Source organism: Methyloversatilis discipulorum, from assembly GCF_018780585.1.
GTDB classification, from domain to species: domain Bacteria; phylum Pseudomonadota; class Gammaproteobacteria; order Burkholderiales; family Rhodocyclaceae; genus Methyloversatilis; species Methyloversatilis discipulorum_B.
This window is the reverse complement of sequence record NZ_JADMJL010000061.1, coordinates 1-56,588: the sequence shown is the minus strand read 5'-3', so window position 1 is coordinate 56,588 and position 56,588 is coordinate 1. Positions and strand designations below refer to the sequence as shown.

Below are 56,588 nucleotides of genomic sequence, written 5' to 3'. Positions count from 1 at the left end.
CGGACGGCAGCCGGCTGCTCGTCGGCTTCGACGAATACGAGGTCGAACAGGTGCGCAGCGACATCCGCCGCGCCGCGCTGGTGAGCTTCGGCCTGATGTTGCTCGCCTCGCTGGGTGGCGGCTACCTGATCACCCGTGCCGCACTGCGGCCGGTCGAAACGATACGGCGCGCCGCGCAGCAGATCATGGACGGCGATCTGCAGCACCGGGTGCCGCTGCGCAGCGGCGACGGCGCGGATGAATTCGACCGCCTGGCGCAGACGCTGAACGGCATGCTCGACCGCATCGCGCGGCTGATCGCCACCGTGCGCGGCGCCACCGACAACATCGCGCACGATCTGCGCTCGCCGCTCACCCGTCACCGTGCGCGCATCGAGGCGGCATTGAGCCATCCGCCCACGGCGGACGAACTGCCGGACTGGCTGGAGCGCAATCTGGCCGACGTCGACCAGGTGCTGTCCACTTTCCAGTCGCTGCTGCGCATCGCGCGCGTCGATTCCGGCCTGCTGCGCGGCGAATTCAGCGAACTGGATGTCGGCCGCCTGGTGCGCGACGCCATCGAACTGATGGAGCCGCTGGCCGAGGAGCGCGGCCTGCGCCTCGTCGTCAGCGCGCCGGAAGGCGCTGCCTGCACGGGCCACCGCGACCTGCTGTTCCAGACCGTGCTCAACCTGATCGACAACGCCATCAAGTACAGCCCGCACGGCGGCACGGTCGAACTGTCGCTGACGCGTGACGGCGACGACTGGCGGCTGTGCGTGCGCGACGAAGGGCCGGGCATTCCGGCCGCCGAGCGCGAGCGCGTGTTCGAGCGCCTGTACCGGCTGGAAAGTGCCCGCGACACGCCCGGCCTCGGCCTTGGCCTGAGCCTGGTGCAGTCGGTGGTCGCCCTGCACCGCGGCACCATTGCACTTGACGACGCCGCGCCCGGCCTCGCCGTCACGCTGCGCTTGCCGGCCAGACCAGCCGGCCCGCACTGAACGGCCACAGCAGACGTCGCGCGGCCGGAACTCAGGACGTCCCGTGCTCGTCCGCCGGATCGCTGGCGCGCATTGGCCGGTAGCGGTCCAGCCACACCGGGAAGTCTTCTGCCGGCATCGGCCGGGCAATGAGATAGCCCTGCGCGACATCGCAGCCGAGCGCGCACAGCGCGTCCCAGTGCTGCTGCGTCTCGACGCCCTCGGCCACCACCTTGCGTCCGAGGTCATGCACGAGGTCTATCGTCGAACGGACGATGGCTGCGGAGTCGCTGCTGACCGCCATCGCGCGCACGAATGACTGGTCGATCTTGATGCAGCCGACCGGCAGCTTCTGCAGATAGCTGAGCGAGGAGTAACCGGTTCCGAAGTCGTCGATGTAGAGCCGTATGCCCTCTGCGCGCAAACCGTGCAGCACGCGCAGCGCGAAGTCCGCGTCCTCCATCACGGCGCTCTCGGTGATCTCGATCTCCAGCAGTCCGCTCGCGGTGCCCCAGTGCGCGAGCATCTGGCGGATCTTGTCCACCAGATCCTCGTCGCGCAGATTGCGCGCCGACAGATTCACCGCGATGGGCAGCGCGCGCCCCGCGTCGTCCCACTGCCGGTTCAGGCGCAGCACGCGCGCGATCATCCACTCGGCGAGCGGCCGGATCAGGCCGGTGTGCTCGGCCAGTTCGATGAACTCGGACGGCGGAATCAGGCCACGCGTCGCGTGCTGCCAGCGCACCAGCGCTTCGGCACCGCAGACGATGCCGCTGCGCATGTCGACCTTGGGCTGCAAGTACAGCCGCAGGTCATCCGCCTCGATCGCGCGTCGCAGATCACCGGCCATGTTCAGGCGGTGCGAAGGCGCGGGGTACAGTGCCGGATCGAACACGACGCAGTCGACGCCCTGCCTCTTCGCCTGACGCACGGCGATGTCCATGTGCCGGTAAAGGTCGTGCGGCGTCGATCCGTGATCCGGATACAGCGCGATGCCGGTCCGCGTCGATACATCGATCGGCAACTCGACCAGCTGGAAGGGCTGCGACAGCACCTCGCGCAAGCGACGCGCCATCGACAGCGCCGCGGCACGGTCGCTGTCCGGCAACAGCAGCGCGAATTCGTCGCCGCGCAGTCGTGCGACGAAGACACCGTCCGGCGTCGCACGACTGAGCCGGCCGCCGAATTCGCACAGGATCTGGTCGCCCTGGGTGAATCCGAGCGCGTCGTTGATTTCGCTGAGCCGCTCGATATTCATCTGCAGCAGCGCGAACGGGCGTTCGTGCTGACGGCAGCTGCGCAGCTCGGCCGCCAGCGTGTCGCTGAACAGGGTCTGGTTGGGCAGACCGGTGAGCAGGTCGTACTGGGTCAGCCGGTACATGGCTTCCCGCGTGCGCGCCTGTTCGGCGTGCGTTCGCAGCGTGGATACACCGTAGGCCAGATCGTCGGCCGACTCGCCGATGAGCGCCATTTCCTCGTCGCCGAAACCTTCGCTGGCCGCCCGATGAACGGTCAGCAGACCGATGCCGCTGCCCCCCACCCGCAGCGGGCAGGCGACCACCCCGCCGGGCACGGGAGCCGGCAGCGGTGGCAGCGCGTCGTCACCAGCCGGCTCGGTGCCGCTGACGAAACGCATCTGCCCGTCGGCGACGATGGCGTCCATCGCCGCGCGCCGCGCTGGCGCGTTGGCGGCCGCCCATGCGCGCAGTCCGTCGATGCCGTCCGGATGGCCGCACTGGGCGGTCGGAACATAGTTACCGGCAGCGTCGCGCAACCAGACTACCGCCATCGGGTAGGCGCCGATTTCAACCAGCGCGCGACACATGCTGTCCAGCAGTTCGCGCTCGCCGGTGGCGCGCAGCATCGCGCGATTGCCCGCGCTGAGCGTGCGCAGGGCACGGCTCACCTGTTCCAGCTCGCGCACGCGCTGCTCGAGTTCGCCGTTGAGCAGACGTATCCTTTCCTCGGCGCGCTTGCGCTCGGTGATGTCAGCGCCCAGCACGTAGTAGCCGGTCACCTCGCCGCGTTCGTCCTGCCGCGGCATGTAGTTGATCACCTGCCAGACGCCCGGAAAGGGTTCCCAGTCGTAGTTCTGCGGCTCGCCCTTCAGGACTTTCTCGATCAGCGGCGCGGCGATCGCGTAGCGCGTCTCGCCGAGCACCTCGCGCACCGAGCGACCGGCGATGTCGGGGTGATGAGGCGCAAAGCGCTCTCTGTAGTGGCGGTTCACATACACATAGCGCTGCTGCGCATCGACATAGGCGATCAGCGCCGGCACACGGCTGATGACCGTGCGCAGATGCCCTTCGCTCGCACTCAGCTGTCGCCGTATCAGCCCGTAGGTGGCGCCGAGCAGCGCAAGCATCAGTATCAGCACGGCCCCGCCGGCACCGACCAGCAGGTCGCTCGAGTGCTTCTGCGCGACGTTCCGGTCGACCAGGAGCCGACGCTCCTCGTTGTCCATCTCGCCCAGGATGCGATCGACGCGCTCGCGCGTCTCGCGCAGCGGCGCCGCGGCCACGAAGGCGTTGGCGGCGTCCTGGCCTTCGTTCCTGCGCAGCGCTTCGATCCGGCGCGAGAGGCCCAGCCGCTGGTCGATCACCGCGCGCAGCTGTGTCCAGCGCGCGCTCTGCGCCGGATGGTCGGAGGTGAGCGTGCGCACGCGGTCCAGCTCGATCTCGCGGCGAGCAATCGCCCGGTCGCGCTCGTTCAGCCGCGCCGGATCGCCGGTCAGCCGGAAGTTCTGTGTGCTGAGTTCTATCTGCAGCGTCTCGACGCGCACGCGCGCCAGGCCGTTCAGCACGTCGTGCGTGTGCGCCACGCGCAGCGCGGCCGCATTGGCGTCGTCGGCAACCTTCCAGGTCATTGCCGCCATGCCGGACACAATCAGCACGGCCAGCAGGAATGCGCCAAGAATCCGCCTTTCGAACCGTGACGATACGGACCGGGCGGAATGCCTGTCGCTCACCTCAGTGACCGCTTTCCCCGTCGGCCGGCTTCACGTCGAACGCGATGCAGATGCGTTCCTCGTTCGATTCGAACGGAATCGTCCGGTGGAACAGCGAGGACGGGAACAGCACGATGTCGCCGACCGCCGGCAGCAAGGTCTTGCGCGGAAAATCGTCGTGCTCGCGCGGATAGTCGTCACCGTCGGTGCTGAATTCGATGCCGCCGGCAGTGCTGCCTGCCGGCCGGTCCGACGGCATCGCCAGGTAGAGCACGCCGGACAGCCAGCCCTCTTCGTGGATGTGCGAGGTCAGGTGGCCGCCCTTGCTCATCTTCACGTACCAGGAACTGGCGAATTCGGTGCGCACCGGGAAGTCCTGCGCATAGACGCAGTCGTGCGCCGCCAGCGTGGCGCGGTAGCGCGCCACCTCGTCGCGGATCAGCCCGACCAGCCGCGCGATCGACGCTTCGGCGCGGCGGAACAGGTGGCCGGAGGACTGGATGCCGTAATACAGCCGCCCCTGCTTGCGGCTCTGGATGTCGGCGTTCGCGATATCGCGCAGCAGATCGGCGCGCAGGCTGTCACCGGCGTCGGTCAGCGCGTCGAGGTGACCGTGATGGACCAGCGCCAGCGGGTCCGGGCAGAAGCGGTAGGTGTCTGCAGTGCGCCGGTTGCGCGCGTGGTGGGCGGACAGCGTGGCAATCATCGGCGAGCGGTGGCGGGTGTCGAGCAGACCGTGCAGCCGCGCCTCGAATTCGTCGCTGCGGCGCAGCTTGTACAGGCAGTACAGCACGCGGTCCTGCCAGTCGAGCACGCGGGCGCACTCGAAATACGGCAGCGCCTTGTCGTACTCGTGCAGGTCGTGGTGCAGCAGGCCGAGGTTGTAATTGGCCATGCCGTGCTCCGCATCGAGCGCGAGCGCGGCGCGGAAGGCGGCCAGCGTGCCCTCGCCGTCGCCCTGGTCGCGCAGGATTTCGCCGAGATTGCTGTGCGCGTCGGCATAGGCCGGCGCCAGCGCAATGGCGCGGCGGTAGCTTTCGGCCGCATCCATCATCAGGCCATAGGCGCGCTGCGCGGTACCGAGGTTGAACCAGGCGGTCGCCGTCGGCTGGATGTCCAGCGCCTTCTGGTAACAGGCCACCGCCTGCTCGGCGTCACCCGCCTTCTGCAGCGCCGCGCCCAGATTCGACCACGCCTCGACGAAACCCGGCTCGGCCTCGACCGCGCGCCGGTAGGTCGCGATCGCGTCGCTCCGCGCGCCCTGCCGGTCGAGCACCGTGCCGAGGTTGAACAGCGCCAGCGCGAAGCGCGGCTGCAGCGCGATGGCGCGGCGGTAGCTGGCGGCCGCGTCATCGCGACGGCCGAGCGCGTCCTGCACGACGCCCATGTTGTAGAGCAGTTCGGGGAAATCGCGCTTGATCGCCACGGCGCGTGTGTAGGTGGCGAGCGCCTCGTCCAGCCGGCCGCGCTGCTGCTGCACCAGACCGAGGTTGCTGAGCAGTTCGGCCGAGCCGGGATTCGCCTTCACCGCGGCAGCGAAAGCGGCCTCCGCCTCGTCCAGCCGGCCGAGGCTGGCCAGTGCCGACCCGAGCACGCTGTGTAGCACCACGGCGCTGGGGTAGCGGGCAAGCAACTGGCGCGCCGCGTTCGCCGCCTCGGCCAGACGACCGGCGTTGTACAGATTGAATACCGGCTGCAGTTCGCCGGGGCCGGGCTGACGGACGGGGGCTTGCGTGGGCTTCATGATGTCGGTGCGGGTAACGGGTCGGAGCGGACGCCGGGCGCATATATATAGCGAGCAAAGCGGCAGCGCCAGTTGACCGCGCTCAGTCCTCCGTACGAAGTGCAATGCAGCAATCGGCCGCCACGGTTTGCGAAGACCGCGTGACGGGCTGTCCATCCAGCAGCACGACACCGGCATCGATCAGGCGCTGCGCTGCAGCACGCGACGGCGCCAGCCCGCGCTCGACCAGCAGCGCGTCGATGCGCACCCGGCCGTGGCGCTCCGGCGCCGGTCTTTCCTTGGCGGCGGGCTCCGGCGCCGGTCGGGCGCTGCGACGATGGAATGACTTCATCGCTGCCCCGGCATCACCAGCACCGACGGATAGGGTGCGTCCGGCAGCACCTTGGCCGGCACGCCCCACGGGGTCGCATCGGGCGGCGGATCGGCGGTTTCCAGTTTCACGATCCGCCGCTGCGTCGCCTCGTCCGGCGCGTCCTCGACCCAGGTGACGCGCAGCCACAGGCCGTCGCGCAGCGCCAGCGGCGGTGTCTGCGCGTTGGTGAAGGCGGCCTGGTGCGCCCCGGGCGACCAGATGAAGGTGACGCCACCGACCACGATACGCTCCCAGTTCTGGAAACGGCGCGTGCTGCCCTGCCCAGGATGGGTGATGTCCTCGCGCCACTGCGCGTGCGCGAACACCGGGCCTTCTACCGTCAGCACGCGACCGGCCATCATGTGTTCGACCAGCCGGTTGCGGTCCCAGGTATTGACGCCGTAACCGAGCGCGGCGATCAGCAGCGCAAAAAGGGCAAGCACGCGCGCGGTACCCGACCTCTCGCCGCGCCGGCGCGCGCGCAGCCAGAAGCCTCCTGCCACCGCGAGCAACGCCAGACCGAACAGGACGTAGCCGTGGAACTCTGGGGCGCCCTGCCCGGATACGTCGTAGACCGGCTGCCAGTTCATGGCATGTCCTCGCCGTCGGCGGCGAATTCGTCGAGTCGCCAGCGGCCGCTGGCGTCGGCGCGCAGATGGAAGGTGTAGGGCGCGCAGTACAGCAGGCGATCAGCGCCCTCGGCCTGCGGCCGGGCCTGCGCCAGGCAAGCGCTCAGGCGCGCATCGAACAGTGTGGGCACGACCTGCACGAAGGCGGCGCGGTCGAGGCGGCGGCCTTCGTACAGGAAGGGCAGGCGGGTCAGGTCGGCAATGGCCGCCGCGTCGCGTGCGCGCAGGGCGGCGCGGAAACGTTCGATGAAGGCGTCGACATCACGTCCGGCGTCCGCCGCGCCCGCTGCCGAGGGCGTGCCGGCAACCAGTGCGGCCAGGGCCAGCGCAGCAGCCCTCATTCCGGGTCCTGCGCGCATGCAGGCAGATCCGGCTGTTCGGTGCAGACGCGCGGCCAGGTCGGCAGATCGAGCGCGACCAGCGGGTTGTCCTGCAGCCCGGCGCAGGCACGGTCGGTCGAGGGCAGCACGCACCTGCGCACTTCGCGCCCACCGCGGCCGTCCTGCGCCTCGGCGACCGCCAGCCGGCCGCCGCGGAAGTAGAGCCGCATCAGCAGCGGCGTGTCGTCCGGTCCCTGCACCACCCACAGCGTGCGGCAGCCGGTGTAGTCGCGACCGACGCCGCTGTTGCGCGGAAAGGCGAGCAGGAAGCCGCCCGGGGTGACGTAGGCGCCGGCCTCCGGCGGCGGCGCCTGCAGTGCGCAGTGGCGAGCGTCGGCCGGTATGCCGCCGGGCGCAGCGGCCACGGCAGCGGACAGCGCAGTCAGGGCGGTGACCAGCAGTATCGGCAGGCGGATGTTCATGACGGCTCCGGCGATGACGACGCGATGAGCGCAGTTTAGGCCGCCCAATCGGTTCCCGGCCAGTCATCCATATGGACGCGCGACAGTCCGGAATCCGGACGGCGGCAGCGGTCACCACGTTCGATTCCTGTCCGCGGCGGACTCCGCATCGGCGCGCACCCCGGCGCTGCCCCGTGCAGCGTCCACCGGCCTCCGGCAAGGCTCTCCGCCACGATATGCATTCGGGTAGGGACGGATTCCCGGCTCTGGTACGCGCCTTGCGTCTGCCGCTCCATCCGCGGACACCGATCCGCACAGACGGAGACGACACATGAAGCGATCCACCCTTGCCCTGTTCATCCTCGCCGCGTTCGCCCACAGCGGCCCGGTGCATGCCGGCGTCACCACTGCCGACATCGAGAACGACGCCCGCACGACCGGCGATGTGCTGTCCTGGGGCATGGGGACGGAAGGCCAGCGCTACAGCCCGCTGACGAAGATCAACACCAAGAACGTCAAGCGCCTGGTGCCGGCCTGGTCCTATTCCTACGGCGGCGAGAAGCAGCGCGGCCAGGAAGCGCAGCCGCTGGTGGTGGGCGGCAAGATGTTCATCACCGCGTCCTACTCGCGCATCTTCGCGCTCGATACGAAAACCGGCCGCAAGCTGTGGTCCTACGAGCACCGTCTGCCCGAAGGCATCATGCCCTGCTGCGACGTGATCAACCGCGGCGCCGCGGTGTATGACAACCTGGTCATCTACGCCACGCTGGACGCGCAGCTGGTGGCGCTCGACCAGAACACCGGCAAGGTGGTCTGGAAAGAAAAGATCGACGACTACCAGGCCGGCTACTCGTCTTCGGCCGCGCCCATCATCGCCAAGGGCCTGGTACTGACCGGTGTGTCCGGCGGCGAATTCGGCATCATCGGCCGGGTCGAGGCGCGCGACGCGAAGACGGGCAAGATGGTGTGGGTGCGCCCGACCATCGAAGGCCACATGGGCTACAAGTTCGACGAGTCCGGCAACAAGGTCGACAACGGCATCAGCGGCACCACCAACGCCAGCTGGCAGGGTGACCTGTGGAAGACCGGCGGCGCGGCCACCTGGCTCGGCGGCACCTTCGACGCGAAGACCGGGCTGGCCTACTTCGGCACCGGCAACCCGGCACCGTGGAACAGCCACCTGCGCCCGGGCGACAACCTTTACTCCTGCTCGACGGTGGCCATCGACGTCGCCACCGGCCAGATCAAGTGGCACTTCCAGGGCACGCCGAACGACGGCTGGGACTACGACGGCACCAACGAATTCGTCACCTTCGACGCCGGCGGCAAGCGCCTCGGCGCCAAGGCCGACCGCAACGGCTTCTTCTACGTTCTGGACGCGAACACCGGCAAGTTCGAGCGCGGCTTCCCCTTCGTCAAGAAGCTGGACTGGGCCAAGGGCCTGGACGAGAACGGCCGCCCGATCTATGACCCGGCCAAGCGCCCGGGTGACCCGACCGCCAGCGAGGACGGCAAGAAGGGCTCGGTGGTACACGTGTCCCCGTCCTTCCTCGGCGGCAAGAACCAGATGCCCATGGCCTACAGCCCGGACACCGGTCTGTTCTACGTGCCGGCCAACGAGTGGAGCATGGAAATCTGGAACGAGCCCATCACCTACAAGAAGGGTGCGGCGTACCTCGGTGCCGGCTTCACCATCAAGACGGCCGACGCCAAGGACATCGGTGGCGACTACATCGGCGCGCTGCGCGCGGTCGATCCGAAGAGCGGCAAGGTGGTGTGGGAAATCACCAACAACGCGCCGCTGTGGGGCGGCGCGATGACGACCAAGGGCGGCCTGGTGTTCTGGGGCACGCCGGAGGGCTTCTTCAAGGCAGCCGACGCAAAGACCGGCAAGGAACTGTGGTCCTTCCAGGTCGGCACCGGCATCGTCGCCCCCCCGATCACCTGGGAACAGGACGGCGAACAGTACGTCGCCGTGACGGCCGGCTGGGGCGGCGCAGTGCCGCTGTGGGGCGGCGACGTCGCCAAGAAGGTGAGCTATCTGAACCAGGGCGGTTCGATGTGGGTATTCAAGCTGATGAAGGACTGAGCACCCCACCCGCCGACCCGGCGCTGCGCGACAGCAGCCCGGGGCAACGTCTCCTCATGGTGTTCGCCTGTACCGGGTGAGCGCAACCGGCGCCTCGTGCGCCGGTCTTTTTTTGTACTTCTGCACATGGACATGAGCACCCGCACCGCCGCCGCCCTGCTCGGCCTCGCCCTGCTGATCGCCAGCCTGCCCGAAACCACGACCGACGCCCCCACCCGCACCGTCGCCGCATCGGCGCGCTGAGCTCCCGGCGGGCCCTTGAGAGAGCGAGCTTGCTCGCGATGGCAGGCTGACCCGAAGCCGCTGCTCACCCACGGTCCGACGATTCCGGCGCGAACGCGTGCGATGTCACAGCGGGCACCGGCTTATCGTGTCACGATGCGGCCCGCTTCACATTCCATCCGCATCCACACGGGACTCCTCATGAAGAAAGCCGCCGCGCTCGCCGTCATCGCCCTTCCGCTCATCGCCTACACCGGCGGCGCCTGGTATCTGGGCCAGCGCATCGAGAACTCGCACAATGCCCAGGCCAAGCAGACCGAAGGCATCCCGAACGTGAAGCTGGTAAAGCGCGACTACCAGCGTGGCGTGTTCTCCTCGACCGAAACCGTCACCATCGAACTGATGGGCGACACTGCGCGCGCGCTGCAGGCCGCCGGTGAAGAAGCCATCGAACCGATACGTCTGACCGTGCGCACCGACATCCGCCACGGTCCGTGGATAGGCGGCGCCGAGTTCGACGCCGGCGCCGCACAGTCGGAACTGGTGCTCGAAGGCGAGGCGCTCGAAATGGTGCGCAAGGTGTTCGGCGACCGCAAGCCGCTCGACATCCGCACCGTCTACCACTTCGCCGGTGGCGGCCGCAGCGAACTGTCCAGCCCGGCCTTCGTGTTCGAGGTGCCGGCGGAGGACGACGACGACGCGATGCGCGTGAGCTGGGACGGCATCACGGCCCGCATCGACTTCGCCGAAGGCATGACGCAGTACACGATGAGTGGCGCTGCACCGAAGCTGGAAGTGACCGACGCCGCCGGTTCGCGCATGGCGATGACCGGCCTCGCCTTCAGCGGCGACCAGACGCGGCTGTTCGACGACGACCCGCTGCTCTACGCCGGCTCGCAACGCTTCACCGTGGACGCCATCAGCTTCCACGATCGCTCCGGCAGCGCGGCACTGCCCAAGGTGGAACTGGCCAAGCTGGTGTACGAGGTCGACATCCCGAAGGACGGCGACTTTGTCGATCTGGTGGCCCGCATCGGCGCCGAGAAATTCGAAGTGGCCGGCACGGGCTACGGCCCGGCGCACTACGACTTCTCGCTGCGTCACCTGCACGCGCGCACGACCTCGCGGCTGTATCGCAGCTTCATGACGATGTCGGCCGATCCCGCGCTGATGACGAATCCGGAGGCGATGCAGGCGCAGATGGGGCAGCTGATGGGGCCGGCAATCGAACTGCTGGGCCATGCTCCAGTCGTGGCCATCGACCGCCTGGCCTTCAACACGCCGCAAGGCCCGACCTCGCTCAGCGCGAAGGTATCGCTACCGGGCATCACGCCGGATGAGCTGGCCAATCCGCTGGGTCTGATCGGCAAGGTCGATGCCAGCGGCGCCGTATCGCTGCCGGAGGCACTGGTACGCAGCATGATGGTCGAACGCAACAAGGCCGGCCTGCTGGCCGTGGTCGGCGACGAGGCCGATCCGGACGAGCTTGCGACCATGGCCGACGCCCAGTTCGAACAGACGCTGCAGCCGTTGACCAGCCAGGGCTACGTTACGCGCGCCGACGGCCAGCTGTCGGCCAAGATCGCCTTCAGCAAGGGCCAGCTCACGGTGAACGGCCTGCCCTTCAACCCGGCCGCGATGGCGCAGCCGGCACCGTCGGCACTGGCCGAGTAAGTCAGCCGGGCCGCGTCGGCGACGACGCGGCCGGCCTCCGGCGGCGCTCGTGCAGGCCGGCGCCCAGCCACAGCAGCGACAGCCCGGCCAGCATCAGCAGCGACATGCGCGGCTCGGGCACTGGCGCCACCGCGACCGAATTCAGCGCGAAGTTGCTGCCCTGGCTCACACCGGGTGGCAGCACCGTTATGAACCCGCGTCGCAGCGAGAACGCCAGGGGGTCGAAGTCGGCCGGAATGCTGTCATCGACCAGCACGCCGGGCTGCGTCGTACCGGCCACCGAGAAGCTCAGTTGCAGGAAACGCACCACATCTGGGGTCGCAGCTTCCGCCACCGCCACGCGGAAGTAGAGGCTGTCGCGATACAGCCCCGCGGAGAAGTCGTCGTTGATCACGTCGATCTCGCTGTTCGGCGACTGCGCCGTGTACTGGGTGAAGCTCAGCGCGCCTATCGTCGCGCTGAAGCCGGAAATCGCTCCCGGGTAGTAGCCGATCCAGTTCAGCGGCTGGCCGTCGGCGACCGTCGGGTCATACAGCAGCGAGCCTGTGATCGCGTCACCGACATCGATGCCGGGTATCGCATAGCCCGCGCTGAGGCTGTCCACGACGCCGGAGAAACTGAGCCGCGTCACCGCCTCGGCCGGCACCGTTGCCAGCATCGCCGCCACCGTCGCGACAGCCGCACACGCGCGCTGCATTGCCCGCAATCCACCGAGTTTCATCTGCTCTCTCCTCTTTGTTGTCTGAACTTTCAGTCAAGCAGGCGCCGACGACGTTGCGTTGATCCGGATCAGTCTTGCGCGCGGTCAGCCGGCCAGGTCGTCCGGCGTCAGTTCGGCGGCGATGCCGGCAGCCAGTTCGAACAGCCGCTCCGCCTCGTCGGCGTCGAACTCGCCGTGCTGTCGCTTGCGCACGCCGTGCTCGTGCAGCAGCAGGTGGCGGGTCGGCACGACGTCGCGCTGCGCCAGGCTGCTGCGCACGCATTCCAGCGGGCAACCGTCGAGCGCGAGAATGGGGCGACCGGAGCGGGCAATGCGCACCAGGTGATCGACGTTGCCGCCGACGCCGGCGATGCAGGACATCTCGGCCCGCTCACTGCGGTCCAGCTTCACGGCGATGTGATTGGCCATCTGCGCAGCGCTGGAACAGCCGGAGCAGGCGTAGACGAGGGGCAACTGGCGGTGACGGGCGCTCAAGACGATTCTCCTTGCCGGTGCGTCAGCGCCGCTGGCAACCGGCGCTGAAGGCTGTTCGCATCCACCGACCGCGCCCCGGGCCGCCTCGCGCCAGCGAGACACGACAGACGGGGGCGAAACAGGTGTCGGCTACGGACGGGCTTCCGACAGTCTGGAGGGCCGGCTTTCGCGCCGCCTTGCGCTGCGACAAGGATTGCGCGAACCACCGCCGGTCCATGCTGTCACGATGGATGTCTGCCCTGTACGGCAACGAAGGAGAGCGACATGGCTGAAACCGACGCTGCAGCCCTGGCACTGGCGAAACCCGCGCCACGCGTGCCGCGCTCGACCGCCCAGCGCATCAGTGCGATCCGGCGCTGGACACCTGTCCTGTGGTCGATCCGCATCGAGCGGCCGGCCGACTACCTCTTCCAGCCGGGCCACTACGCCCGCCTCGGGCTGCCGGTCGACACGCCGGAGGCCGCGGTCTGGCGTCCTTACTCCATCGTATCGGCGACCACCGACAGCGAACTGGAATTCCTGCTGGTGCTGATTCCGGGCGGTGCCTTCACCTCGCAGCTGGCCGCACTGCGCGAGGGCGACACCGTGCTGCTGGAGCAGGCGGTATTCGGCTTCTTCCTCGACAGCCAGCTGGCGCCCGGCGACACGCTGTGGATGCTGGCGACCGGCACCGGACTCGGCCCCTACGTTTCGCTGCTGCGCACGCCCGGCGCGCTCGACCGCTACGCGCGCGTGGTGCTGGTACACAGCGCGCGCCACGCGGACGAACTGGCCTACCGTGACGAGATCGAAGCCCCGGCCGCGGTGTCGCACGGCCGGCTGAGCTATGTGCCCATCGTCACGCGCGAAGCAGGTGTCAGCGCCTTGACCGGCCGCATCCCGCAGCTGATCTCGGACGGCGCACTGCAGGCGCACGTCGGGCGCACGCTGGAGCCGGCCGACAGCCGCATCATGGTGTGCGGCAACCCGGAATTCACCACCGAAATGCGCGCACTGCTGGCCGAGCGCGGCTTCACGCCCTGCCGGCGCAACAGTCCGGGCAGCATGCTGTTCGAGAAGTACTGGTAGGGCACGGTCAGCGCGGTACCCGCCACAGATACCAGCTGGCGGCGGTGCGGTGCGGCGACCAGGGCAACGCCAGTTCGGCCATCTGTCGCGGCGTCGGCGGGCGGTCGAGACGCCGCAACCGACGGTAGCCCTCGCGCACGCCGAGGTCGTCGGCCGGCAGCAGATCGGTGCGGCCCAGCGTGTAGATGAGCATCATCTCCACCGTCCACCGGCCGATGCCGTGCAGCGCGGTCAGCCGGGCGACGAGCGCTTCGTCGTCCATGCCGCGCGCCTGCGCCAGCGTCGGCACGACGCCGCTGCGGGCCGCTTCGGCGATGCCGCGTATCGTGTCCGCCTTGCGGCCGGAGAAACCGCAGCCGCGCAGCGCGTCCGGCGAGGTGGCGCAGACCTGCTCCGGTGACGGAAAATCACCTTCGCCGTAAAGCGCCAGAAAGCGCGCGATCATCGTGTCGCCGGCGCGCACGCTGAGTTGCTGGTAGGCCACCGCGCGCAGCAGCGCCTGCCACGGCTCGCGCGCCGGTTTGGGCGCGTGCAGGCAGGGGCCGACCGTGGCGACCAGCGCCGCCCAGTCGTCGTCCAGCGCGGCCAGAAAGTGCGCTGCTTCGTGGTGGTGATGCATCGTGTCGAGGGTGTCCATGTCAACGTAGTATCGCGACCGTGGCCGGGCGATGTCGACCGTGACTTGCCTGCGGAAGGACCCGTTCGGGCGGCCTCAGCCACCGCCAGCGGCTTGCCGAAGCCGCGTCGCGGTCAGAAGACCGCTCCCACAGGGGTGGTGCGCCCGATCGACGACCTGAGCCTCGATCGGGGTTCTGTGGGAGGGGTCTTCTGACCCCGACAGCGGCCGGGATCGAAGCTTGCTGACTGCGGCGACCCACCCGGATTCGAAAGCAATCGGCGGAGTGCGTCGTCGGTGCACAGCGATTAATGTCCCGGTATCGACCACCCGAAAGAAGCGGAAGCACGATGACGAACACCGCCAGCCGCCGTGAGGCACGCGCCGCAGCCACGCTGGCCGACCCGCGCTGGGCGACGGTACGGGCGCGCGATGCGGGTGCCGACGGACAGTTCGTCTACGCGGTCAGCAGCACCGGCGTGTACTGCCGCCCGTCCTGCGGCGCGCGCACGCCGCGGCCGGAGAACGTGACCTTTCACGCCCGCCGCGCCGACGCCGAGGCGGCCGGCTTCCGGCCCTGCAAGCGCTGCCGGCCGGACCTGCCGCCCCTGGCCGAGCGGCAGGCCGCCATGGTGGCCGCACTGTGCCGGCAGATCGACGACGCCGACACGCTTCCTTCGCTCGACGCACTGGCCGCGTCAGCCGGGTTCAGTCGCTTCCACCTGCTGCGCGTGTTCAAGGCACACACCGGGCTGACACCGCGCGCCTGGGCGGTGGCACGACGCGCGGCACGACTGCGCGAGCGGCTGGCCGACGGCGCCAGCGTGACCGAGGCCATCGTGGACGCCGGCTACGGTTCGACCAGCCGGGTGTACGAAAAAGCGGCCCAGCCGCTCGGCATGACGCCGCGTCGCTATCGCGCCGGCGGCGCCGACACCGACATCCGCTTCGCCATCGCGCAATGCGCGCTCGGCGCACTGCTGGTCGCAGCCAGCACGCAGGGCGTATGCGAGATCGCGCTGGGCGACGACGCCGACGCGCTGGCACGCGCACTGCAGGACCGCTTCCCACAGGCACGCCTCAGCGGCGACGATGCCGACTTCGCGCGTCTGGTGGCGCAGGTGGTCGGCTTCGTCGAGGCGCCGCGCATCGGTCTGGCGCTGCCGCTGGACATCCGCGGCACCGCCTTCCAGCAGCGCGTGTGGGCGGCGCTGCGCGCGATCCCGCCGGGCCACACGCTGAGCTATACCGAACTGGCGCAGCGCGTCGGCGCACCGAACGCGGTGCGCGCGGTGGCCAGCGCCTGCGCCGCCAATACGCTGGCGGTGGCGGTGCCCTGCCACCGCGTCGTGCGCACCGACGGCAGTCTGTCGGGCTATCGCTGGGGCGTGGCGCGCAAGCGCGCACTGCTCGACCGCGAGCGCAGCGACTGATGGACCTGTTCGACGAACAGGAACGCGAGGCCGGCATCTACGCGCTGGCGCCCGGTGCCGCGCTGCTGCGTGGCTGTGCGCGCGACGTCGCGCCGACACTGCTGGCCGCGATCGACGACATCGCCGCCAGCGCGCCCTTCCGTCACCTGATCACGCCCAGCGGCCACACGATGTCGGTGGCCACCACCAGCTGCGGCGCGCTGGGCTGGCACTCGGACGAACAGGGCTACCGCTACACCTCGCGTGACCCCGGCAGTGAGCGACGATGGCCGGCGATGCCGGCCTGCTTCAGCGCGCTCGCACACGACGCCGCGGCGCGCGCCGGTTTCCCCGGATTCGCGCCCGACGCCTGCCTGATCAACCGCTACGTGCCGGGCGCCAGGCTCACGCTGCACCAGGACCGCAACGAGCGCGATTACGGCGCGCCCATCGTGTCGGTGTCGCTCGGCATTCCGGCCGTCTTCCTGTTTGGCGGCCTGCGGCGGATCGACCCGACGCGGAAGCTGCGTCTGGTGCATGGCGACGTGGTCGTGTGGGGCGGCCCGTCGCGGCTGCGCTTTCACGGTGTGCTGCCGCTGGCGCACGCCGAGCATCCGCTGACCAGCGCCTGCCGCATCAATCTCACCTTCCGCGCGGCGGCCTGAAACCGCCGGCGTTCAGGCCAGCAGCGCCTGCATGATGCGACGGTGCATGGCGCGCGGCGTGATGCGGGTGGACCACGCCGACAGCTTGTTCAGGATCCCGGGCACCAGGCAGGCGCGTCCGTCATCGAGCGCGCGCAGGCCGGCTTCGGCCACCGGTCGCGGCTGCATCAGCATCAGCTTCAGCGTGGCCGATGCCTCGTGCCCGGCGGTGCGGGTGAAAGCGGTGTCGGTCAGGCCGGGCGCCAGCACGGTGACGGTGACCCCATGCGGCGCCAGTTCGTCGTGCAGGGCTTCGCCCAGACTGAGCACGTAGGCCTTGGTCGCCGCGTAGGCGGCGTAGACCGGCGACGCCATGAAGCCGAGCAGGCTGGCCACCAGCAGCATGCGACCGTCGCCGCGGCGGCGCATGTCCTCGCCGTAGAGGCGGGCGAGCTGGGTGAGCGCCGACACGTTCACGTCCAGCATCTGCTGCAGGCGCCGCGAATCCGCCTCGACGAATTCGCCGTGCACGCCGAATCCGGCATTGTTGATCAGCGTGTCGACACGCAGCCCCAGTCCGTCGGTCCGTCGCTTCAGTTCGATCGCCGCGTCCGGCTGCGACAGATCCAGCGCTGCCACCCGGACGGCAACCCGATGGGCGGCCGTCAGTTCGGCGGCCAGCGTCTCCAGCGCCTCGACGCTGCGCGCCACCAGCAACAGATTGCGTCCGCGCGCCGCGAGCAGGCGCGCGAACTCGACACCCAGTCCGCTAGACGCGCCGGTCACCAGCGCCCAGCCGCTTCCATTTTCTGCACTCATGTCCGTCTCCCTCTTTGTCGTGCGCCGGTCGAGTCCGGGGCGTCGCGCATCTTTCGTGCGGTGGTAAAGCGTCTGCCTGACTCTTTGGATATAGACCTCACGATCGAGCGTTGCCGGTTGGCGCACGGTCTGCTGTTAATCTCGCGGAAAGCGGGCGACCCAGCGGTCGCCGGAACGTCGCCATGCGAGCTCACGCCGTGCACCTTCCCATCCACGTAGACCCGACCCTGGACAGCACGCTGCAGGCGCAGATCGTCGCCCAGATGCGCGCGCTGATCGAGCACCACCTGCTGCCGCCCGGCGCGCCGGTGCCGGCGACGCGTGACCTTGGGCGACAGATCGGCGTATCGCGCAACACGGTCACCGCCGCCTACGAGGAACTGATCGCGCAGGGCTATCTGTACACCGAGCGCGCGGTCGGCACCTTCGTCGCGAAGACGCTGCCCGACACCCTGATACGCTCACCGGACAGCATCGACGACCTGCGCAGCGGCGCCGAACACCGTGCGCTGAACCTGCCGCTGCCCTACGGCGGCCGCGGCCTGACCGGCCTGCATCGTCCGGCCCAGCCCGGCCTCGCAGCCGACTTCGTGTTCGGCCGCGCCGACCCGCGCAGCTTTCCGGAACGCATCTGGCGCAAGCTCATCGTCGAATGCCTGGGCGGCGCGGCCGAGCGCATGAGCGAGTACAGCCACCCGGCCGGTCTGCCCGAACTGCGCCAGCTCATCGTGAACCACCTCGCCACTACGCGCGGCATGGTGGCCTCGACCGAACAGCTGCTGCTGGTGGCCGGCTTCCAGCAGGGCATCGATCTGGTCGCGCACCTCTTTGTCGGCACCCGTACGCCGGTCGTGATGGAGGCGCCCACCTACCGCGGTGCGGCCTTCCTGTTCGAAAGCTATGGCGCCCAGGTCATTCCGGTGGCGGTCGATGCGCACGGCGTGGACGTTCGACAGCTGCCGCAGCGGCGGGTGAAGCTGGTCTATGTCACGCCGTCGCACCAGTTCCCGACCGGCGGCACCATGCCGCTGCACCGGCGCCTCGCGCTGCTCGAATGGGCCGCGCGCAACGGCGCCTACATCCTGGAAATCGACTACGACGCCGACTACCGCTACGAAGGCGCGCCGCTGCCGACGCTGCAGTCGCTGGACCGCAACGGCTGCGTCATCTACGTCAATTCATTCACCCGCACGCTCGGCCCCGGCCTGCGCATCGGCTACATGCTGCTGCCGCGCGACCTGGTGCGCACCGCGGTAACGATCAAGTCGCTGATGGACAACGGCCTACCCTGGCTGGAACAGGCCACGCTGGCGCAGTTCATCCGCGACGGCAGTTACGACACCCATCTGCGCCGGCTGCGCACCGCCCACGAAGCGCGGCGCAACGCGCTGGTCGGCGCGCTGCGCACGCGTTTGCCCGAAGTGCGCGTCCAGGGCGCCGACGCCGGCCAGCACGTATTGCTGCGCCTGCCCGAATCCTGTCCGCCTGCGGTCGAGGTACAGGCTGCCGCACGCAGCTTCGGCACCGGCGTCTATCCGCTGTCCGACAGCCCGGTGTGGTTCCACGAACTGCTGCCGGGGCACGAACGCTGCCTGATGCTGGGCTACGGGCATCTGGCGGAGGAGCAGATCGAGCGCGGGATCGAGGGGCTGGCGCAGGCGCTGGATAGTCGAGCAGATTCCCGTCAATAAAACCGGTTACCTAACTCTATCCAAGCCTTGATGAATCAAGGCAATAGAACTAGCATCGCGCGCAGTCAACGAGCACTTTTCCGGCGAAGCAGGTCTACAAGGTATCCACAGTTCTGCCGCCACAGGAGCATCCCGTCTTCATGACACATTCCCGAACGGGCTCGCCCGGGAACCCGCCGCCCGAGCGGTCCGAACAACCCGCCTACAGCGCCAGCGAGGCTGCCCGCATCCTCGCGCTGCCTGCTGCAACAGTGAAGGCGTGGTGCTTCGGTCAGAAGTACCGAAGCAACGCCGGGGAAGAGAAGACTTTCCAGCCGGTCATCGCACCGGCCGGAGCGTCCGAGCGCCTGCTCTCTTTCGCCAATTTGTGCGAACTGCATGTGCTTTCGGCCATCCGCCGGCGCCATCACGTATCGCTGCACAAGGTGCGTGCAAGCGTTCAGTACGTGCAGGAGCACCTGGGGTCGGCACGACCGCTGCTGGACACTCAGTTCCAGACCAACGGAATCGACCTCTTCGTCGAACATACCAGCAAATTGCTGAACGTATCCCGTAGCGGACAGCAAGCCCTGCGGGGCGACTTCGAACGCGCACTCGCGCGCATCGAGCGCAACGAAGCCGGCAAACCTATCCGGCTGTTTCCTTACGTGCACCCGAATCAACAGGACGGTTCGCGTGTGGTGGCGGTCGATCCGACCCTGTCCTTTGGTCGCCCTGTTCTTCTGAGGGCTGGAGTCAAGACGGATGTCATCGTGAGTCGTTTTGCAGCGGGCGACTCGATTCAGGAGATGGCGGAGGATTACCAGGTCGCCATTAACGAGATCGAAGAAGCACTGCGTTTTGGTCAACGCGTCGCTGCCTGAGGCATTCACGCTCTTCATTGACCGCGACGCCTGGAGCGCGAAGCTTGATCGCGCCCTTCGCGCCGCCGAAATTCCTTTCGTCGCTCACAGGGACCTCTTTGCCCACGACACGCCGGACGAGAAATGGCTTGCGGAAGCGGGCCGCCGTGGCTGGCTGGTTCTGACACGAGACCAGAACATCCGTCGCCGCCCGGACGAACTCAAGGCCTTGCGCGACGCTGGCGTCCTCCTTTTTGCGCTGACATCGGGCAACCTTTCCGCTCAGGAAACAGCGGATCTGGCCGTTTCCTGCTGGCCAAGAATGATCAGGCTCGCCGAAACGACGACTCGCCCCGCCATCTTCTCGATTACCCGTAGCGGAGATATCCGCCGGATCGAGCGCTAGAGCCATCAAACCTGCCCGAGAGCAGATTGACGGTTCCCCGTTGTGCAGTCCGTTCGCACTTTCCCCGCTGGCACCATCCTTTTTTCTCCGACTGGCCCTGTCTCCCCTCACCGCCACTGACTAACTTTCATCCGGCAGACATCGGGACCGGGCTCCGCAGAGAGCCCGCCCATCCACCCCTTGTCACCTTTTCTACCGGGAGAAAGCCATGTCCACCCATTCGAGCGAAACCCTTGTCGTGCGCGGCGCCTGTCCGCAGGATTGCCCCGATACCTGTGCCTTCCTGTACCACGTCGAGGACGGCAAGCTGGTCGAGGTGACCGGCGACCCGGATCACCCGATGACGCGCGGCGGGCTGTGCGTGAAGCTGAAGAACTTCGCCGAGCACCACTACAACCCGGACCGCCTGCTGTACCCGATGAAGCGGGTCGGCCCCAAGGGCTCCGGCATGTTCGAGCGCATCAGCTGGGACGAGGCGCTGGCGACCATCAAGTCGAAGTGGACCGACATCATCGCGCAGTACGGCACGCAGGCCATCATGCCGCATGCCTACCTCGGTCATCAGGGCACGCTGAACGGGCTGACCGCCGGCGACGCCTTCTTCAACCGGCTGGGATCGACCGTGGCCGAGAAGACCTACTGCGAATCCGGTTCCTCGACCGCCTGGATCATGACGGTGGGGCCGACCGGCGGCATGGACGTCGAAAGTCTGGCCGTGTCGAAGTACATCATCGTGTGGGGCATGAACATGCTCAACACCAATCTGCACGGCTGGCCCTTCGTGCTGAAGGCCAAGGCCGCCGGCGCCAAGATCGTGGTGATCGACCCGGTGCGCACCCGCACCGCCAAGCAGGCCGACTGGCACATCCGCATCAAGCCGGGCACCGACGCGGCGCTGGCGCTGGGCATGATGAACGTGATTATCAGCGAGGACCTGTACGACCACGACTACGTCGAGAAATACACGCTGGGTTTCGACCAGCTGAAAGCGCGCGCGGCCGAGTTTCCGCCCGAGCGCGTATCGGACATCACCGGCATTCCGGTGGTGGACATCCTGACGCTGGCGCGCGAGTACGCCGGCACCCAGCGCTCGGCGATACGCCAGGGCGTGGCGGTCGAACGCAGCCCCGGCGGCGGCGACGCAGTGCGCGCCATCACCTGCCTGCCGGCGCTGACCGGCGCCTGGCGCTATCCGGGCGGCGGCACCATCGAAATGCCGATCTGGGAATTTCCGTTCAAGTTCGACTTCATGTGCCGGCCGGACTGGATTCCGCCGGGCACCCGGGTGATCAACGAACTGGACCTCGGCGCCGCGCTGACGGGTGCAATGCCGCTCGATCCGCCGATCAAGTCGCTGTTCGTCTACAACTCCAACCCGGTGTCGCAGGCACCAGGCGCCGGCACCATCGTCGAAGGGCTGCAGCGCGAAGACCTGTTCACGGTGTGCAGCGAACTGTTCATCACCGACACGGCCAAGTACGCCGACATTCTGCTGCCGGCGACGATGCAGGCCGAGCAGCTGGACATCATGGTGACCTGGGGCCACCTCTACATGCACCTGAACCAGCCGGCCATCGCGCCGCCCGGTGAGTGCGTGCCCAATGTCGAACTGTTCCGCCGGCTGGCGAAAACCATGGGCTTTACCGACGAGCACTGGGATCTCGACGACTGGGAAATGCTGCGCCGCTGCTATGACTGGGACGCGCCAGTGATGAAGGGCATCACGCTGGAAACGCTGAAGGAGAAGGGCTGGATGCGGCTCGACGTCGGGCTGCCGGACGAGCGCACACCGCATGCCACCGGCGACTTCAAGACGCCCTCGGGCAAGTGCGAATTCGCGTCCAGCCTGGCGGCCGGCGGCAACTTCGTCGTACCGGTCTGGCGCTCCGGCTACGAAGCGATGCAGCCGGGCACGCCGGTCGACCCTGTGCCCAACTACATCCCGTCGGTCGAAACCATGATGCCGGACGGGGCCAGCGCCTTCCCGATCAATCTGGTGTCACCGAAGCCGCACGCCTTCCTGAACACGCAGTACGCGAACGAACCGACGCAGCAGCGGCGCCAGGGCGAGCAGATCATCGTCATCCACCCGATCGACGCCGGCCCGCGCAGCATCGAACAAGGCAGCTATGTGCGCGTGTTCAACGACCGCGGTGCCTTCGAGGCGCGCGCCGAAGTGAGCGAGGACGTGTCACCCGGCCTGATGATGACCAATGTCGGCCACTGGCCGGGACTGAACCGCAGCGGCACCGCGGTCAACTCGACCACCTCGACCCGGCACTGCAATCTCGGCCAGGCAGGCACCTATTCCGACAACCGCGTCGACGTACAGAGGGTCTGAACCATGACCCATGTCGTGACTGACAACTGCCGCGGCTGCCGCTACACCGACTGCGTGGCGAGCTGCCCGGTGGCCTGCTTCCATGTGAACGAGGTGCGCGTCTATATCGACCCGGCGGTGTGCATCGACTGCAGCGCCTGCATTCCGGCCTGCCCGGTGCACGCCATCGTCGAGGAATTCGACCTGGCGGACGACCAGCAGCACTGGATACGCATCAATGCCGAGGCGGCGCAGCGCTATCCGGTCATCCGCGCCCGCCTGCCGCCGCTCGACGGCGCCGACGCGCGGCGGCAGCAGCTGGGACTGTGATGCGCGATGGCCATACCCGGAACTGAAGGCCACCCGCTGCGCGTGGCCGTGGTTGGCAGCGGGCCCGGCGGCTTCTACGCCGCCGAGGCCCTGCTGGAAAGCGGCCTGCAGGTGGAGATCGACCTGATCGAACGCCTGCCCGTACCCTTCGGCCTGGTGCGCTTCGGCGTCGCCCCCGACCACGCGAAGCTGAAGTCGGTCACGACCGTGTTCACGCAGATCGCCGAAGATCCGCGGCTGCGCTTCTTCGGCAACGTCGAGCTCGGGCGTGACCTGTCGGCAGAGCAACTGGGCGCGCTCTATCACGCGGTAATCGTCGCCACCGGTGCGGCCGGCGACCGCCAGCTCGGCATCGCCGGCGAGCACCTGGCCGGCGTGCATGCGGCCGGCGATTTCGTCGGCTGGTACAACGGCCGGCCGGAATGCGCCGACCTCGAATTCGATCTGCAACAGGAGGTCGCCGTGGTGATCGGCCAGGGCAATGTGGCGATCGACGTCTGCCGCATCCTCGCCAGCCCGGTCGACGTCCTGCGACGCACCGACATCGCCGCCCATGCGCTCGACGCCCTGGCGCAGTCACGCATACGCGAAATCCATCTGGTCGGCCGACGCGGACCGGTGCAGGCGAAGTTCACGCCGAAGGAGCTGCGCGAACTGGGCACCCTGCCCGGCTGGCAGCCACGCGTCGATCCAGCGGCACTCGCGCTCAACGACGCCAGCCAGGCCGAACTGGTGCTGCCGGGCTTCGTTCACGCCCCGCGCAACCTGGACATCCTGCGCGGCTTCGCGCAGACGCCCGCCGACGACGGGCGGCGCCCCTTGCACCTGCACTTCCACTGCGCGCCGGTGGCGCTGAGCGGAGCGACGCGCGTCGAACGGATCGAGCTGGAAGCGCAGGCGCTGTCGGGTGAGCCCGGCGCACAGTCCGCGGCCCCGACCGGCGAGCGGCTGAGCCTGCCGGCCGGGCTGGTGCTGCGCAGCGTCGGCTACCGCGGCACGCCACTGCCCGGCCTGCCCTTCGATCGGGTACGCGGCGCGCTGCCGCATCGCGACGGCCGCCTCATCGACACCGGCGGCGAGGTGCTGCGCGGGTGGTATGCAACGGGCTGGATCAAGCGCGGCCCGACCGGCGTCATCGGCACCAACCGCGCCGACAGCGTGGACACGGTGACCAGCCTGCTGGCCGACCTCGCGCAACTCGACACCCCGAAAGCCGGGCGCGCCGGCCTGCTGGCGCAACTGGCGGCCGACTGCAGAAAAGTGGTCGATTTCGACGGATGGCGCGCGATAGAGCAGGCGGAAGCCGAGCGCGGACGCGCAGGCGGAAAACCGGCAGAGAAGTTCGTCCGCGTCGAAGACATGCTGCACGCCGCCGCGGTTGCCGAAGCCCCGCAATCGCGGGAGCGAGCGTGCGCGCGCTAGCGGCCTGAAGCGGAGCCCGCGGCCTGCCCCCGCCGCATCGCGACCAGCGGTCGCTCCCACACGGAATGCGCCCGATCCACGGCTGGCGCCAGGGCCGGGTTTCTGTGGGAGGGGTCTTCTGACCCCGACAGCCGCCTGGATCGAAGCCCGCGGACAGCAGCGGCCGTGTCGCGGCCAAGGCCGCTCCCACAAAAGCACTCGCGAATCGCGGCTCGGCCGGGGTTCGTGGGCGCGAGCGTGCTCGCGATGCCGACCCGAAGGTCAGGCGCTGCCGTAGCGCTGGCGCGCCACCACGGCGAGACCGCAGCCGACGCTGCCGTACAGATCACCCTCGACCGGCTGCGCGTCCGGGAAGCGGGCGGCCAGGGCCTGGCGCAGCGCCGGCACGCCGCTGGAGCCGCCAGTGAAGAACAGCGTATCGACCGCCGACGGCGCGAGGCCCGCCTGGGCGACGCAGGCGAGCGCGGCGTCGCCGACGCGGGCGATCTCGGCCGCGATGGCGTCCTCGAACGCGGCACGACTGACCGGTACGTGCAGGCCCGCCTCGGCCACGCCCAGATCGAGATCGACCCGTGGCGTGTCCGACAGCGCAATCTTCGCCGCCTCCGAGCGGATCGCCAGATGGTGACCGCTGCGCTCGCGCAGCACGCGCAACAGCCGCTCGAAGCGACGGCCATCGACCACGTCGCGCGCCATGTCCTGCAGACCGGGCAGCACGTCGCGGCGGTAGGCCAGGTGGATGGTGTGCCAGGTGGCGAGGTTGAAGTAAGTGCTGTTGGGCAGCACGGCGCCGCTGGCCAGCAGGCCGCCCATGCCCAGTTCGGGCATCACGCAGGCGAGCGACAGACGCTTGTCGAAATCGGTGCCGCCGATGTGCACGCCGGTGTTGCCCAACAGGTCGGCGCTGCGATCGACATGGCGTCGGCGCTCGGGTGACAGCCGCACCAGCGAGAAGTCGGAGGTGCCGCCACCGATGTCCACCACCAGCACCAGCGATTCGCGTTCGACCGTCTGCTCGAAGGCGTGCGCGGCGGCGATCGGCTCGAACTGGAAGCTCACGTCGCGAAAGCCGGCGCGGCGCACGATGTCGGCCAGCGTGTCTTCGGCCAGCTTGTCCGCCTCGGCGTCGTCGTCGACGAAGCGCACCGGGCGGCCAACCACCACCTGTTCGAAGCGCGTTTGCGCCGCCGTCTCGGCACGCTTCTTCACTTCGCCGATGAAGCCACCGATCAGATCGCGGAAGGCCAGATGACGGCCGCCGACGTCGGTACCGGCATCCATCAGGCCGCTGCCGAGCAGGCTTTTCATCGAGCGCATCAGCCGGCCTTCGAAACCTTCGAGGTATTCGGCCAGCGCGGCCCGACCGACCGCCATCGAATCCTCGTCGAGGTTGAAGAACACCGCCGACGGCAGCGTGGGCTTGCCGTCTTCGAGCGGCAGCAGGCGAGCCAGCGGGCCGTCGTGGATGGCGGCGGTGGAGTTCGAAGTGCCGAAGTCGATGCCGCAGGCGGAGGTGTTCATCGGGCAGTGCGGTGGTGCGGAAGGCCGCGCAGCGTACGGGGGCGGCGCGGCGCGCGCAAGTTCAGCATGCCGTCGCGCGCACGATTTCGGCCAGTGCGCGTTCGCTGCCCGGCGCGGTGTCGAAGAAGAGCGAGGGCTCGATCAGTTCCAGCTCGATCAGCACCGGCCGGCCGTGCAGCCGCAGCATGTCGACGCGCGCGTAGGCGCAGGGGCCGGGTGCGGCCGCCAGCGCCGCCTCGGCCAGCGCGAATTCGTCGGCGGCCGGCGCGTGCGCACTGGCGACCCCGCCCCAGATGTCCTGGCAACGGTAGTCGCCGGCCTGCGGCACCTTGCGCACCGCGTGCGAATAGCGGCCGCCGAAGAAGATGAGCGACACCTCGCCATCGGCGATGCCCGGCACGAAGGGCTGCAGCAGCACGTCGCCCTCGGCCGCCAGCGCGCGCAGGTGATCGGCGCAGGCGGCACTGTCGGCGGCGCCACGGAAGGCTCCGAAAGCGCCTATCGACACCGCTGGCTTCACCACCACCTCGCCGCTGCCGAATTCAGCCAGAACCTGCGCGACCTCTGCACTGCGCCGCTCGATGAAGCGTGTCGGCACGATGTCCACGCCGCGCGCCGCGAGGTCGAACAGGTAGCGCTTGTGGCTGTTCCACTCGATCACCGGCAGCGGATTGAGCAGCCGGCTGCAGCGCTCGACCCGCCGTGCCCAGGCGAGGAATTCGGGCAGGCGCGTGTGGTAGTCCCAGGGCGAACGCAGCAGCACGCAGCGATAGGCCGACCAGTCGACGTCGGCGTCCCACGCGACCAGATCGACCGGGACGCCGCAGGCGGCCATCAGCAGTTCGGCGTCGCTGTCGGGCTTGGGCATGTCGGCGCAGGTGACGAAGGCGATCTCGGGACGGGCGCTCATGGCGGGACGGAATCCTTGACGTGGACGGGTGCGAGACGTGTGGTGGACGCAGGCACGACGACGTCCGGTTCGTATGCCTGCAGCCGCTGAGAGAGGCGCCATGATACCGGCGCCGGGCACCCTCGCACCGTATCCGTCCGGTGCGCAGGGCACTCGCCATCCTCATGAAAGAAAACATTTTTTGCAATGCACAAGTACAGTCCGCCGGCGGCGCGCCGATATCTGATGCGAGCGCCGCCGATGTGAGCACGGCGGGCCTTTTGGCAATCCCGATGAGCAGCAGAACCTTGACTTCAACCCCGCATCCATCGAACTCCACCTATTCAGAACGGCCTGCACACGGGCAGGTGGAGGGCGACCGGCGATTCCGCCTGCTGTTCGAGCGCATACCGGACCCGATGCTGCTGCTCGACGTCGAGTCGGGCGTGTTCACCGACTGGAACCCGGCGGCGATGCGCATGCTGAACTTCCCGGCCCGCGAGGAGGTGATCGCGCTGCGTCCGGCCGACATCTCGCCGGCGCACCAGCCGGATGGCCGTGCGTCCGACGACAAGGCGCGCGAAATGATGGACATCGCGCGGCGCGAAGGCAGCCACCGCTTCGAGTGGACCATCTGCAGCCCGTATCGCAGCGAGGTCGTGATCGAGGTGCTGCTGACCACCATCGCCATCGACGGCCGCGAGGTGTTCATCACCACCTGGCGCGACCTCAGTCAGCAGAAGCGCACCGAACGTGACCTGCTGGCCAACAAGCTGCGCTGGAAGTTCGCGCTGGAAGGTGCCGGCGACGGCGTGTGGGACTGGAACATCCAGGACGGCACCGTGTTCTTCAGCCCGCGCTGGAAAACCATGCTGGGCTACGAGGAACAGGACATCGGCAACGCGCTGTCCGAATGGTCGGAACGGGTACACCCGGACGACCTGCCGCGGGTGATGGCCGACGTGCAGGCCCACCTCGACGGCCGCACGCCGGGCTACCGCAACGAACATCGCATGCTCTGCCGCAACGGCGAATACAAGTGGATACTGGACCGCGGCAAGGTGGTCAGCAGCGATGCCGACGGTCGGCCCCTGCGCATGGTGGGCACCCATACCGACATCACCGAACGTCGCCGCGTACAGACCGAACTCGAGCGCGCCGAAGCCACCCAGCGCGCGCTGCTCGACGCGATGGCCGACGGCGTTTTCGTTGCGCAGGAGCACCGCTTCGTCTTCGTCAACCCGGCCCTGCCACGCATGCTGGGCTATACCGTCGAGGAATTCACCGGCCTGCATTTTGCCGACGTATTGCACCCCGACTTCCTCGAACTGTGGAGCGAGCGCTACGAGCGCCGCATCGGTTCCGGGCCGGAACCGCAACGTCGCTACGAGGTGCAGTTGCTGAACCGCGACGGCGACCGGCCGCTGTGGATCGAGCTGATCGCCTCGCGTTTCACCTATCGCGACGAGCCCGCCGTGCTCGGCATCGTGCGCGACATCAGCGACAAGAAGATCAACGAACAGACCATCTGGAAGCAGGCCAACTACGACGCGCTGACCAATCTGCCCAACCGTCACCTGCTGCTGCATCACCTGCGCCAGGAAATGCGACTGAGCCAGCGCAGCGGTCGTCAGCTGGCGGTGCTGTTCATCGACCTCGACCGCTTCAAGGAGGTGAACGACACGCTGGGCCACCCGGCCGGCGACAGCCTGCTGCAGCAGGCTGCGCAGCGCATCACCGGCTGCATGCGCGACACCGACGCGGTCGCCCGTTTCGGCGGCGACGAATTCGCGGTGGTGCTGGGCGGGCTGGAGCACCCGGACGTCGTCGAGCAGATCGCCGGAAAGATACTGAGCGCACTGCACCAGCCTTTCCAGCTGTTCAACGAACTGGTCTATGTGTCGGCTTCGATCGGCATCACGCTGTATCCGGACAGCGCGCAGAGCCAGGAGGATCTGCTGAAGCAGGCCGATCAGGCGATGTACGACGCCAAGCGCGCCGGACGCAACCGGATGAGCTATTTCACGCCGTCGATGCAGGCCAGTTCCGAACGCCGTCTGCGCCTGGTGTCGGACATGCACACCGCGCTGACCACCGGCCAGTTCCACCTGGTCTATCAGCCCATCGTCGAAATCGCGACCGGCCGCGTGCGCAAGGCCGAAGCACTGATGCGCTGGCAGCACCCCGAACGCGGCCACGTGTCGCCGACCGAATTCATACCGATCGCCGAAGAGACCGGTCTCATCCTGCCGATGGGCGACTGGATCACGCGCACCGCGGTCGGTTTCGCGCGCCATCTGCAGCAGCGCCTCGGCGACACCGTGCAGATCAGCATCAACCATTCGCCGCTGCAGCTGCGCAATCGAAACGGCGACTATCCCGGTGTGGTCGAGCTGCTGCGCACGCTCGATGCGCCGGGCAGCCTGGTGGCGATCGAAATCACCGAGGGCATGCTGGTCGAGGCCGACGAACCCGCGCTGGAATGCCTTTACGCGATGCGCGACGCAGGCGTCCAGGTGTCGCTCGACGACTTCGGCACCGGCTATTCCTCGCTGTCCTACCTGAAGAAGTTCGACATCGATTACCTGAAGATCGATCAGTCCTTCGTGCGCGGCCTGTCGCGCGACTCCAGCGAGCTCGCGCTGTGCGAGGCAATGATCGTGATGGCGCACAAGCTCGGCATGCAAGTGATCGCCGAGGGCGTCGAAACCATCCACCAGCTCGATCTGCTGCGTGCCGCGCAGTGCGACTATGCACAGGGCTACCTGTTCTCGCGCCCGCTGCCGGCCGAACACTTCGAAGCCTGGTTGCGCGAGAATGGCTGAAATGCACCACTCGTCCGGCGCCTCGCCGGATGGCCCCGCAGCCCGCATTTCAAATAGAGAGAATGGCACTAGACCTCATAAAGGCCACTGCACTGATCCTGGCGCTCAGCCTGCTGCAGGGCTTCAACGCCCGCTTCTGGGGTGAGCGCCACGCCGCCCGGGCGATCGGCTCGGGACTGATCTTCGGCGTCATGTGCGTGGTCGGCATGATGATGCCGATCACCCTCACCCCCGGCGTCATCTTCGACGGTCGTTCCGCCGTGCTCAGCATGGCCGCGCTGTTTGGCGGCCCGTTGGTCGGCGCCATCGCCGGCGCCGTGGCCGCCGCCTACCGCCTGCACCTGGGCGGCGGCGGCGCGCTGGTCGGCGTCGGCGTCATTACCGTTTCGGTGCTGCTCGGCCTGCTGATGCGCGTGCTGGTCCGCAGCGGAAAGGTCACGCCGGGCTTCCTGTCCTTCCTCGGCCTCGGTGTGGTGGTGCATGTCGTGGCGCTGCTGTTCTTCCTCGGGCTGCCGGGCGACACCGCCAAACGCGTGTTCGAGATGCTGGCCCTGCCCTATCTGCTCACGCTGGCGCCGGCCACCGCGCTGCTCGGCATGCTGCTGCTGGACCTCGACGAACGTCAGCGCACGGGCAAGGCACTGCGCGACAGCGAAGCGCGCATGCGGGCGATCACCGAAGCGGTGCCCGACGTGCTGATGGTGCTTGACGAGGACGGGCGCTATCTGAAGATACGCGCACCGGACGAGAAGCTGCTCGTCGCCGACGCGAAGTCGCTGAGCGGCAAGCTGATGACCGACGTGCTGCCGCCGGAAAAGGCGGCCATGTTCCAGGACTACGTGCGCCGGACACTGCAGTCCGACAGCGCGCAGATGCTCGAGTACACGCTGGACACGCAGGGCGGTCCACGCGTTTTCGAGGCGCGCGCCAGAGCGCTCGACGCCCCCTTCGAAGGCCGCCGCGCGGTGGTGCTGCTGACGCGCGACATCACCGACCGCGTGCGGCTGGAGGAAGAACAGCGCATCGCCGCCATCGCCTTCGAGTCGCAGCAGGGCATGATGATCACCGACGCCTACAGCGTCATCCTGCGCGTGAACAAGGCCTTCACCGCGATCACCGGATTCAGCGCCGAAGAGGCGATCGGGCAGCGCACCAGCCTGCTCGCATCCGGCCGGCACGACACCGCCTTCTACCGCGCCATGTGGTCCAAGCTGCACGCCGACGGCGTGTGGGAGGGCGAGATCTGGAACCGGCGACGCAACGGCGAGGTATACCCGGAGCGCTTGTCGATCAGCGCCGTGTGCAACGCCGACGGCATGGTGACGCACTACGTCGCCGCCTTCATGGACATCACCTTCAGCAAGGCGGCCGAGGACGAGATACGCCGGCTCGCCTTCTACGACGCACTGACCGGTCTGCCGAACCGCCGCCTGCTGTCCGACCGGCTCGGTCAGGCGATGGCGTCGACGTCGCGCACCTCGCGCCACGGCGCGCTGATGTTCATCGACCTCGACGACTTCAAGAACGTGAACGACCTGCTCGGTCACCACAACGGCGACCTGCTGCTGCAGAAGGCCGGTGCCCGGCTGCGCGACATCGTGCGCGAGACCGACACCGTTGCGCGCTTCGGCGGCGACGAATTCGTCGTGCTGCTGGCCGACCTGCCGGAGCACTCGATCGACGCCGCGCAACAGGCGGAGCGCGTGGCCGAGGCGATGCTGGCCGCACTCAATCGTCCCTACGTACTTGACGGTCAGACGCGCCAGACCAGCGCCAGCATCGGCATCGCGATGTTCAGCGGCAGCACGCACTCGATCGACGAAATGCTGCGTCGCGCCGACCTGTCGATGTACGAGTCGAAGCAGCGCGGCAAGAACCGCCTGCACTTCTTCGACCCGGTCATGCAGGAAACCGTCACCGCGCGGCTTCGGCTCGAGGACGAAATACGCACCGGGCTGGCGACGCGGCAGTTCTGCGTGCACTACCAGGCGCAGGTCGAGAACGGTCGCGGCATCGTGTCGGCCGAGGCGCTCGCACGCTGGCGCCACCCGGACAAGGGCTTCATCCCGCCGGTGCAGTTCATACCGGTGGCCGAACGCGCCGGCCTGATGCCCGCACTCGGCCTGCAGGTGATGGAGGACGCGCTGGAACAGCTCGCGCGCTGGGCGCGCAAACCGGAAACCGCCCATCTGTCGGTGGCGATCAACATCAGTGCCGCCCAGCTCTACCAGTCGGAATTCGCCGATTCGGTACTCGAAGCCATCACCCGCACCGGCGCGCCGCCGGGCAAGGTGGTGCTCGAACTGACCGAGTCCATCCTGCTCGGCGACGTCGATGGCGCGATCGACGTGATGCAGCGGCTGCGCGCACGCGGCATCCGCTTCTCGATCGACGACTTCGGCACCGGCTACTCGTCGCTGGCCTATCTGCAGAGCCTGCCGATCAACGAACTGAAGATAGACCGATCCTTCGTGCGCAACCTGCCAGCCAGCGAGGGCAATCTGGCCATCGTCCGCGCGGTGGTCGCGCTGGCCTCGGCGCTGGGTGTCAAGGTGATCGCCGAAGGCGTGGAAACGGAAGACGAGCGCAATGCGCTGGCCGGCAACGGCTGTCAGTTCTTCCAGGGCTACCTGTTCGCGCGGCCGCTGCCGGCCGACGAGTTCGAAGGTCTGTTGCGCGAGGATCTGCAGCGCACGCGCTGAAGCAGGCGGACATTCATCGGGCGCGCTGTCGATTTCGCGCCGGCTGCTTCGTCGACCGGGCAGGACCGGTGCGTGCCGGTTCACTTCACCCTCGAAGGAGATCCGGCCATGACCTCACCCCAGCCCGTGCCCGCGGGCATGCACACCGTCACCCCGCACCTCGTCTGCGACAACGCGGCAGGCGCCATCGATTTCTACGTGCGCGCCTTCGGCGCGACGGAACTGATGCGGCTGCCCGGCAGTGAGGGCAGAATCCTGCATGCGCAGGTGCGCATCGGTGACTCCGTCGTCATGATCGTCGACGCCCACCCGGAATGGTTCATGCGCGACCCGAACAGCTACGGCGGCACACCGGTCGTACTGCACCTGCAGGTGCCCGATGTCGACGCGCTGTTCGCGCAGGCGGTCGCCGCGGGTGCGACCGCGCAGATGGCGCCCGAGGACATGTTCTGGGGCGACCGCTATGGCCGGGTGATCGACCCGAACGGTCATGTCTGGGCGATCGCCACCCATGTGCGCGACGTGAGCCCCGAAGAACTGCTCGCCGCCAGCGCGAACCCCTGCCCCGAAAGCGTCACCAAGGAGACCTGAATGCCGCACATGCTGCTCATCATCGAACCGGTCGGCCAGCGCGCCACCCGTACCGAAGCCGAAGGCCGCGACCTCTATGCACAGATGGTGGCTTTCGGCGAAGGCCTCGCCGCGCGCGGCCTGCTGATGGGGTCGGAATCGCTGCGCGTCGAGTCGACGCGCGTACAGGTTCGCGACGGCCGCACGCAGGTGGTCGACGGCCCGTTTGCCGAAGCGAAGGAAATGATCGGTGGCTTCTTCATGCTGGCCACCGACGACCGGCAGCAGGCGCTGGACATCGCACTCGCCTGCCCCGCCGCCGCCTGGGCCACGGTCGAAGTCCGCGGCTTCGGCCCCTGCTTCGACGACAGCAAGGCGCCGGGCTGACAGCCGCTGCCAACTGCATCGCGAGCAAGCTCGCTCCCACAAAAACGGCCACGTCGGCTGATCAGGCATGTCCCTGCGGGAGCGGCCTTGGCCGCGACACGGCCGTTGCAGTCCTCAGACTTCGATTCAGGCTGTTGTCGGGGTCAAGACCCCTCCCACAGAATCCGGCTCCAGCCACTGATCGCACAGGATTCTTGTGGGAGCGGCCTTGGCCGCGACGCGGCCGTCACAGTCCGCCGGCTCCGATACAGGCCGCAGTCGGGGTCAGAAGACCCCTCCCACAGAGTCCCGACCCAGGCCCAGGCGGCAGGTCGACGGCACCTCCTGGAGGAGCAGCCGCCTACTTCACACCCCACAGTTCGCGCAGGCGCGCGTCCCGGCCGCAGCTCCAGCGGTAGTAGTTATAGCGGGCCGGATTCTTGCGATAGTAGTCCTGATGGTAGTCCTCGGCCGGGTAGAAGGTGTCCGCCATGTGGATCTCGGTCACGATGGGCGCCTTGAACGGCTTGCTCTTTTCCAGCGCGGCAAGCGAGCGCCGGGCGGCGTCGAGCTGGGCGGCATCGTGGGCGAAGATGGCGGTGCGGTAGGGCGTGCCGATGTCGCAGAACTGCCGGTTCTTCACTGTCGGGTCGATGCTGTGCCAGAACACGTCGAGCAGCCTGTCGTAACTCACCTTCGCCGGGTCGTACTCGATCTGCACCGCCTCGGCGTGGCCGGTGGCATGCGACGACACCTCTTCGTAGCTCGGATTCGCGGTCTTTCCGCCGGTGTAGCCGGAGGTGGTCTTGAGCACGCCGTCGACCTTGTCGAAATCGGCTTCGACGCACCAGAAACAACCGCCGGCGAAGGTGGCGCGGGCGGTGGTCTGCGCCATTGCGCCACCGCTCAGCGCCAGCAACGCAACGAATCCGGCCAACGTGCGCAGGGTGTTCATGCCGCCGCCGGCGCGAAGCGCAGCGCCACGCCGTTGTTGCAGTAGCGCTTGCCGGTCGGCGCCGGCCCGTCGTTGAACAGGTGGCCCTGATGGCCGCCGCAGCGCGCGCAGTGGTATTCCGTGCGCGGCAGGATGAGCTTGTAGTCGGTCTTCGTGCCGACTGCGCCCGGCAACGCGGTGTGGAAGCTGGGCCAGCCGGTGCCGCTTTCGTACTTGGCGTCCGACGAGAACAGCGCGAGGTCGCAGCCGGCGCAGTGGTAGGTGCCGCGGCGCTTCTCGGCATTGAGCGGGCTGCTGCCCGGGCGCTCGGTGTCTTCTTCGCGCAGTACGGCGTACTGCGCCGGTGTCAGGCGCTTCTTCCATTCGGCGTCGCTCAGTTTCAGCGACGCCGGCGCGTCGGCGCGCAGCGGCAGGGCGGCGAAGCCCAGGCCGTGCAGCGCAAGCAGGCCGAGCAGTTGGCGGCGGTTCATGGTGTGTCCTCCACGGTGTCGTCCCTGTACGGGACTGACTTTCGGACGCCGGAGCGCCGGGCGGGGTTCCGCCGGCGCCGCGTCCCAGATCGATACCGCAGAAGACCGGGTAAGGTGTCCGATGCTTACATCGACGCGACGTAAGCGCAGGCGACGGCCCACCCATGACGCCGGCGTTCATTCCGGGCAGAATGCCAGCGCCGTATCCCACCACCCGTGCGGAGCCCAAGAACATGAACGATGCGGACGACCAGCCTCAAGTGAACGACGACGCGGACGAGAAACGTCGTCCGAAAGACGATACGGACGAAAACCGCCGTCCGAAAGACGACGCGGACGAAAACCGCCGTCCGATTGCCGCCCGCTCGGCCGGCTGGGCGCAGCGCAGCGCGGCCTGGCTGGCGCGCACCGACGTGACGCCAAACCAGATTTCCGTCGTCAGCATCCTGTTCGCCGCGGCCGGTGCGGCGCTGTTGCTGTGGAGGCCAACACCCTCCGGGCTGATCGGCTGCGCGCTGGCGATACAGGGGCGGCTGATCTGCAATCTGCTGGATGGCATGGTGGCGGTCGAGGGCGGCAAGAAGTCGGCGCTGGGTGCGCTGTACAACGAATTTCCGGATCGCGTCGCCGACTCGCTGCTCATCGTCGCACTCGGTTACGCCGTCGGCTCGCCAGCGCTGGGCTGGTTCGGCGCGCTGACGGCGGCGCTGACCGCCTATGTGCGGGTGTTCGGCGGCGCGCTCGGTCTGGCGCAGAGCTTCCGCGGGCCGATGGCCAAGCAGCACCGCATGGCCGTGATGACCGCGGCCTGCCTGATCGGCGCCGGCGAACTGGCCTGGGCCGGAAGTCACTGGGCGCTGCAGGCGGCCTGCGTGGTCATCGCCGCCGGTTCGGTGATCACCTGCGTCACGCGCACGCAAGGCATCGCGCGTCAGCTCACCGCGGCGGGGCCGTCATGCTGATTTCCGCGCTGCTGATCGGAATCACCCGCGCGCTGGTGGGCGCAGCGCCGCGCTGGCAGGGCAGCGCGCCGTCGCCGGCGCAGCGCATCTACTTCGCCAACCACTCCAGTCATATCGACACGCTGGCGCTGTGGTCGGCGCTGCCGCGCGATCTGCGCCGGCACACGCGGCCGGTGGCGGCCGCCGACTACTGGAACACCGACGCAGTGCGCCGCTGCGTCGCGGTGCGCGGGCTGAACGCGGTGTTCATCGAACGCCAGCGCAGCGAGGCAACGAAAGACCCGCTGGCACCGCTGACCGAGGCGCTCGCCGCCGGCGATTCGCTGATCCTCTTTCCGGAAGGCACGCGCAACCTGCAGCCGCTGCCGGGGCCGTTCAAGGCCGGACTGTTCCATCTGGCCGAGCGCTTCCCCGACGTCGAGCTGGTGCCCGTGTACCTGGAGAACCTGCATCGCTGCATGCCCAAGGGCACCTTCTTCCCGGTGCCGCTGATCTGCACGGTGCGCTTCGGTGCGCCGCTGGCGCGCATCGCGGGCGAAGACAAGGCGGACTTTCTCGAGCGCGCCCGGCAGGCGGTGATCGATCTGGCCTGAACGGCCGCGCGACAACAAAAAGGAAACGGAATGAGCGCACAGGACAAGTTCTACTGGCTGATGGGCGGCATCGGTGCCGTGCTGCTGCTGTCCTCCTTCATCGGCTGGATGCTGTCGCGCCGGGTGCAGGGCGACAGCGGACGTGACGTCGTCGACAACCTCAATGCGCGCATCAAGGCCTGGTGGATCATGGTGGCCGTGTTCGCGGTCGCCTTCATGCTCGGCAAGATGGCCACCATCGTCATGTTCGCGCTCATATCGTGGTTCGCGCTGCGCGAATTCATGACGCTCACGCCGACCCGGCCTGGCGACCACCGCGCGCTGTCGGTGTCCTTCTTCATCGCGATCCCGCTGCAGTACGCGCTGATCGCCGACGAGTGGTACGCGCTGTTCTCCATCCTGATCCCGGTCTACGGCTTCCTGCTTCTGCCCTCGCTGTCGGTGCTGGCGCAGGACGTCGAACACTTCCTCGAACGCGCGGCCAAGATCCAGTGGGGCGTCATGCTGACCATCTACTGCATCAGCCACGTGCCGGCGCTGCTGCTGCTCGACATTCCGGACTACGCCGGCCAGAACGCGCTGCTGCTGTTCTACCTGCTGCTCGTCGTGCAGCTGAGCGACGTGCTGCAGTACGTGTTCGGCAAGCTGTTCGGCAAGACGAAGATCGCGCCGGTGGTGAGCCCGTCGAAGACGGTGGAAGGTTTCGTCGGCGGCGCGCTGTCGGCCACCGCGATCGGTGCCGCGATGTGGTGGATCACGCCCTTCACGCCGCTGCAGGCGGCCGGCATGTCGGCCGCCATCGTCGTGATGGGTTTCCTCGGCGGGCTCGTGCTGTCGGCGGTCAAGCGCAGCCTGGGCGCGAAGGACTGGGGCAGCATGATCCAGGGCCACGGCGGCATGATGGACCGCATGGATTCGGTCAGCTTCGCCGCACCGGTGTTCTTCCACCTCACGCGCTATTTCTTCACGCCCTGATCCTTCGCTGCCGAAGTCTGCGCGGCCGGCACGTTTACGCCGCGTATACAGCGGCGCCCACGATTTATAGACAGTCTTTGCACGTGCCCGCCTAGTCTTCGCACATCGTCTGCGGAGGAATCATGATGGGAACGCTGTACGGAATCTGCGCCGCGCTGGCCGCGGCGCTGTTCGTCTATCTGCTGTGGGCGCTGTGGCGCGCGGAGGATCTGTGATGACCGCCCAGATGTGGATGCTGCTGGGCGGCTTCGTGCTGGCCGTCTGGCTGATCGCGCTGCCGCTGGGTCGCTGGCTGGCCCTGGTGTCGGAACGGGCGCCGCGACCGCTGGCCGGCATCGAGGCGTCGCTGCTGCGCGCCTGTGGCGTGAGCGGTGAGGAGCAGGGCTGGCGTGGTTACGCCGGCGCGCTGCTGCTGTTCAACCTGATCGGCGTGATCGCGCTGTACGCACTGCAGCGGCTGCAGCCCGGGCTGCCGCTGAATCCGCAGCAGTTCGCCGCGCCGACCTGGGATTCGGCGCTCAACACCGCAGTGAGCTTCGTCACCAACACCAACTGGCAGGGCTACGGCGGCGAGTCGACGATGAGCCACCTGACCCAGATGCTGGGCCTGACGGTGCAGAACTTCCTGTCCGCGGCCACCGGCATCGCGGTCGCCTTCGCGCTGATGCGCGGCTTCGCACGCAGCGGTGCGGGCGGCATCGGCAATTTCTGGGTCGACCTTCTGCGCATCACGCTGTGGCTGCTGCTGCCGCTGTCCTTCTTGCTGGCGCTGGCGTTCGCGGCGCAGGGCGTGATCCAGAACCTGTCGCCCGACCTGACGGTCACGCTGCTCGAGCCGCTGCATGCCGATGCGGGTACGGTCGGCACGCAGACGCTGGCCATGGGGCCGGTCGCCTCGCAGGAGGCCATCAAGATGCTGGGCACCAACGGTGGCGGTTTCATGAACGCCAATTCGGCCCACCCCTTCGAGAACCCGACGGCGTGGACCAATGTGCTGCAGATGCTGGCCATCTTCGCAATTCCGGCCGGGCTGTGCATGGCCTTCGGTCGCCTGGTCGGCGACCGCCGTCAGGGCTGGGCGCTGCTGGCCGCGATGACCGTGCTGTTCGTTGCCGCGGTGATCGGCATCATGTCGCTGGAGCAGGCAGGCAACCCGCATCTGGCCGCGATCGGGGTGGACCAGGCCGCCAGTGCGCTGCAGGCCGGCGGCAATATGGAAGGCAAGGAGGTGCGCTTCGGCGTCGCCGCCAGCGCACTGTTCGCAGCGATCACGACGGCGGCGTCCTGCGGTGCGGTGAACGCGATGCACGCGTCGCTGACGCCGCTGGCCGGCGGCATCACGATGCTGCTGATGCAGCTCGGCGAGGTGGTGTTCGGCGGCGTCGGCTCGGGGCTGTACGGCATGCTGCTGTTCGCCGTGCTGGCGGTGTTCGTCGCCGGGCTGATGACCGGGCGCACACCGGCCTACCTGGGCAAGAAGATCGAACCGGCGGAAATGAAATGGGTGGCCGTCGCCATCCTGGTCACGCCGCTGCTGGTGCTGTCGGGCACCGCGCTCGCGGTGAGCAGCGAGACCGGTCGCGCCGGCCTGCTGAATCCGGCCGCGGCCGGCTTCTCCGAAGTGCTGTACGCCTTCTCGTCGGCCGCCAACAACAACGGCAGCGCCTTCGCCGGGCTGTCGGCCAACACCCCCTTCTACAACCTGACGCTGGCGATCGCGATGGCGCTCGGCCGCTTCGCCGTCATCGTGCCGGTACTGGCACTGGCCGGCGCACTGGCCGCCCGCACCCGCGCCGTGCGCGATCCCGCCGCCGCGCAGGACGCCGCAATGCCGACGCACGGACCGATGTTCGTCGTGCTGCTGGTGCTGACCGTGCTGCTGGTCGGCGCGCTCACCTACCTGCCCGCGCTGGCGCTCGGCCCGGTGGTCGAGCACATCAACCTGTATCGCTGAGGTTTTCAGGATCATGACCCACACCTTTCATCCTTCGCGCCCGGCTGCCGGTCTGCTTGATCCCGCGCTGCTGCGCGGCGCGGTGCGCGATGCCTTCATCAAGCTCAATCCGGCTGCGCAGTGGCGCAATCCGGTCATGTTCGTGGTCTGGCTGTGCGCCATGCTGATCAGCGCGCTGTGGCTGCAGGCGCTGACCGGTCAGGGCGAGGCGCCGGCCTGGTTCATCGGCGCCAATGCGCTGTGGCTGTGGTTCACCGTGCTGTTCGCCAATTTCGCCGAGGCGCTGGCCGAAGGTCGCAGCAAGGCGCAGGCGGCCAGCCTGCGCAGCCTGCAGAAGCGCGGCACGGCGAAGAAGCTGCGTGCGCCGCGCCAGGGCGAGCGCTGGGACGCCGTCGATACCGGCGCGCTGCGCATCGGCGACGTGCTGCTGGTCGAAGCCGGCGACACCATGCCCTGCGACGGCGAGGTGATCGAAGGCGTGGCCTCGGTGGACGAAAGCGCCATCACCGGCGAGTCGGCGCCGGTCATCCGCGAGGCCGGCGGCGATTTCTCGTCGGTCACCGGCGGCACCCGCGTGCTGTCGGACTGGGTCGTCGTGCGCTGCACGGTCAATCCGGGCGACAGCTTCCTCGACCGCATGATCGCCATGGTCGAGGGTGCGAAGCGGCGCAAGACGCCGAACGAAGTCGCGCTGACCATCCTGCTCATCGCGTTGACGCTGGCATTCCTGATGGCCACCGTGACGCTGCTGCCGTTCTCGCTGTTCGCGGTGCAGGCCACGCAGCAGGGCGTGCCGGTGACCGTGACCGCGCTGGTGGCGCTGCTGGTATGCCTGATCCCGACCACGATAGGTGGCCTGCTGTCGGCCATCGGCGTGGCCGGCATGAGCCGCATGCTGGGCGCCAACGTGATCGCCACCTCGGGCCGCGCGGTCGAGGCGGCCGGCGACGTCGACGTGCTGCTGCTCGACAAGACCGGCACTATCACGCTGGGCAACCGCCAGGCCGCCGCCTTCCTGCCGGCACCCGGCGTGAGCGAACGCGAACTGGCCGACGCCGCTCAACTCGCCTCGCTGGCCGACGAAACGCCGGAAGGACGCAGCATCGTCGTGCTCGCCAAACAGAAGTTCGCGCTGCGCGAACGCCAGCTGCTGTCGCACGACGCCGCCTTCGTGCCCTTCACCGCGCAGACCCGCATGAGCGGCGTGAACTGGGAAGGCCGGCAGATCCGCAAGGGCGCGGCCGAAACGGTGCGTCAGCATGTCGAATCGCTGGGCGGGCAATTCGCGCCCGAACTGGTGCGCATCGTCGAGGACGCCGCCCGACGCGGCAGCACGCCGCTGGTGGTGGCCGACGGCGAGCGCGTGCTCGGCGTGGTCGAACTGAAGGACATCGTCAAGGGCGGCATCCGCGAGCGCTTCGTCGAACTGCGGCGCATGGGCATACGCACCGTCATGATCACCGGCGACAACCGGCTCACCGCCGCCGCCATCGCTGCCGAAGCCGGCGTCGACGACGTGCTGGCCGAAGCGACGCCGGAAGCCAAGCTGGCGCTGATCCGCCGTTACCAGGCCGAAGGCCGCATGGTGGCGATGACCGGCGACGGTACCAACGACGCGCCGGCGCTGGCGCAGGCCGACGTCGCGGTGGCGATGAACAGCGGCACGCAGGCGGCGAAGGAGGCCGGCAACATGGTCGACCTCGACAGCAATCCGACCAAGCTGATCGAGGTGGTCGAGATCGGCAAGCAGATGCTGATGACGCGTGGCGCGCTGACCACCTTCAGCATTTCGAACGACGTCGCCAAGTACTTCGCCATTCTGCCGGCCGCGTTCGCCGCCACCTATCCGCAGCTGGGTGTGCTGAACGTGATGCATCTCGCGTCGGGCGAGTCGGCCATCCTGTCGGCCGTCATCTTCAATGCGCTCATCATCGTCGCACTGATCCCGCTGGCGCTGCGCGGCGTGCGGTACCGCGCGCTCGGCACCGCCGCGCTGCTGCGTCGCAACGGTCTGCTGTACGGCCTGGGCGGTTTCGTCGTGCCCTTCGTCGGCATCAAGCTCATCGACGTGCTGCTCACCGCGCTGCACCTCACCTGAACACGGAGTCCTGTCATGAACGCCGCACTGCACGCCCTGCGCCCCGCGCTGTCGCTCTTCCTGCTGCTGTCCGCACTGACCGGCCTCGCCTACCCGCTGCTGGTCACCGCGCTGGCGCAGACGCTGTTCCCCGAACGCGCCGCCGGATCGCTGATCCGCGACGGCGAACAGCTGACCGGCTCGGCGCTGATCGGTCAGCCCTTCTCGTCGCCCGGCCACTTCTGGTCGCGCCCGTCGGCCACGGCAACGCAGCCCTACAACGGCGCGGCCTCCGGCGGCAACAATCTGGGCGCAAACAACCGCGTGCTGGTGGACGCGGCGGCACAGCGCATCGCCGCGCTGCGGGCGGCCGACCCGGACAACCGCGCGCCGGTACCGGTCGATCTGGTCACCGCGTCGGCCAGCGGCCTGGACCCCGACATCAGCCTCGCCGCTGCCCGCTACCAGGCGGCGCGCGTGGCGCGTGCCCGCGGCGTCGCCCCGGCTGCGGTCGAGGCGCTGATCGAGCGCCATGCCCGGCATCCGTGGCTGGGCTTCGTCGGCGAGCCGCGGGTGAACGTGCTGGCACTGAACCGCGCGCTCGACGCGCTGCGCTGAGCATGGACCACGACCTCCTCGTGCTGCTGCTCGGTCTGCTGGCCATCGCCGCGCCGCTGGCGCTGGTCGGGTGGCTGGTCGTGCGCAGCGGCCGGCGTTCCGGGCGCTAGACTGCGACGATGACCGACGAACCGATACGGCCCGACCCGGACGCCCTGCTCGCCGCCGCACAGGCGGCGGAGGCGCGCGCCGCGCGCGGCCGGCTGAAGATCTACTTCGGCTCGTCGGCCGGCGTCGGCAAGACCTGGGCCATGCTCGATGCCGCGCAGCGCCTGCGCGAGCAGCAGGGCGACGTCGTGGTCGGCATCGTCGAGACGCACGGCCGCAGCGAAACCGCGCAGCAGCTGCAGGGGCTGGAACGGCTGCCGCGCCGCGCGCTGACGGTGCAAGGGCGCACGCTGGAGGAATTCGATCTCGACGGCGCGCTGGCCCGCCGGCCGGCCGTGCTGCTGGTCGACGAACTGGCGCACAGCAACGCGCCCGGCTCGCGTCACCCGAAGCGCTGGCAGGACATCGACGAACTGCTCGACGCCGGCATCGACGTATGGACCACGGTGAACGTGCAGCACATCGAAAGCCTGAACGACGTGGTCGGCGGCATCACCGGCATCCGCGTGCGCGAAACGGTGCCCGACCACGTGTTCGATTCCGCCTCCGAGGTGGTGCTGGTCGACCTGCCAACCGACGACCTGCTGCGCCGGCTGCGCGAAGGCAAGGTGTATCTGCCGGAGCAGGCCGAGCGCGCGGTGAAGAATTTCTTCCGCAAGGGCAATCTGATGGCGCTGCGCGAACTGGCGCTGCGCCGCACGGCCGAGCGGGTCGAAGAGGACGTGCGCAGCTACCGGCGCGAACACGTTGCGCAGGCCAGCCGCGCGGTGTGGCAGGTGAGCGATGCGCTGCTCGCCTGCGTCGGCCCGGACGCCGGGGCCGAACGGCTGGTGCGCGCGGCCGCCCGCCGGGCGGCACAGGCCGACGCACCGTGGCATGCCATCTACATCGAGACGCCGGCGCTGCAGCGTCTGCCCGAAGCACGCCGCCGCGCGATACTGGCCACGCTCAAGCTGGCAGAGTCGCTGGGCGCGACCACCGCCACGCTGACCGCGCAGGACGCCGCCGTGGCCGCCGTGGCCTACGCGCGCGAACACAATCTCGGCACCCTGGTGACCGGCTATTCGCTGCGCGGCAGGATCGGCACGCTATGGCAGCGCGCCACCGGCCGCAGCCATTTCGGCGAACGGGTGGCGGCGCTGGCGCCGGAAATCGAATTCATGGTGATCGCGCGACGCGACGACGGCCGCCCGCTCCCGTCACCGACATCGCCCGCCGAGGACGAGGACGGCGAGGCGGTCGCGCGCTCGCTGCGCGGCTATCTGTGGGCCGGTGCCTCGTGCGCCGCGGTGACGGTGCTGGCGACGCCGCTGGCGCCCTACTTCGACCTCGCCAACATCGTCATGCTGTTCATGCTGGCCGTGGTCGCCATCGCCGTACGCCACGGTCGCCGGGCGGCGCTGGCGTCGGCCGTACTGAACGTGCTGGCCTTCGATTTCTTCTTCGTGCCGCCGCGCTTCACCTTCTCGGTCAGCGACGCCGAGTACCTGATCACCTTCGCCGTCATGATGGCGGTCGGTCTGGTCATCGGTCAGCTCACCGCCTCGCTGCAGTACCAGGCGCGCGTCGCCCGCTACCGCGAGGACCGCGCGCGCAGCCTGTTCGAAATGGCACGCGATCTCGGGCGCGCGCTGACGCTGGAACAGGTGGCCGAGATCGGCGAACGCGCGGTCGAGCGCGCCTTCCGCGGCCACGCCGCGCTGCTGCTGCCGGACGCCGCCGAACGACTGGCACCGGCCTCGCCCGACAACGACCGTTTCGCGCCCGACGCCGGTCTGGCGCAGTGGGCCTACGACCACAGCGAACCGGCCGGCGCCGGCACCGGCACACTGCCCGGTGCGCCGGCGCTCTACCTGCCGCTGCAGGCGCCGATGCGCACGCGCGGCGTGATCGCCGTGAAGCCTGCGCACGCGCGGCTGCTGATGATTCCGGAACAGCGCCAGCTGCTCGACACCTATGCCGCGCTGGTCGCCATCGCCATCGAGCGCGTGCACTTCGTCGCCGTCGCGCAGGACACACTGCTGTCGATGGAATCCGAACGCTTGCGCAATTCGCTGCTGGCGGCACTGTCGCACGATCTGCGCACGCCGCTGACCGCGCTGATCGGCATGTCGGAGAACCTGTCCGGCGCGCTGGCGCGCGAAGGCTCCGCCCACGGCCCGGCCATCGCCGCCATCGTCGAACAGGCGCGGCGCACCGCACAGCTGGTGAACAACCTGCTCGACATGGCGCGGCTGCAGGCTGGCGCAGTGGCGCTGCGCCACGACTGGCAGTCGCTGGAAGAACTGGCGGGCAGTGCGATCCGCGCCATCGAGGGAGCGCTGGCACGACACGTGGTGCGCGTCGATCTGCCGTCCGATCTGCCGCTGCTGTACGGCGACGCCGTGCTGCTCGAACGCGTGCTGGTCAATCTGCTGGAGAACGCCGCGAAGTACACGCCGGCCGGTACGACGATACGCATCTCCGCCGCGCGCGACGGCGACGCGATCGCGGTCGAGGTGAGCGACGACGGCCCGGGCCTGCCGGCCGGCGATCCGGAAAACCTGTTCCGCAAGTTCACGCGCGGCGAAGCCGAGTCGAGCACGCCGGGCGTCGGTCTCGGACTGGCGATCTGCCGCGCCATCGTGCGTGCGCACGGCGGCGACATCGGCGCCGCCAACCGGCCGCCGCCGGCCCACGGCGCCGTGTTCCGCTGGACCCTGCCGCACCGCGACGCGCCGGCGGGCAACGATCTGCCGTCTGCGGCAGACTGTGCGGCATGAGCAGTCTGCAGCCCCCGGTGTCCCGCGTACTGATCGTCGAAGACGATGCGGCGATACGCCGTTTCGTGCGCCAGGCGCTGGAAGAGGCCGGGCATCAGGTATTCGAGTCCGATGGACTTCAGCGCGGCCTGATCGAGGCCGGCACGCGCAAGCCGGATCTGCTGGTGCTCGACCTCGGCCTGCCCGACGGCGACGGCGTCGACCTGATACGCGACCTGCGCGGCTGGAGCAGCGTGCCGGTCATCGTGCTGTCGGCGCGCGCCGGCGACGACGACAAGATTGCCGCGCTCGACGCCGGCGCCGACGACTACCTGATCAAACCGTTCTCGGTCGGCGAACTGATGGCGCGCGTGCGCGTCGCGCTGCGCCGCCGCCGCGGCACGCCGGCCGATGCCGCAGGCCCGCTGCGCTTCGGCGACTGCGAACTCGATCTGGCACGCCGCCTGATCACGCGCGCCGGCGAGCCGGTGCACCTGACGCCGGTCGAGTACCGGCTGCTCGCCACGCTGGCGGCGCACGAAGGCCAGGTGCTGACGCACCGCCAGCTGCTACGCGAGGTGTGGGGCCCGAACAGCGTCGAGCACGGCCACTACCTGCGCATCTACATGGGCCATCTGCGGCGCAAGCTCGAAGCCGACCCGGCACGACCGGCACATCTGCTGACCGAAACAGGCGTCGGTTACCGCTTCGTCGCGGACAGCCGCTAGGGTCCGGCCGGGTGGGGTTTGCCCCGTGGGGGATAATGGCCCTTCCTTCACACCGGAGCCACGCATCGGACAGCGGGTGGCCTGCAGCATGGACGTAGCGCTACTGTTTGCACTCATCCTCCTCAACGGCGTCTTCGCGATGTCCGAGATCGCCGTCGTGTCGTCGCGCAAGGCGCGCCTGATCGGTCTTGCCGAGGACGGCAACAAGGGGGCGCAGGCCGCCATGCGGCTGCACGACGACCCTTCGAATTTCCTGTCGACGATACAGGTCGGCATCACGTCGATCGGCATCCTGAGCGGCGCCATGGGCGAAACGGTGCTGGCCGATCCGCTGGCCGCCTGGCTGTCGGGATTCCCGCTGATCGAGCCCTATGCACGCACGATGGCGCTGTCCGTCGTGGTGGTCGGCATCACCTATTTCTCGGTCGTGGTCGGCGAACTGGTGCCGAAACGGCTGGCGCTGCTGGCGCCGGAAGGCATCGCCTCGCTCATTTCGCGGCCCATGGTGCTGCTGGCGCGCGTCGCGCGTCCGCTGGTGTGGGTGCTGTCGGTCACCAGCAACGCCATCCTGCGCATCGCCGGTGCGCGCCGCACCGGCGAGCCGCCGATCACCGACGAGGAGATCAAGGTGCTGATGGGCCAGGGCGCGGAAGCGGGCGTGTTCCACCAGAGCGAACAGCAGATCGTGTCCAACGTGCTGCGCCTGGACGAACTGCGCGTCGGCGCCATCATGACGCCGCGCAAGGACATCCACGCGATCGACCTCGATGACCCGGAGGAGGACATCCGCCGGCGCATCGCCGACAGCCCGTACAGCCGCGTGTTGGTGTGCCGCGACGGTCTCGAACACGTGCTCGGCGTGCTGCAGAGCGGCGCCCTGCTGAAGCAGTCGCTGGCCGGCGAAACGATAGACCGGCGCAGCATCGAAGCGCTGCTCGAAGCGCCGCTCTATGTCCCGGACACGGTCAGCACCGCGCAACTGCTCGAGAACTTCCGCCGCACGCGCAAGCACCTGGCGCTGCTGGTCGATGAATACGGTGACCTGCAGGGACTGGTCACCGTCAACGACGTGCTCGCCGCCATCGTCGGCGACATGTCGGTGCCGACGGCGCACGAAGAAGCGGACGTGGTGCAGCGCGCCGACGGCTCGTGGCTGGTGAATGGCGGCACGTCGATCGAGCGCGTCAAATCCGTGCTCGGCATCGCCGACGCATTGCCGGGCGAAGACAGCGGAAACTTCCACACGGTGGGTGGACTGGTGCTGCACATGCTCGGCCGCATCCCGGTCGCCACCGATTTCTTCGAGGTCGCCGGCCTGCGCATCGAGGTGATGGACATGGACCGCAACCGCGTCGACAAGGTGCTGGTGCAGCGACTCGAACCACTGCCTGTTCCCGTCGAGGCGGAGTAAACCGAAGCGCGCGCCACCGTCGCATGCACCACGCAGCGGCGTGCGCCGGGCAGCTGCACCGCCCTTCGATCACCTGTCGCACCCTGTTGCGCACCCTGAGCCGTCCGCGGAACAGAAGCGCATGAAGTATTTGTGACAGCTCTTGCACGCAGGCGGACAAGGGCGATACTCGGCTCTCCTCCTCCACAGCAATGGCTGTGAGTTCTCAAAGGCGGCCTGCGGGCCGCCTTTTTTTTCGTCGGTGCGATGGTTGTTTGCGCTCCCTGTGGGAGCGGCCTTGGCCGCGACGCGGCGAGTGTGGGCTGCCGGCTTCGATCACGGACGCAATCGCGAGCAAGCTCGCTCCCACAGCCTTCGGCACAGGATCGCGTGACGGACCTCCGTGGGAGGCAGCCCTTGCTGCGGACGGGGCCTGAAAGCGGCGCAGCACGCTGCCCACCGCCGCTGTCGGGGTCAAGACCCCTCCCACAGAACCCGCTCGGGCTCGGGCCGCAGGTCTGGCGCATGCCCCTGTGGGAGCAGCCTTTGCCGCGCGCCGTCGCCGGGAACAGTCCGGCTGAGTGTCAGCGTGCTGCGTCCGCACTGACGCGGGCGCGTTCGGTCAGCAGTTCGCGCTCGCGTTCGTTCTGCGTCAGCGCGGCGGCGCGGCGGAATTCTTCGCAGGCTTCGCTGTGGCGGCCGAGCTTGGCCAGCAGGTCGCCGCGTACGCCGGGCAGCAGGTGGTAGTGGCGCAGCGCCGGTTCGTCGCGTAGCGCGTCGGCGATCTCCAGGCCAGCCGCCGGGCCGAAGGCCATGCCGACGGCGACCGCGCGATTGAGTTCGACCACCGGTGACGGCGCGATCTGCGCCAGCGCGTCGTACAGCGCGGCGATGCGCGGCCAGTCGGTGTGGTCGGCGTGGGCGGCGCGCGCATGACAGGCGGCGATGGCGGCCTGCAGCGCATACGGGCCGTAGCCGCCGCCCAGCGCGTCGACGCGTTCCAGCGCGGCCAGCCCGCGTCGGATCAGCAGACGGTCCCAGCGCGTGCGGTCCTGTTCCAGCAGCAGCACCGGTGTGCCGCGTGCGTCGGTGCGCGCGTGCAGGCGCGAAGCCTGGATCTCCATCAGCGCCACCAGGCCGTGCACTTCGGTCACCTGCGGCGCCAGCTCGGCCAGTATGCGACCGAGGCGCAAGGCCTCTTCGCACAGCGCCGGGCGCATCCAGTGCTCACCGGCGGTGGCGGCATAGCCCTCGTTGAAGATGAGGTAGATCACCTTCAGCACGGCGTCGAGCCGCTCACCCAGCTCCGCCGGGCCGGGCAGTTCGAAGGGCACGCGCGCCTCGCTCAGCGTGCGCTTGGCGCGCACGATGCGCTGCGCCAGCGTCGCCTCCGGCACCAGAAAAGCGCGCGCGATGTCCGGCGTGGCCAGGCCGCCGACCATCTTCAGCGTCAGCGCGACACGCGCTTCCACCGACAGTACCGGGTGGCAGGCGACGAACATCAGGCGCAGCACGTCGTCGCCGATAGGCTCGTCGAGCGCACTGTCCGGGGCCGGTGGCGCGCCGTCCTGCAGCTGCGATTCGATTTCCCAGGTCAGCGCATCGGCCTTGGTCGCCTGCATGCTGCGGTGGCGCAGCAGGTCGAGCGCGCGGTTCTTCGCGGTGGCGGTGAGCCAGGCGCCGGGGTTGTCCGGCACGCCCTTGTCGGGCCACTGTTCGAGCGCCGTCACCAGCGCGTCCTGCGCCAGTTCCTCGGCGAGGCCGACGTCGCGCACCATGCGCGCGAGCGCGCCGATGATGCGCGCCGACTCGATGCGCCAGACGGCGTCCAGCGTGCGGTGCAGGTCGGTCGTCATCGTCCGGCGCGCAAAGTCGTCGAGGTTCCGTATGTCATCCTTCGTCTCCCTCAGGCTGTATCCATCCGGCGGAAGCGTTCCACCGCCTCACCGGGCGCGAAATCGTCCAGTTCGAACACCTGACGCACCTCGATCTCGGCGTCGCGCCCCTCGCCGGCCGGGTTCGGAAAGCGGCGTGTCCAGTGCAGTGCCTCTTCGCGCGAGGCGACCTGGATCAGCGTATAGCCGGCGATCAGCTCCTTCGCCTCGGCGAACGGGCCGTCGACGACGCTGCGCCCGGCACCGCGGTACCGCACGCGCCAGCCCTTCGAACTGGCCTGCAGCCCGGAGGCATCGAGCAGCACGCCGGCGCGCATCAGCTCTTCATGATAGGTGGCCATCGAAGCCATCAGTGCTTCCTCCGGCATGACACCCGCCTCGCTGTCCGCGGTGGCCTTGACGATGATCATGTAACGCATGGCAGCTCTCCTGGAGTCGGCGCGACAGGCGCCGTCGCAGGGTCGACGAGCGACCGGTGCGCGAATCGACAGCAGGGGCTGCAGTATGCCTATGTCGCGGCCAAGGCCGCTCCCACAGGGGCCGCTTCCACAGGAGGTGTGCCCGATCAGTGCCCGGAGCCCGGGTCTTGTGGGAGCGAGCTTGCTCGCGATAGCGGCCTCGATCGAAGCTCGGCCTCCCCCGCCAATGCAGGAGACGGAAAGACCTCCGCCCGCCAACCGCCCCTCTCCCGCATCAGCGCGAGAGGGACCGCAGATGAGGACCGAACGCACACCGGGCCGCATTCACCCCTATACCATCACCGCACTCGCCACCGCGAAGTAGGTGAGCAGCGTCAGCAGGTCCTGCACGATGGTGGCGAGCGGGCCGCTGCCGTAGGCGGGGTCGCTGCCGAGGCGGCTGAGCAGCCAGGGCAGGAAGAGGCCTATCGACGTGGCGACGCCACCGGCCACCAGCAGCGAAAACGCCACTGCGAACGCCAGCCTCGTATCGCCGAACGCGAGCCAGACGCAGGGAAAGGTGAGCCCGCCGAGCACCAGCCCGATCAGCAGACCGGTGCGTAACTCGCCGCCGACCAGCGTGCCGATCGACGCGTGACTGAGCGACAGGCCGCGCACCGCGACCGCCTCGGTCTGCGTGCCGATGGCATCCGCCAGATAGACCAGCCCCGGTATGAAGAAGGCGAGCGCTGGACTCAGCGACAGCGTGCGCTCGAAGCCCGCCATGATGACGGTGGCGAACATGCTGCCCGCCAGGCCGATCAGCAGCCAGGGCAGACGGTGGCGCAGACGGCGCATCGGCGCCGATTCGATCGCCTCGCGGGCACGCCGCGTCTCGCGCGTGATGCCGGCGAGGCGATGGATGTCCTCGACGTGCTCGCGACGCAGGATGTGCAGCAGCGCGGTCGACGGCACCACGCCGAGCAGCCGGCCGCGCTCGTCGACCACCGGCATCGCATCCAGACCGTGATGCAGCGCCAGCGAGGCGACCCGCTCCTGGTCGGTGTGCGCATGCACGTTGGGGTAGTCACGCTGCATCACCGCGTCGATGCATGCGCCCTGCGCCGCGCGGAACAGATCGGCCAGCGGCACGATGCCGATCAGGCTTTCGTCGTCATCGATCACGCACACGATGTCGAGGCAGTCGTAGTGCCGGGCGCGCAGGTCGGCCAGCACCGCGTCGACCGTCTGTGCCGGATGCACGCGCGGCACGGCAGCGAGCAGGTAACGGCCGGCACTTTCGTCGGCCGGCAGAACGCTCGGCGCCAATGAATCGTTTGCGGGAGGGGCGTGGGCGCTCATGACGGGTTCCATCCGGACAGTGTTCCGCCATGGTGCCGCATCACGCGGCACCTCGTCATGCGCAGGATCAGCCGGCCGCCGGCGCCGGCCAGACCGGGAACACGATGAGACCGAGGATGGCGAGCAGCCAGAACACCGCCGACAAGGCGTAGGGCGCGAGCATGGTGATCAGCACAAGGCCCTTCCAGTCGTCATGGCCGGGCGACGCGGGCAGCGCCCCCGCCTTGACCGCCTCTTCCTGATAGAAGGTGACCAGCGTCGAAATGCGGTATTCGGCCAGCAGGAAGAGCACCGACAGCACCAGCCCGGCGACGCCCAGACCGACCCGGTACGGCGCATGGGCCAGGAAGAGCGACCCGCCCTGCGAGAACGCGAACGCCAGCAGCGCACCCAGCACGGCGGAGAACACCGTGAACATCGCGAAGCGCATCGTGCCGTAGTGGCGGGCCGTCTCGACGGCGATGCGGGCGCGGACGAGTTCGGGATCGTCGCGGTCGCTGCACATGACATTCGGCTCCAGGACTGAAGAGCGGACGATACGCCAGAGCAGCTGAAGTCGGCCAGCCCGGAACGGCGGGGCGGCGGGTGTTCAGTGCGCGGTCGTGGACAGTGCCGCCATCGACGTAAAGCCCGCCTGACGTCCGGCCTTCGCATCGGCCAGCGCCTTCCACTGCGCGCGGACCTGAGCGACGACCTGGGCGAAATGTTCGGGCAAGGCCGGGTGATGCTGCAGGAAGAACAGGTTGGACACGATCTTGCGCGCCAGCAGCGGATGAACCTCATGCACGCCCTGCCCGGTCTGCCCCGATGCCGGGTCCGCGTAGCGCGTCATCAACGCCATCGTCGCAGCCAGCATGCCGAAGGGGCACGGCATCCGGGGCTCATCGGTTTCGAATTCCATCGTCCGCTTCCTGTGGCTGAGGGTCGCAGGAAGTGCGCCCGCTCGGGAAGCCAGATTAACGCAAATGCGAATCGTTCGCAACTAAACGGTGCCGCGCATTCGAGGTCGCCCGCTCAGGGCCGGAACACGAGTGCCGGCAGCTCACCCGGCGCCGCGCACAGCCGCACGCCGGCCAGCCCGGCGAAGCGGTCCGGCGCGGTATAGCCCCACGCAACCGCGACGAAGGCGAGCCCGAGCGACTGCGCCACTTTGAGGTCGCGCAGCTCGTCGCCGACGCTCACCGTCCGTTCCGCCGCCGCGCCGGCCGCCTTCATCACCCGCCGCGTCTTCGCCGCCTTGCCGAACAGCGAGGCACCGCAGCCCCAGTGGTCGATCAGCGGACGGCAGTCGTCGCCGAGCACCCGCTCCACCGTATCGCGCGCGTTCGACGTGACGATGCCGATCTGAGCGTCGCCCGCCTTCAAGGTGTGCAGCACTTCGGGCACGCCGTCGAACAGCTTCACTTCATCGGCCCGCTCGCGCACATAAGCACGCATTGCCGCCGCCACCGCCGGCAGCTTCCACAGCGGCAGCCCTGCCTCGGCCACGATGTCACGCGCGCCCAGGCGGCGCAGGCGGTCGAGGTCGGTCGTATCGACGGCGCGGAAGCCATACCGCTGCGCCGCGTGCGTCCACGCGTCGAGAAACAGATGGAAGGAGTCGGCGAGCGTGCCGTCGAAGTCGAACAGGACGAGGGGGTGGGTCATACGAATGCAAGGGTGCGCTAAAGGCAGCACGCGGACCTCCGCCGCGTCGGCGCGGCGTCAGGCCTGATCGTTCTCCGCCGGATACCAGACGTCGATCAGCGGACCGACCTCCGTCTCGCTCACCTCAGAGCGCCCCGCGAGCCAGGATCGGACCGCCTCGCGATGCTGTTCGTTGGCCGACCCACGCTTGCGCAGACAGGCCATCCCGCGCGTCGATCCGCCATACAGCAGGCCGTTGCCCTCGATCGCGTCGCCGATGAAGGCATCCCAGAAGGCACCCATTTCGTCCGCGGACAGGCCGTCGCGCAGCCTGAAGGCCACCTCGAAACCCAGTTCCTGAAACTCGTCGATGTGCAGCTTCTTGCGCAGGCGGCGCGAACGGTGATGTGACATCCAGTACTCCCGAATCCGAAAACCGAAGAAGGGCCACAGCGCCGGCGGCATTGCTCCACCGGCTCTGCAGCAGGTCCGGCGCATGATCGCCGGGCCGACAGTATCGCCCTGCCGACCGCAGGGGTGACAGCACAATTCACGAGGCAGGCAGCGACTCAGGTGAGGCTGATGACGAGGCCCGCGCCCCGCTCCGCCGCCCGCGTCACGAAGGTCCTGAGCTCGCCGAAGTACTCCATGCAGTAGCCGAAGCTGTCGTCCTCGGCGAGGTCACGGTCCCAGATGCCGGGGTAGATGTCGAGCCGCGTCATCTGCGCCGGGTCGAAGCGTGCGCGCATGAAAGCCTCGTCGATGCCGGCGAGCGCTCCGGCCACCGTCCTGACTTCTGCCGCCGTCATGCCGCGCGCCGGGCCGTAACCGACCTCGACCTCGCCGATCACCGCACCGCCGTGCATCAGGAAGTTCAGCGGCGGTTCCCCCTCCCATGCGGTGCCGGTCAGCATGAAGTGGATGCCGTGCCAGGCCTTGTCGAGATCGGTGGCTTCGACCTCGCCCGGGGCCAGCGGGAAATCCACCGCCGACGCCTTTGCACGCGCCGGCCGGCCGAACAGGCGCTGGAAGAAACCGGCCTCCGCAACGCCTGCCTCGGCACGCGCCGCTTCGTACATGCCGTCATCGTCCGGCGACACTACCTTCCATACCAGCGGCGGATCCGCCAGCACCCGGGCCAGGTTGGCGTCGCTGACGGTATGCAGTTCGAGAATCATGCTCATGGGTGGGGATCCCTCGGGGCAGGCAGCAGGGCAAAAAGCGCCAGAGACTGCGACACGCATGTCCGACAAGTCAGGATCGTTGTTCGCCGTGCCCGGGATCACGGCTCTGGTGCCGTACGACCAGCACCTGCAGTCCGTAATCCTTCCTGCAATAGATGACTGCATAGGGAAAGCCGACAAGCGGATATGCCCGGCGATCAGCGCCGGTAGGCGTGCCGAGGTCCGGGTACTCGGCAAGAAGCTTCGTTACGCGCTCGAACTCGGCAAGAAACCGGCCAGCGACACGGCTACCGGCTTCCGATCTGTAGAAGCGGAAAGCATCGGTGAGATCACGATCCGCACCCGGGTGGATCGAAACCTTCACTCCAGTTCCGCACGAAGACGGGCGAGCGCCTGCTCGACCGGAATGGCCACTGCCTCACCGGATTCAAGCTCGGCGTCCCGCTCCGCGGCCAGCGCATCCCAGGCGGCGTCACGAGCACGATCCGCATCCAGACTGGCCACCACACGGTCGAGCAGCCTGGCACGTGCTTCCGGCGCAAGTTGGAGCACTTCTTCAGCAAGGGCTTCCAGCGGACGGGGCATAGCAACCTCCATATTTATCTGCGTAGCTTGCCACAACGCGGCATAACAGCCATGGAGCAGGACAGTTGCGGAGCCTGAAAGCGAGCGATGAAAAGAACCTTCGTACGCACGTGTTCCCTACCGCGTGACCAGCACGAAAGCCTCGATGACCGCCACGGCAACGCGCACGCCTCGCAACGGATACAGCGACCACGCGTTCAGCAGCACGAGCAGGCAGCGGCCGCGCAAGCGTCTGTCCTGCCGAAGCCCGCTCAGGTTCGCCCGTAGCACGTCACCCTCACCCGGGCTGGCGAAGAACGCGTGGTAAAGCGGCAGGCCGATCAGCCAGAGTGCGGCGAAGAAGGCGCACAGGAAGAGCAGAGTCATGTGGGCGGTCTCCGTCGCGGCACGCTGAACAGGACGGAATCACGATGCATCACCACCACATCAGGCTTTGTGATCAGCATCGAAGAATTTCGGCAGGAGTCATACGCGACAGGGCGCCACTATTCGTAGCGGTACTCAATATCCATACCGGCGAACGATGCGTCCTTGCGGATGACACGGGCACGGGCGTCATGACTCACCTCAAGCCGTGCGTCCGATATCCACCGAACCGTCACCTTTGGTCCACCGTACTGCGTTCGTGGCGCGGGGTCGTTGTTGGATTCCACCACGAAGAAACTCGTTACGCCCCAAAGCTTCCGGTCTTCGATCTCAAGCGTGCTGCCTCCGGGGAGGATCGCCATATGTGTATTGAAACCGGTGGTCGCACCGCAGTCGATCTGGTACGAAACAGCTTTCGACTTCCGATTTGGCGAGAGCACCTCGTCCACCACGTATGTTCCGCATAAGCGGTCATCAGCGTTCGACATCAGCGCTAACAGAGCGGCGAATGCGAGTGCACACATCAGCATCAGACCGATCACGCACTTTTTCCAGAAAGCCATGCCTTTCCCCGGGGCAAACTGCATGAGGATCAAGTCCTCCATTCAAGCTGCGGTCAATCGACTGCAACCGTGACATGGCTTACGTTGCCGCCAGGACTGAAACTGACCACCAGCAGGCTATGCCGCCAGTCCCAGTGGCACTGGCCGAGGCCGTAGCGCAGTGCTTCCGCGGCACCTTCGTCAGGCGCGCCGAGCAGTCCGACCACCTCGACGCGCGTCAGCTTGAGCAGCGCGCCTGTACGTATGAGCGACAGCGCCATTCCGCCCCGCACACAACCCGGATCGTTGAGTTGTACCTGCGCGCGCCGGCTCACCCATTGCTCCGCAACGAAGCTCTCCTCCGGCTCGTGCACGGAAGTGACGTACCGGAAGCCGACGACAGTCAAGGCTGCGACGGACACTACGCTGGCAAGAAGGAGGGCACTCCGCATGACATGACGGGTTCGAGAAGAGGCATCCACAATGTACTTCGGTATGCCCACGTGCTGAATGAAATCAGCCTTTCGGCCGGATCAGCGATCGACATGAAAGTCTGGGGCCGTCTGAGCGGCTGGGCGCCGAGGTCGGGCTGAAGGACAGATACGCAATCTGCAGCAGGCCTCGAACATGCATGTTCAACAAGCTTTTCACGTCGTCGCTCGCCTGCCGATCACGATTCGGCCTTCATTCATTGGGCAAGGTCACGCTCATCTACGGCTCACGCGAACCCGGCTCTTGAGCACCACACGAGGGGCAGGACGAGACCGCGCGATCCGCTGGACCAGCGACGTACCAGAGCCCCCAGATAAGAAAGCCCGCAGTGCCTACGATTACGGCCAAGGTGTAGCGTCCGCCACGCAGGCCGAAGGTGGACGCGAACAACAGCGCGAGGCCAAGGACCACCAGACCGAGCAGAGTCGCACCGACGACGTCGATCATGCTGCGTCGCCGTGCTTCGTGTTCAAGCTCTGTTCCGCATCTCTGGCACGTACGTTTCGTTCCCTGAGTTGTGATGTGCATATGGGCGGCGCTACCGTGTCCGGCTCAGAAGTGAAGGGCTCGCGCTGGTTATCGACGAAAGTAACCTTACGCCCCGCGAGGCGGATTGACGCAGCCTAAAGGCGGGTGTTCGGCGGTCCGGCTGACGGGATGGTTAGGCGCACCTGCGCCACCGGACGCCCTCGGCAGACGCAAGCTACGACGCGAAAAGTTGAATAACTCATAGGTGCGGCCAGCTTTGAGACAGGAGATAAATGCCCAGAGCTAAAAGTGCCAGACCAAGCACTTCTACGACGAAGGCAACGAACAAACCTGCGTCTTCTAGTTGGTTCCGCTGCTCGGACGGAAAACGGCCAAATGTGACAGCACGGCAGGCGAACCAGCCCACCGACCAACCGACCGTTTGCACACAGAACTCCCAACCAAGCCACCAAAGCGCACGTAACACGCCCAGCAATAGGGTCCTTGGCAGTGAGATTATGTCCAGGAAGTCAAACATAGGACGGATTGTGGGCGCCTAACGTCTGAGTAGTGACCTCATGCCTTGCGATCTAGTGGATGGTTTGCGCCATCGCTGAGGCGAACGGGCTCAAGATCAAATGGATTCACGCCTTCGAGGCACCCCACGTTGTACCCGTACTCATTCGGGTTCGAGCGGCGCTGATGGTGGGTGTAGATGCCGCAGTTTGAACAGAAGTAGTGGCGAGCTACGTTTGTATTGAACTGATAGCTGTTCAGTGAAGCTTCACCCTGCAGGACCTTCAGGCCGCTCTTTGGGACGGTAGCCATGATCGCGCCTTTTCGTCGGCATATTGAGCAATTGCATCGCAGCGGATTAACGATGCCATCTGGGAGATCGAGCTCCAGTACCACGGTGCCGCAATGACAGGACGCGCGGTGCTTCGCTTTGATCTTCGTTCCTCCAACACTCTTGATCATTGCGACTCCTCAACCCCGAGTTTCCTGGCGCCTAACGACGCTGTAGAAAAACCCCATTCCGGGGCAAGCGGTTGCTGCCGGCCTTT

54 protein-coding genes (1 of these 54 running past the window's edge) are annotated in these 56,588 nt (G+C 68.1%); 26 read left to right on the top strand and 28 right to left on the bottom strand.

Features of this window, described 5'->3' with window-relative positions; translation table 11 throughout:
- A protein-coding gene (locus IV112_RS20205) for a sensor histidine kinase (protein WP_304006762.1) crosses the window boundary here: on the top strand, positions 1-980 show its 3' portion. The gene continues 397 nt to the left of window position 1, outside the view; the window shows 980 of its 1,377 coding nt (coding positions 398-1,377); its start codon lies off the left edge, out of view; it ends in the stop codon at positions 978-980.
- A gap of 31 nt (positions 981-1,011) precedes the next feature.
- Here the strand turns inward: IV112_RS20205 and IV112_RS20200 are convergent, their stop codons facing one another.
- The 6 genes from IV112_RS20200 to IV112_RS20175 form a co-directional block, all read right to left on the bottom strand.
- Positions 1,012-3,825 (bottom strand): EAL domain-containing protein, encoded by a 2,814-nt coding sequence (locus IV112_RS20200; RefSeq protein ID WP_304006760.1) that lies wholly within the window; start codon positions 3,823-3,825, stop codon positions 1,012-1,014.
- A 103-nt stretch (positions 3,826-3,928) separates the two neighbouring features.
- Positions 3,929-5,650: a tetratricopeptide repeat protein gene (locus IV112_RS20195; protein WP_304006758.1), complete on the bottom strand. Its 1,722-nt coding sequence runs from the start codon at positions 5,648-5,650 to the stop codon at positions 3,929-3,931.
- Positions 5,651-5,732: 82 nt separating this feature from the next.
- Complete coding sequence (locus IV112_RS20190; protein ID WP_296808857.1) at positions 5,733-5,981, bottom strand: S4 domain-containing protein; 249 nt, start codon at positions 5,979-5,981, stop codon at positions 5,733-5,735.
- Positions 5,978-6,592, bottom strand: coding sequence for a hypothetical protein (locus IV112_RS20185; RefSeq protein ID WP_304006757.1), 615 nt, complete (start codon positions 6,590-6,592; stop codon positions 5,978-5,980). Before IV112_RS20185 ends, IV112_RS20190 begins: the two co-directional genes overlap by 4 nt.
- Positions 6,589-6,972: a hypothetical protein gene (locus IV112_RS20180; RefSeq protein WP_304006756.1), complete on the bottom strand. Its 384-nt coding sequence runs from the start codon at positions 6,970-6,972 to the stop codon at positions 6,589-6,591. Before IV112_RS20180 ends, IV112_RS20185 begins: the two co-directional genes overlap by 4 nt.
- Positions 6,969-7,433: a hypothetical protein gene (locus tag IV112_RS20175; RefSeq protein WP_304006755.1), complete on the bottom strand. Its 465-nt coding sequence runs from the start codon at positions 7,431-7,433 to the stop codon at positions 6,969-6,971. The genes IV112_RS20180 and IV112_RS20175 overlap by 4 nt, the downstream gene beginning before the upstream one ends.
- A 310-nt stretch (positions 7,434-7,743) precedes the next feature.
- On the opposite strand from IV112_RS20175, the gene IV112_RS20170 reads away from it, so the two are divergent.
- Together IV112_RS20170 and IV112_RS20165 are read left to right on the top strand one after the other, a co-directional pair.
- Entirely contained in the window at positions 7,744-9,501 is a 1,758-nt protein-coding gene (locus IV112_RS20170) for a PQQ-dependent methanol/ethanol family dehydrogenase (protein WP_304006754.1), read from the top strand.
- Between the two features lie 423 nt (positions 9,502-9,924).
- Positions 9,925-11,397 (top strand): YdgA family protein, encoded by a 1,473-nt coding sequence (locus IV112_RS20165; RefSeq protein ID WP_304006753.1) that lies wholly within the window; start codon positions 9,925-9,927, stop codon positions 11,395-11,397.
- A gap of 1 nt (position 11,398) precedes the next feature.
- On the opposite strand, the gene IV112_RS20160 is transcribed toward IV112_RS20165, so the two are convergent.
- Together IV112_RS20160 and IV112_RS20155 are read right to left on the bottom strand one after the other, a co-directional pair.
- Positions 11,399-12,094, bottom strand: a complete 696-nt coding sequence (locus tag IV112_RS20160) for a hypothetical protein (RefSeq protein WP_438362273.1) — start codon at positions 12,092-12,094, stop codon at positions 11,399-11,401.
- A gap of 108 nt (positions 12,095-12,202) precedes the next feature.
- Complete coding sequence (locus IV112_RS20155) at positions 12,203-12,592, bottom strand: putative zinc-binding protein (RefSeq protein ID WP_304006751.1); 390 nt, start codon at positions 12,590-12,592, stop codon at positions 12,203-12,205.
- A gap of 264 nt (positions 12,593-12,856) precedes the next feature.
- On the opposite strand from IV112_RS20155, the gene IV112_RS20150 reads away from it, so the two are divergent.
- Complete coding sequence (locus IV112_RS20150; RefSeq protein ID WP_304006750.1) at positions 12,857-13,660, top strand: ferredoxin--NADP reductase; 804 nt, start codon at positions 12,857-12,859, stop codon at positions 13,658-13,660.
- Positions 13,661-13,667: 7 nt separating this feature from the next.
- On the opposite strand, the gene IV112_RS20145 is transcribed toward IV112_RS20150, so the two are convergent.
- Positions 13,668-14,297 (bottom strand): DNA-3-methyladenine glycosylase family protein, encoded by a 630-nt coding sequence (locus tag IV112_RS20145; RefSeq protein WP_304006749.1) that lies wholly within the window; start codon positions 14,295-14,297, stop codon positions 13,668-13,670.
- Between the two features lie 329 nt (positions 14,298-14,626).
- Between IV112_RS20145 and ada the strand changes: the two genes are divergently transcribed.
- A complete protein-coding gene (gene ada, locus IV112_RS20140) occupies positions 14,627-15,709 on the top strand; it encodes a bifunctional DNA-binding transcriptional regulator/O6-methylguanine-DNA methyltransferase Ada (RefSeq protein ID WP_304006748.1) in 1,083 nt (360 codons plus the stop codon).
- Complete coding sequence (gene alkB / locus IV112_RS20135; RefSeq protein WP_304006747.1) at positions 15,709-16,353, top strand: DNA oxidative demethylase AlkB; 645 nt, start codon at positions 15,709-15,711, stop codon at positions 16,351-16,353. Before ada ends, alkB begins: the two co-directional genes overlap by 1 nt.
- A 12-nt stretch (positions 16,354-16,365) precedes the next feature.
- Here alkB and IV112_RS20130 read toward each other — a convergent pair whose 3' ends face one another.
- Positions 16,366-17,151: an SDR family NAD(P)-dependent oxidoreductase gene (locus tag IV112_RS20130; protein WP_304006746.1), complete on the bottom strand. Its 786-nt coding sequence runs from the start codon at positions 17,149-17,151 to the stop codon at positions 16,366-16,368.
- Between the two features lie 182 nt (positions 17,152-17,333).
- Here IV112_RS20130 and IV112_RS20125 point away from each other — a divergent pair, with 182 nt between their 5' ends.
- From IV112_RS20125 to IV112_RS20100, 6 genes are all read left to right on the top strand, one after another.
- Positions 17,334-18,842, top strand: a complete 1,509-nt coding sequence (locus tag IV112_RS20125; protein WP_304006745.1) for a PLP-dependent aminotransferase family protein — start codon at positions 17,334-17,336, stop codon at positions 18,840-18,842.
- Positions 18,843-18,982: 140 nt separating this feature from the next.
- Entirely contained in the window at positions 18,983-19,705 is a 723-nt protein-coding gene (locus IV112_RS20120; protein ID WP_304006744.1) for a DUF433 domain-containing protein, read from the top strand.
- Positions 19,683-20,090 carry a hypothetical protein gene (locus IV112_RS20115; protein ID WP_304006743.1) on the top strand — a complete coding sequence of 136 codons (408 nt, stop codon included), beginning with the start codon at positions 19,683-19,685 and terminating at the stop codon, positions 20,088-20,090. Before IV112_RS20120 ends, IV112_RS20115 begins: the two co-directional genes overlap by 23 nt.
- Positions 20,091-20,298: 208 nt before the next feature.
- Positions 20,299-22,431, top strand: coding sequence for a molybdopterin-containing oxidoreductase family protein (locus tag IV112_RS20110; protein ID WP_304006742.1), 2,133 nt, complete (start codon positions 20,299-20,301; stop codon positions 22,429-22,431).
- 3 nt (positions 22,432-22,434) lie between these two features.
- Positions 22,435-22,740: a ferredoxin family protein gene (locus IV112_RS20105; protein WP_304006741.1), complete on the top strand. Its 306-nt coding sequence runs from the start codon at positions 22,435-22,437 to the stop codon at positions 22,738-22,740.
- Positions 22,741-22,746: 6 nt separating this feature from the next.
- Positions 22,747-24,162, top strand: coding sequence for an FAD-dependent oxidoreductase (locus IV112_RS20100; RefSeq protein ID WP_304006740.1), 1,416 nt, complete (start codon positions 22,747-22,749; stop codon positions 24,160-24,162).
- A 261-nt stretch (positions 24,163-24,423) separates the two neighbouring features.
- On the opposite strand, the gene IV112_RS20095 is transcribed toward IV112_RS20100, so the two are convergent.
- Both IV112_RS20095 and IV112_RS20090 read right to left on the bottom strand, forming a co-directional pair.
- Complete coding sequence (locus tag IV112_RS20095) at positions 24,424-25,683, bottom strand: Hsp70 family protein (protein ID WP_304006739.1); 1,260 nt, start codon at positions 25,681-25,683, stop codon at positions 24,424-24,426.
- A 61-nt stretch (positions 25,684-25,744) separates the two neighbouring features.
- Positions 25,745-26,593, bottom strand: a complete 849-nt coding sequence (locus IV112_RS20090) for an ATP-grasp domain-containing protein (protein WP_304006738.1) — start codon at positions 26,591-26,593, stop codon at positions 25,745-25,747.
- 287 nt (positions 26,594-26,880) lie between these two features.
- Between IV112_RS20090 and IV112_RS20085 the strand changes: the two genes are divergently transcribed.
- The 4 genes from IV112_RS20085 to IV112_RS20070 all read left to right on the top strand — a co-directional run bounded on the left by IV112_RS20085 (position 26,881) and on the right by IV112_RS20070 (position 33,056).
- Positions 26,881-29,397, top strand: a complete 2,517-nt coding sequence (locus IV112_RS20085; protein ID WP_304006737.1) for a sensor domain-containing protein — start codon at positions 26,881-26,883, stop codon at positions 29,395-29,397.
- A 62-nt stretch (positions 29,398-29,459) separates the two neighbouring features.
- The gene (locus tag IV112_RS20080; RefSeq protein ID WP_304006736.1) at positions 29,460-32,099 is read left to right on the top strand and encodes an EAL domain-containing protein; all 2,640 of its coding nucleotides are present in this window, start codon (positions 29,460-29,462) and stop codon (positions 32,097-32,099) included.
- 108 nt (positions 32,100-32,207) lie between these two features.
- Positions 32,208-32,690, top strand: coding sequence for a VOC family protein (locus IV112_RS20075; RefSeq protein WP_304006791.1), 483 nt, complete (start codon positions 32,208-32,210; stop codon positions 32,688-32,690).
- Positions 32,691-33,056 (top strand): YciI family protein, encoded by a 366-nt coding sequence (locus tag IV112_RS20070; RefSeq protein ID WP_304006734.1) that lies wholly within the window; start codon positions 32,691-32,693, stop codon positions 33,054-33,056.
- Between the two features lie 340 nt (positions 33,057-33,396).
- Here the strand turns inward: IV112_RS20070 and msrA are convergent, their stop codons facing one another.
- Both msrA and msrB read right to left on the bottom strand, forming a co-directional pair.
- Positions 33,397-33,990, bottom strand: coding sequence for a peptide-methionine (S)-S-oxide reductase MsrA (msrA, locus tag IV112_RS20065; protein ID WP_304006732.1), 594 nt, complete (start codon positions 33,988-33,990; stop codon positions 33,397-33,399).
- The gene (gene msrB / locus IV112_RS20060; protein WP_304006730.1) at positions 33,987-34,460 is read right to left on the bottom strand and encodes a peptide-methionine (R)-S-oxide reductase MsrB; all 474 of its coding nucleotides are present in this window, start codon (positions 34,458-34,460) and stop codon (positions 33,987-33,989) included. The genes msrA and msrB overlap by 4 nt, the downstream gene beginning before the upstream one ends.
- A gap of 233 nt (positions 34,461-34,693) precedes the next feature.
- On the opposite strand from msrB, the gene IV112_RS20055 reads away from it, so the two are divergent.
- The 10 genes from IV112_RS20055 to IV112_RS20010 all read left to right on the top strand — a co-directional run bounded on the left by IV112_RS20055 (position 34,694) and on the right by IV112_RS20010 (position 46,627).
- Positions 34,694-35,422 (top strand): CDP-alcohol phosphatidyltransferase family protein, encoded by a 729-nt coding sequence (locus tag IV112_RS20055; protein ID WP_304006728.1) that lies wholly within the window; start codon positions 34,694-34,696, stop codon positions 35,420-35,422.
- The gene (locus IV112_RS20050; protein ID WP_304006726.1) at positions 35,416-36,015 is read left to right on the top strand and encodes a lysophospholipid acyltransferase family protein; all 600 of its coding nucleotides are present in this window, start codon (positions 35,416-35,418) and stop codon (positions 36,013-36,015) included. The genes IV112_RS20055 and IV112_RS20050 overlap by 7 nt, the downstream gene beginning before the upstream one ends.
- 30 nt (positions 36,016-36,045) lie before the next feature.
- Entirely contained in the window at positions 36,046-36,990 is a 945-nt protein-coding gene (locus IV112_RS20045) for a phosphatidate cytidylyltransferase (protein ID WP_304006724.1), read from the top strand.
- A gap of 122 nt (positions 36,991-37,112) precedes the next feature.
- Complete coding sequence (locus tag IV112_RS20040; RefSeq protein ID WP_081629055.1) at positions 37,113-37,205, top strand: potassium-transporting ATPase subunit F; 93 nt, start codon at positions 37,113-37,115, stop codon at positions 37,203-37,205.
- Entirely contained in the window at positions 37,205-38,944 is a 1,740-nt protein-coding gene (gene kdpA / locus IV112_RS20035) for a potassium-transporting ATPase subunit KdpA (RefSeq protein ID WP_304006721.1), read from the top strand. The genes IV112_RS20040 and kdpA overlap by 1 nt, the downstream gene beginning before the upstream one ends.
- A 13-nt stretch (positions 38,945-38,957) precedes the next feature.
- On the top strand, positions 38,958-41,042 hold the full coding sequence (kdpB, locus tag IV112_RS20030) for a potassium-transporting ATPase subunit KdpB (RefSeq protein WP_304006719.1): 2,085 nt from the start codon (positions 38,958-38,960) through the stop codon (positions 41,040-41,042).
- 15 nt (positions 41,043-41,057) lie between these two features.
- Entirely contained in the window at positions 41,058-41,639 is a 582-nt protein-coding gene (gene kdpC / locus IV112_RS20025) for a potassium-transporting ATPase subunit KdpC (RefSeq protein WP_304006717.1), read from the top strand.
- Between the two features lie 119 nt (positions 41,640-41,758).
- Positions 41,759-44,509 carry a two-component system sensor histidine kinase KdpD gene (kdpD, locus tag IV112_RS20020; protein ID WP_304006715.1) on the top strand — a complete coding sequence of 917 codons (2,751 nt, stop codon included), beginning with the start codon at positions 41,759-41,761 and terminating at the stop codon, positions 44,507-44,509.
- Positions 44,506-45,216: a two-component system response regulator KdpE gene (kdpE, locus tag IV112_RS20015; RefSeq protein WP_304006713.1), complete on the top strand. Its 711-nt coding sequence runs from the start codon at positions 44,506-44,508 to the stop codon at positions 45,214-45,216. Before kdpD ends, kdpE begins: the two co-directional genes overlap by 4 nt.
- Before the next feature lie 88 nt (positions 45,217-45,304).
- Positions 45,305-46,627 carry a hemolysin family protein gene (locus IV112_RS20010; RefSeq protein WP_304006711.1) on the top strand — a complete coding sequence of 441 codons (1,323 nt, stop codon included), beginning with the start codon at positions 45,305-45,307 and terminating at the stop codon, positions 46,625-46,627.
- Between the two features lie 563 nt (positions 46,628-47,190).
- On the opposite strand, the gene IV112_RS20005 is transcribed toward IV112_RS20010, so the two are convergent.
- The 14 genes from IV112_RS20005 to IV112_RS19940 all read right to left on the bottom strand — a co-directional run bounded on the left by IV112_RS20005 (position 47,191) and on the right by IV112_RS19940 (position 56,502).
- Entirely contained in the window at positions 47,191-48,462 is a 1,272-nt protein-coding gene (locus tag IV112_RS20005; protein ID WP_304006710.1) for an RNA polymerase sigma factor, read from the bottom strand.
- Between the two features lie 50 nt (positions 48,463-48,512).
- A complete protein-coding gene (locus IV112_RS20000) occupies positions 48,513-48,920 on the bottom strand; it encodes a YciI family protein (protein WP_304006708.1) in 408 nt (135 codons plus the stop codon).
- 330 nt (positions 48,921-49,250) lie between these two features.
- Entirely contained in the window at positions 49,251-50,261 is a 1,011-nt protein-coding gene (locus tag IV112_RS19995) for a magnesium transporter (RefSeq protein ID WP_304006706.1), read from the bottom strand.
- Between the two features lie 67 nt (positions 50,262-50,328).
- Complete coding sequence (locus IV112_RS19990; protein ID WP_304006704.1) at positions 50,329-50,766, bottom strand: hypothetical protein; 438 nt, start codon at positions 50,764-50,766, stop codon at positions 50,329-50,331.
- A gap of 84 nt (positions 50,767-50,850) precedes the next feature.
- The gene (locus tag IV112_RS19985) at positions 50,851-51,162 is read right to left on the bottom strand and encodes a hypothetical protein (protein ID WP_304006702.1); all 312 of its coding nucleotides are present in this window, start codon (positions 51,160-51,162) and stop codon (positions 50,851-50,853) included.
- Positions 51,163-51,275: 113 nt separating this feature from the next.
- Positions 51,276-51,908, bottom strand: a complete 633-nt coding sequence (locus IV112_RS19980) for an HAD hydrolase-like protein (RefSeq protein WP_304006700.1) — start codon at positions 51,906-51,908, stop codon at positions 51,276-51,278.
- Positions 51,909-51,965: 57 nt separating this feature from the next.
- A complete protein-coding gene (locus IV112_RS19975; RefSeq protein ID WP_304006698.1) occupies positions 51,966-52,352 on the bottom strand; it encodes a YggL family protein in 387 nt (128 codons plus the stop codon).
- 104 nt (positions 52,353-52,456) lie between these two features.
- Positions 52,457-53,071: a YfbM family protein gene (locus IV112_RS19970; RefSeq protein WP_304006696.1), complete on the bottom strand. Its 615-nt coding sequence runs from the start codon at positions 53,069-53,071 to the stop codon at positions 52,457-52,459.
- A gap of 70 nt (positions 53,072-53,141) precedes the next feature.
- Positions 53,142-53,435 carry a type II toxin-antitoxin system RelE/ParE family toxin gene (locus tag IV112_RS19965; protein ID WP_020163357.1) on the bottom strand — a complete coding sequence of 98 codons (294 nt, stop codon included), beginning with the start codon at positions 53,433-53,435 and terminating at the stop codon, positions 53,142-53,144.
- The gene (locus tag IV112_RS19960; protein WP_020163356.1) at positions 53,432-53,656 is read right to left on the bottom strand and encodes an addiction module protein; all 225 of its coding nucleotides are present in this window, start codon (positions 53,654-53,656) and stop codon (positions 53,432-53,434) included. The genes IV112_RS19965 and IV112_RS19960 overlap by 4 nt, the downstream gene beginning before the upstream one ends.
- Positions 53,657-53,773: 117 nt before the next feature.
- The gene (locus IV112_RS19955) at positions 53,774-54,022 is read right to left on the bottom strand and encodes a hypothetical protein (RefSeq protein WP_304006694.1); all 249 of its coding nucleotides are present in this window, start codon (positions 54,020-54,022) and stop codon (positions 53,774-53,776) included.
- Positions 54,023-54,141: 119 nt separating this feature from the next.
- Positions 54,142-54,627 (bottom strand): hypothetical protein, encoded by a 486-nt coding sequence (locus IV112_RS19950; RefSeq protein ID WP_304006693.1) that lies wholly within the window; start codon positions 54,625-54,627, stop codon positions 54,142-54,144.
- A gap of 11 nt (positions 54,628-54,638) precedes the next feature.
- Positions 54,639-54,845, bottom strand: coding sequence for a hypothetical protein (locus tag IV112_RS19945; RefSeq protein WP_304006691.1), 207 nt, complete (start codon positions 54,843-54,845; stop codon positions 54,639-54,641).
- Between the two features lie 1,255 nt (positions 54,846-56,100).
- On the bottom strand, positions 56,101-56,502 hold the full coding sequence (locus tag IV112_RS19940) for a GFA family protein (RefSeq protein WP_304006689.1): 402 nt from the start codon (positions 56,500-56,502) through the stop codon (positions 56,101-56,103).
- Positions 56,503-56,588 lie beyond the last annotated feature (86 nt).

Coding starts and splice junctions, on each gene's coding strand:
- IV112_RS19995 (WP_304006706.1), bottom strand. CDS start 50,261: ATGAGCGCCCACGCCCCTCCCGCAAACGATTCATTGGCGCCGAGCGTT.
- IV112_RS20195 (WP_304006758.1), bottom strand. CDS start 5,650: ATGAAGCCCACGCAAGCCCCCGTCCGTCAGCCCGGCCCCGGCGAACTG.
- IV112_RS20110 (WP_304006742.1), top strand. CDS start 20,299: ATGTCCACCCATTCGAGCGAAACCCTTGTCGTGCGCGGCGCCTGTCCG.
- IV112_RS20100 (WP_304006740.1), top strand. CDS start 22,747: ATGGCCATACCCGGAACTGAAGGCCACCCGCTGCGCGTGGCCGTGGTT.
- IV112_RS19985 (WP_304006702.1), bottom strand. CDS start 51,162: ATGGAATTCGAAACCGATGAGCCCCGGATGCCGTGCCCCTTCGGCATG.
- IV112_RS20145 (WP_304006749.1), bottom strand. CDS start 14,297: ATGGACACCCTCGACACGATGCATCACCACCACGAAGCAGCGCACTTT.
- IV112_RS19945 (WP_304006691.1), bottom strand. CDS start 54,845: ATGGCGCTGTCGCTCATACGTACAGGCGCGCTGCTCAAGCTGACGCGC.
- IV112_RS20045 (WP_304006724.1), top strand. CDS start 36,046: ATGAGCGCACAGGACAAGTTCTACTGGCTGATGGGCGGCATCGGTGCC.
- IV112_RS19955 (WP_304006694.1), bottom strand. CDS start 54,022: ATGACTCTGCTCTTCCTGTGCGCCTTCTTCGCCGCACTCTGGCTGATC.
- IV112_RS20075 (WP_304006791.1), top strand. CDS start 32,208: ATGACCTCACCCCAGCCCGTGCCCGCGGGCATGCACACCGTCACCCCG.
- kdpB (WP_304006719.1), top strand. CDS start 38,958: ATGACCCACACCTTTCATCCTTCGCGCCCGGCTGCCGGTCTGCTTGAT.
- IV112_RS20040 (WP_081629055.1), top strand. CDS start 37,113: ATGATGGGAACGCTGTACGGAATCTGCGCCGCGCTGGCCGCGGCGCTG.
- IV112_RS20185 (WP_304006757.1), bottom strand. CDS start 6,592: ATGAACTGGCAGCCGGTCTACGACGTATCCGGGCAGGGCGCCCCAGAG.
- IV112_RS20005 (WP_304006710.1), bottom strand. CDS start 48,462: ATGACGACCGACCTGCACCGCACGCTGGACGCCGTCTGGCGCATCGAG.
- IV112_RS20165 (WP_304006753.1), top strand. CDS start 9,925: ATGAAGAAAGCCGCCGCGCTCGCCGTCATCGCCCTTCCGCTCATCGCC.
- IV112_RS19960 (WP_020163356.1), bottom strand. CDS start 53,656: ATGCCCCGTCCGCTGGAAGCCCTTGCTGAAGAAGTGCTCCAACTTGCG.
- IV112_RS20125 (WP_304006745.1), top strand. CDS start 17,334: ATGCGAGCTCACGCCGTGCACCTTCCCATCCACGTAGACCCGACCCTG.
- IV112_RS20150 (WP_304006750.1), top strand. CDS start 12,857: ATGGCTGAAACCGACGCTGCAGCCCTGGCACTGGCGAAACCCGCGCCA.
- msrB (WP_304006730.1), bottom strand. CDS start 34,460: ATGAACCGCCGCCAACTGCTCGGCCTGCTTGCGCTGCACGGCCTGGGC.
- IV112_RS19970 (WP_304006696.1), bottom strand. CDS start 53,071: ATGAGCATGATTCTCGAACTGCATACCGTCAGCGACGCCAACCTGGCC.
- IV112_RS20130 (WP_304006746.1), bottom strand. CDS start 17,151: ATGAGTGCAGAAAATGGAAGCGGCTGGGCGCTGGTGACCGGCGCGTCT.
- IV112_RS20000 (WP_304006708.1), bottom strand. CDS start 48,920: ATGCGTTACATGATCATCGTCAAGGCCACCGCGGACAGCGAGGCGGGT.
- IV112_RS20070 (WP_304006734.1), top strand. CDS start 32,691: ATGCCGCACATGCTGCTCATCATCGAACCGGTCGGCCAGCGCGCCACC.
- IV112_RS19975 (WP_304006698.1), bottom strand. CDS start 52,352: ATGCCGCCGGCGCTGTGGCCCTTCTTCGGTTTTCGGATTCGGGAGTAC.
- IV112_RS20080 (WP_304006736.1), top strand. CDS start 29,460: ATGGCACTAGACCTCATAAAGGCCACTGCACTGATCCTGGCGCTCAGC.
- IV112_RS20010 (WP_304006711.1), top strand. CDS start 45,305: ATGGACGTAGCGCTACTGTTTGCACTCATCCTCCTCAACGGCGTCTTC.
- kdpD (WP_304006715.1), top strand. CDS start 41,759: ATGACCGACGAACCGATACGGCCCGACCCGGACGCCCTGCTCGCCGCC.
- alkB (WP_304006747.1), top strand. CDS start 15,709: ATGGACCTGTTCGACGAACAGGAACGCGAGGCCGGCATCTACGCGCTG.
- IV112_RS20170 (WP_304006754.1), top strand. CDS start 7,744: ATGAAGCGATCCACCCTTGCCCTGTTCATCCTCGCCGCGTTCGCCCAC.
- IV112_RS20055 (WP_304006728.1), top strand. CDS start 34,694: ATGAACGATGCGGACGACCAGCCTCAAGTGAACGACGACGCGGACGAG.
- IV112_RS20095 (WP_304006739.1), bottom strand. CDS start 25,683: ATGAACACCTCCGCCTGCGGCATCGACTTCGGCACTTCGAACTCCACC.
- IV112_RS19980 (WP_304006700.1), bottom strand. CDS start 51,908: ATGACCCACCCCCTCGTCCTGTTCGACTTCGACGGCACGCTCGCCGAC.
- IV112_RS19990 (WP_304006704.1), bottom strand. CDS start 50,766: ATGTGCAGCGACCGCGACGATCCCGAACTCGTCCGCGCCCGCATCGCC.
- kdpC (WP_304006717.1), top strand. CDS start 41,058: ATGAACGCCGCACTGCACGCCCTGCGCCCCGCGCTGTCGCTCTTCCTG.
- IV112_RS20160 (WP_438362273.1), bottom strand. CDS start 12,094: ATGCAGCGCGCGTGTGCGGCTGTCGCGACGGTGGCGGCGATGCTGGCA.
- IV112_RS19950 (WP_304006693.1), bottom strand. CDS start 54,627: ATGGAGGACTTGATCCTCATGCAGTTTGCCCCGGGGAAAGGCATGGCT.
- IV112_RS20050 (WP_304006726.1), top strand. CDS start 35,416: ATGCTGATTTCCGCGCTGCTGATCGGAATCACCCGCGCGCTGGTGGGC.
- IV112_RS20190 (WP_296808857.1), bottom strand. CDS start 5,981: ATGAAGTCATTCCATCGTCGCAGCGCCCGACCGGCGCCGGAGCCCGCC.
- IV112_RS20120 (WP_304006744.1), top strand. CDS start 18,983: ATGACACATTCCCGAACGGGCTCGCCCGGGAACCCGCCGCCCGAGCGG.
- IV112_RS20090 (WP_304006738.1), bottom strand. CDS start 26,593: ATGAGCGCCCGTCCCGAGATCGCCTTCGTCACCTGCGCCGACATGCCC.
- ada (WP_304006748.1), top strand. CDS start 14,627: ATGACGAACACCGCCAGCCGCCGTGAGGCACGCGCCGCAGCCACGCTG.
- kdpA (WP_304006721.1), top strand. CDS start 37,205: ATGACCGCCCAGATGTGGATGCTGCTGGGCGGCTTCGTGCTGGCCGTC.
- IV112_RS20105 (WP_304006741.1), top strand. CDS start 22,435: ATGACCCATGTCGTGACTGACAACTGCCGCGGCTGCCGCTACACCGAC.
- IV112_RS19940 (WP_304006689.1), bottom strand. CDS start 56,502: ATGATCAAGAGTGTTGGAGGAACGAAGATCAAAGCGAAGCACCGCGCG.
- IV112_RS20200 (WP_304006760.1), bottom strand. CDS start 3,825: ATGACCTGGAAGGTTGCCGACGACGCCAATGCGGCCGCGCTGCGCGTG.
- IV112_RS20175 (WP_304006755.1), bottom strand. CDS start 7,433: ATGAACATCCGCCTGCCGATACTGCTGGTCACCGCCCTGACTGCGCTG.
- IV112_RS20180 (WP_304006756.1), bottom strand. CDS start 6,972: ATGAGGGCTGCTGCGCTGGCCCTGGCCGCACTGGTTGCCGGCACGCCC.
- kdpE (WP_304006713.1), top strand. CDS start 44,506: ATGAGCAGTCTGCAGCCCCCGGTGTCCCGCGTACTGATCGTCGAAGAC.
- msrA (WP_304006732.1), bottom strand. CDS start 33,990: ATGAACACCCTGCGCACGTTGGCCGGATTCGTTGCGTTGCTGGCGCTG.